The organism is Paenarthrobacter sp. PH39-S1, from assembly GCF_030063245.1.
Taxonomy (GTDB): domain Bacteria; phylum Actinomycetota; class Actinomycetes; order Actinomycetales; family Micrococcaceae; genus Arthrobacter_M.
Window position 1 is genome coordinate 1 of the sequence record NZ_JASISR010000018.1, and the last position, 57,671, is coordinate 57,671.

The following is a 57,671-nucleotide window of genomic DNA, read 5'->3' on the forward strand; positions in this document are numbered from 1 at the left end:
CTACCACCGGCAGACCTACGCCCCCGACGGCACACCCCTGCCCCTGGGCGAAACCAGCGACACCAACCTCGGCCCCCTGTGCACAGCCGATCACCACCTCAAAGACGACCCCGGCACCGGCTGGACCGTCACCCAACCAACCCCCGGCGTCTTCATCCACACCTCACCCACCGGACGCGTCTACCCCAACAACCCCGAACCACCACCACCCTTCTGACGCCGCCCCAACAATTGGGATATCGGATATATCCTGTGCGGCATTCGAGTCGCGGTTGGTGAGCACCATAGTTTCGTCCCATTCGAATCTCCGACTCAATCCTGACTGTTGGCGTCCTTTAAAAGCCACGAATGGGCGCGGCCTGTGCGAAGAACTGGCTCACGGCATAGGGTGGAATGGTTAGGATGCTTGGACATACCCCGATGTTGCTGGTTTTTCGTTCTAACACCGGCAGCATCCACGATTATAGGAGTTAGCATGGCGACTACACGCACAGCCCATACCATCTGGAACGGCGACCTACCTACGGGCTCCGGTCAGGTCTCACTCGACACGTCCGGCCTCGGCACCTACGACGTCACATGGAAGGCCCGCGCGGAGCAGGCGGAGGGCAAGACCAGCCCTGAAGAGCTCATCGCCGCGGCACACTCGGCCTGCTTCTCCATGGCGTTCAGCAACATGCTGGGCGAGGAGGGGAAAACGGCCGACGAGGTCCATACCACTGCTGATGTGACGTTCCAGCCGGGAGAAGGAATTACCGGCAGCCATCTGACTCTCAAGGCGAAGGTCCCGGGGCTCAGCGAGGAAGATTTCCAGCGTATTGCGGACAACGCCAAGTCCGGCTGCCCGGTCTCCGCCGCGCTGGCTGGCGTCAACATCACCCTCACCGCCTCGCTGGAGGCCTAGCAATAAATTCCGGGGCTTGGTCGCCGGAGCACGAAGGCCGCGGTACCCCTTGGAACCGCGGCCTTCACTGTCCCTTGCCATCGCTGTCCCTTGCCAACACTGTCCCTGGCCATCACTGTCCCTGGCCATCACTGTCCCTGGCCATCACTGTCCCTGGCCATCACTGCTCGGGCCCAACTGACCGTGGCCTTCACTGTCCAAGCCGCGATTGACCCCGCTCCACAGACGCAAGCGCCCCCTTTAGACACCTTTGCCCGGCTGACTGGTTTCGTACGGCTACGGCTACAGCTACAGCTACGGAGGAGTCACTCCGCCGGTGGCCGGGCCGGCAGCTTCCCGGGCTGACGGCTGGGATATCCGGCCAGAGGCGGGGGTGTCTGGGTAGGGATCTCGGCGAGCATCTTTTTGAGCACGCCCACACCGTATTCCAGCTGTGGGTCGGAACCGTCACCGTATGCGTGCGGCGGGAATGGGACTTCGATGTCGGGATCTACCCCGTAGTTTTCCACCTGCCACCCGACTCCCCCACTGAACCAGAACGCATACCTCGGCTGGGTTACGCCCGTGCCGTCAGCAAGCGAGAACTTGCCGTCGATGCCCACCACACCGCCCCATGTGCGCATTCCGACCACGGGACCGATGCCCCGCAGTTTCGCCACCTGGGTGATGATGTCTCCATCCGAGCCGGCAAATTCGTCGGTCAGGAGAACCACGGGTCCCCTCGGCGCCTGCCCTGGATAAATCCCAGGGCGCCGACCTCGCGCCTGCGACCACGCCGTCATCTTCCGTCCGATCAGTTCCGCGACGAGTTGGGAGGTATGGCCGCCGCGATTTCGCCGGACGTCCACAATCAACCCGTCCTGGGCCGTTTCCGTGTCCAGATCCCGGTGCAGCTGCGACCAGCCCCGCGCTTGCATATCCGGAACATGCAGGTAACCGAACCGTCCCTTGGATGCCTGGCGGACGGTGCGGCGGTTTCCCAGCACCCAGTCCTGGTAACGCAACCGCTCTTCATCCTTGACCGGCACGACGGCGATCCGACGCACCTTGCCTGCATCGTCGTCGTGCCCGGGCCCATTACGGACCGTGAGTTCAACGGTCTTCTCGGCTGCTCCGACCAGAAGCGTTTCGGGACCATTTTCCGGCAACGCCACCCCATCAATGCGCAGCAGCACGTCGCCCGGAATGACCCCCGCCCCGGGCGCGCTCAACGGGGAGCGGGCTTGCGGATCCGAAGATTCGCCCGGAAGCACCCGCTCAATTTCCCAGCCGCGGGCGGTGCGTTTGAGATCGGCGCCCAGCCGGCCCTGATGGCCGGAATCCGCTTCTGTGACCACCTTGGGCGTGACGTAGGCGTGGGAGGTGCCCAATTCACCATGCATCTCCCAGAGCAGATCGACCAGATCGTCGTGAGATCCCAGTTTTTCCACGAGTGGCCGATACCGGTCATAGACGTCCTGCCAGTCGATTCCGGCCATGTCAGCGGTCCAGTAGAAGTCCCGCTGCAGCCGCCAGGCCTCGTCGAAGGCCTGTCCCCAGACCTTGAGCGGCTCCAGCTGGACCCGGATCCGGCTCAGATCGACGGTGATGCTCTCCGCGGAACTTTCCTCGACTTTCGTCGCGGTCGGAACCACGCGGACCTTGCCATCGTGGACCAGCACGATCCGCTTACCGTCCCCGGTGATGCGGTACGCGCTCAACGCGGGAACGAGCGTGCTGACCTCACGGGTCGCGATGTCGAAACGGTCCAGCCGCTGGGCCGCGGGTTGATCGCTGGTAGAGGCCCGGCCGTCGCCGGTAACGCCCTCGGTCGCACCGGCGAGCCAAAGCAGCGCGCCGTCCGCGGCGCTGAGCTTCTCGTAGTTGCCCTGCGGAACCGGGACCGGAACGAGCCGTCCGCTGATCCCCTGCGCGTCAACCACCAGCGGCACGGCGTGGCCCTTGTGCTTGTCCTCGCCCCCGTCAGCCTTGAGTGTCTCCGGATCCGCGGGTGTGCCTTCCACAGACGGGCCAAAGGGCGACGGCGTTCCGGCGGCGAGCGCGAGCAGGAACGGTTTGGTGGAGGCCGGGAAGCTCAGATCGAATCCGTGCGTGTCGTAGACCGGATCGAAGCTGCGCTGGGACAGGAAGGCGATAAACCGTCCGTCGGGAGTAAACGCCGGGCCGTGGTCGGCGAACCTGCCGTCTGTCAGCTCCAGGATTCCGCTGTCATATGCGGCTGCGCCGCTGGCGACCAAGTGGTCTTCCACAGGGGCCAGCCGCAGCCTGGAACGGTCGGTATCCGCACCGACGGGTTCCACCCATAGCAGCCAGGCCGAGTCCGGGCTGAAAACCAGCTCGCCGATGGCGCCCGCATCCGTGGCTGCCACTTCCCGCAGGGTTCCTGCCACGACGTCCAGCAGCAGTACCCGACCAAGTTCGGTTCCCACCGCGGCAAACCTGCCGTCCGGGCTGGCGGCTACTTCGCTGACGCGGACCAGACCGTCGAATTCGATCCGACGGGCGCCGGGCGCCGGATCCCTGAGCCTGCGCGATCCCGCGGTGCTGGGCTGGGTCACGGCCGCGGCGGAGTCCCCCGCTCCACCGGCTGGCGGAGAGTCCTGGCGAGCCGGTTCCTCGTCAGGCCAGGCGGGGACCGGCACGGAAACCGCGCCGGCCTGGGCCACCTCGGCGGCGGAAACCGGCCGGGGCAGCGAATCCTGGCGCGATGAATCCGGTGTTGCAGCTTTGACTCCGGTGTCCTCTGCCGCGCTGTCCGCATTGGCCCCCAGATTGACCGTCGCATCGGTGCCGGTTCCGCCCATGGCGTCCAATCGGCTGCTGTTCGCGGCCTGCAGGGGGTCGCCGAAAATCCTGACGCCCTCGGTCCAGCTGGCGGCACTGCCGCCGTCGGCGGTTTCATTGCCGCCGTCGGCGGTTTCATTGCCGGGTAGCGCGGCGGCGGAACTTTCCGCAACATCGGCCCGGACATCCTTAATATAGAGGGCCTCGACGCCGCCGTGATCGGCAACATAGACCACCTTGTCGTTGCCCAATGGCCGCACCAGCCGGGTCCGTACGCCCGGGGTGGCTTCCAGGATGCGCGACGGTCCGTCACGGTGCGTCAACCAATGCGCCGTGCCATGGGCCTCCACCGCGCTTGCGCGGCCGGTCAGGTCCGGCAACACTTCGCCGAGATGCTCGCTGACATTCAACGGTCGGGGCCGACGCCCCGTCGACGCCGAGCCCAAGGTCACGGCCAACCGGACCGGTTCGGCATCAAGACTGGAGAGCAGGAACAGGTCCCCGGCGGACTCGAATATGATCCGCTCGCCATCCGTGGCGGCGTGCCGCACGTAGAACCCTTCGTGGTCCGTGTGCCGCTGCAGGCCGGTGCCGTTCGGCCGGACGGAATAGACGTTCCCATGACCTTCATGGTCGGAGAGGAATGCAATTCGGTCACCGAGCCACATCGGATCCGTCAGATTGCCGTTCAGACCGGGAACCAGGCGGGAGAATTCCCCGGACCCGTCCGCGTCGATCCACAGTTTCCCGGCGGTGCCACCGCGGTACCGCTTCCACCAGGCCGGTTCGCGTGACAGTACCGAAGAGACGACGACAGGCCTCTCGTCACCTACTTCGGGACCGAACGCCACGGCTTCAATCGGCCCGTAAGGCAGCAGCGCCCGGGCCGAGCCATCCGTTTTCAGCGCGTACGCCCAGGTGTGGCGGCTCTCCGCCTGGTCAAAAGCGCTGGTCACCACCACGTCGCCCGCGGCGGTGAATCCCTTGACCTTGGTGCTCTGATGCCCGAAGTAGGTCAGCCGGCGGAAGTCGCCGCCGTCAAGGGATGAGCTGACCACCTCCGGCGCGGAGTCCTGCACGACCGTCCAGATCAACCGGGCGCCGTCGGGGGTGAACCGCGGATTTCTGGCCGGCAGCTGCAGCGACGATACGCGCCACGCCCGTCCGCCGTCCAGCGGCGCCACCCAGACGTCGTCCTCGGCCACAAAGGTGACCAGTTCCCCGTGCAGATGCGGATAACGGAAGTAGCTAGAAGAGGTCATTGTTCGATCTTAGCCACTCAGCCCGCGGGCGCAGGGAGGCCACAGACCGCCCGCGAGACTAGTTCGCCGCGCGTCATAACTCGGATCCGGCGGGTGTTCCGCACCGGTGGCTGCTGTGATGTGATGGCTCTATGCGAATCCTCATATCCGGCGGCTCAGGACTGCTCGGCTCGGCCGTCAGTCAGCATCTCACCGCCCAAGGGCATCGGGTGACCAGTCTGGTCCGCCGTCGCGCCCGCAGTTCCGCTGAGGTTCAATGGGACCCGGCCGGCCGGGAACTTGATCCGCACCGGATGGACAGTATGGACGCCGTCGTCAACCTTTCCGGCGCGGGACCGGCGGACCGCCCATGGACGCGGAGCTACGTAGAAACGCTGTATGAATCGCGGATCGGTTCCACCGTTACACTGGTCCGTGCCATGGAACAGGCGGACAACCCGCCCCCGGTCTTCCTCAGCCAGTCCGGAACGGGATATTACGGGAACGTTGACTCCGCCGCAGTGGACGAGACGGGTTCATCAGCCACGGATTCCCTGCTGGCGGATATTTGCCGACGCTGGGAAGATGCGGCCTTGGCGGCCCCGGATGAGGTGCGCACGGTAGTGATGCGAACGGGTGTCGTCGTCACCCGGCATGGCGGTGCGATCGGCAAACTGCTGCTGCCATTGAAAGCCGGCGTCGGAGGGCCGCTGGGCAGCGGCCGGCAGTACTGGCCCTGGATTTCATTGCCGGACGACGTCGCCGCGATGGAATTCCTGCTGCATAACGACATCCATGGACCTGTCAACCTGTGCGCGCCGGAGCCGGTGCAGGTGGATGACTTGGTGGTCGCGTTGGCGCAGGCGCTGGGAAAGCCCGCACGCCTGCGCGTCCCCGAGTTCGTTCTCGCTGCCGCGCTGGGCCGGCTCGCCGACGAAATGCTGCTCACCAGCACCCGTGCGGTACCCGGGGTGCTGGTGGAACACGGCTTCAGATTTATCCATCCGACGGCGTCTGCCGTGGCGCAGTGGGTGGCCGGCACCGATTGACCGGCACCGACGGCCCGGCGCGGTGACCGGCACGAATGGACTGCCCAGTGGCATTCAGGACAGATCGGTACCCAGCAAAGTGATCAGCCCACGGTCCGCCCGTCAATTGGCCGGCAAGTGAACCTCGGCTATCCGCCAGTGCCCTTGCTCCTCCCGTTGCAGCACGAACAACAGCTCTTGGGTTGCCGCTTCGGGCTGGGAGCGGACCACCACTCCTTGCTGGTCCTGCTCGGCGAAACCGCTGGTGACGGTGGTCGCATTGAGGCGTGCCGAATCGGGCAAATCGTCGGCCAGTTCGTGGGAACTGAGGACCTGGCTTTCCAGACCGGTGAGCCTGTGCTTGTCCTTCTGCAGCAGGGCGGCGACCGCCGCATCCGCAGCCATGGCGGGTGAATCTGCGATATTCACATGCTTCAATAGGTCCGCTTGGCCGGAGGAAAAGGCATATGAGCGCAGCCATGCCAGCGCGCCCAGGGCCTCCGCGGGGTCCTCGGCGCCCAGCTTGGCGCGGATCGTGTCCGGCACGGCCAGGGTCGCCAGCGCATCCTGCGGAGGCTCCGGCCCGCCCGCGCCCTCCACCGGCGCTAGTCGACCGGGTCCGCCGGCATCCGGGCGCCAGATAAGCATGCCGGCGCTCACCACCAGGAGGAGAACCACGGCCGAGGCGAAAGTGCGGAGCATCCGGACCATGCCGCTGGCGCGAAGATGTATCTCCTCACGACTCCTGGCTCGGGCCTGTCTCTCCTCACGGCCTCCGGCGCGGGCCTGTCCCTCCTCACGGCCTCCGGCGCGGGCCTGTCCCTCCTCAGAGCTCCAGTCCCGACGGCGAACGCCGCCATGGCCCCGACGGAAGTATCTGCGGCGAGGAAGGAAGTCTCTGCGGCTAGGACCTCCGGCTCCTGTTCCGTCGCCGAGGCGCGCAGCCATGCCCATTCCGGCCGCCCCAATACGTTCGTTCGACCCGGGGAACACGCTCCCCGCTCCAGCCACGCCGTCTCCGGCCAGGCCCCCTCCTGCCGAGCCCCCTCCTGCCAGGCCCCGTCCAGCCGGGCCCCGTCCAGCCGGGCCCCCTCCTGCCGGGCCCCCGCCTGCCAGGCCCGGTCCAGGCTGGCCGCCACGGCCGCTCACCCGGCGCCATCCTCGCCTGCGGAAACCTGCTGATCCATGACGCCGCCCCTCCGGGTGACCGGGTCTGGAGAGCTGCCGCAGGCATGTCCAGCTTCCGGGCCGGTACCAATGCACGGTCGGACGCCGCACCTGGCGCCGGGTGAGCAAATCCGGCAAAACGCTGGGATGAACTGAGGCTGACAGATCGATGACGGCGGCGGGAGCGCTGCGGTACACCCCCTGGGCAAATTCAAGCGCCGTCGGCCGCCGCATCGGGACTTCCTGCAGTCCGGCTTCAAGAGCCGCCGCGAGCTCTTCTGGCACGCCCGGAACTAAGGCCGATAGGGGCGCCCGGAACTCGGTTTCCCTGGGAACCTGTCCGGTGAGGGCGAACCAACCCACAGCGGCCGCAGCATAGACGTCACCGGCCGGGTCCAGCGCCGCCTCGCCGCCATCGCCGGAATAAGCAGCGTCGTCAGCGGTGAAGCCCGGAGTGCCGGTCCTGAACTGCACGGCATCCCCGACCATCCTGGCCACGCCAAAATCTGCGAGAAGCGGCTTGCCCTGTGCGGTAAAGAGAACATTGCCCGGTGATACGTCCCGGTGTGCGACCCCCTCGGAATGCAGATAACCCAGCACCTGTGCCAGTGGGGTCAGGACCGTGACGCACTCGCCGATGCTGAGCGGGCCGCGCGCGGCGACCAGGGCCGCCAGCGATCCACCGGGCGCGTACTCCATCAGCAGGGCTCTCCCGCCGGTCCACGCGCCGCCGAGCCCGGCTGCGGAGTGGACCGTCAGTAAATGGTCGTGTGTGAAATTCGCCAGGATCCGCAACTCCCGCGCCAACGACACGTCCGAGGCCCCGGTCAGGGATTCCTCCGGCGGAAAACACTTGGCCGCCAGCAGCCTCCCCGTTGCCTCATGTTGTACGAGCCATACCTGCGCACTGGCTCCGGTTCCCAGCAGCCTCTCGGCATGGTAGCCCGGAAGCACAGGGCGGGTGTCCGGATCGTCGTCGAACGACAGAGCCGGACCGTCGTCGGGCAGCCTTACCGAACCGTCGTCGGAAGCGAAATTGTCCATAGCTCAGGAATAGACCAAAATCCCGAATCGTGCAGAAGTTATGCACAGGTCATCTGCGGCTGGACGGATTTAGTGCCTGAGACCAACAGGTCTACCCTTGACCTCATGACTCTTGAGTTCAGCGAGGTCGGATTCGCTCCGGAATTTGTCGATTACACGCAGGCGTGGGACCTGCAGCGCAAGCTGCACGACGACGTCGTCGCCTCCACGGCGCCCAGCACGGTCCTGCTGCTGGAACATTCCGCCGTCTACACGGCCGGAAAACGGACCGAGGAGCACGAACGGCCCTTTGACGGTACGCCCGTGATCGCCGTGGACCGCGGGGGCAAGCTGACCTGGCACGGTCCCGGGCAACTGGTGGGCTACCCCATCGTGGCACTGAAGGATCCGCATGGCATCCGGGAGTACGTTCGTATTCTCGAGGAAATCATCATCAACGTCCTTCGCGACTACGCCATTGCCGTCACCCGGGTCGGCGGACGCGCGGGCATCTGGATCGAGGCGGACGACCGAGGACCGACGCGCAAAATCGCGGCCATCGGGATCCGCGTGCATGAGGGCGTCACAATGCATGGCTTTGCGATCAACTGCAACAATGATCTGGCACCTTACTCAATGATCATCGCCTGCGGCATCACTGATGCCGGTATCACTTCCATCTTGGCAGAGACCGGGCGGGACGTTGGGCCGACCGATCTGGTGGCCCGGATCACTGAAGAATTTTGCAAGTACGAAGGGGCGCTCATTGCCCCGGACGTTCACGACGAAGCGATCGGACGCGGTCCCACAGGACCGGCGCCGGCAGAAGGAGTTTTACTGTGACCTTGGCACCCGAAGGCCGCAAGATGTTGCGTATCGAGCAGCGCAACTCCGAGACCCCGGTCGAGCGGAAACCCGAATGGATCAAAGCCAAGGTCAAGATGGGCCCGGAATATATCGGGTTGAAGAATCTGGTGAAGAAAGAAGGGCTGCATACTGTCTGCGAGGAAGCTGGCTGCCCAAACATCTTCGAGTGCTGGGAAGACAAGGAAGCGACGTTCCTGATCGGCGGGGCACAGTGCACCCGCCGCTGCGACTTCTGCCAGATTGATACCGGCAAGCCTTCCCCGCTGGACCGTTTCGAACCCACCAAGGTGGCCCGCTCCGTGCGCGCGATGAACCTGCGTTATGCCACGGTAACCGGAGTGGCCCGCGATGACCTGCCGGACGAAGGTGTCTGGCTCTATGCCGAAACCATCCGCAAAATCCACGAGCTGAATCCGGGCACCGGCGTCGAAATCCTCATTCCGGATTTTTCCGGAAAACGTGAACACATTGCGGCGATCTGCGACTCCCGTCCTGAGGTCTTTGCCCACAATGTGGAAACCGTCCCGCGCATCTTTAAGAGCATCCGTCCCGCGTTCCGCTATGAGCGCTCGCTCGACGTGATCAGCCAGGGCCGGGATTTGGGCATGGTCACCAAATCCAACCTGATCCTGGGGATGGGCGAAACCCGCGAGGAAGTATCGCTGGCATTGCGGGATCTGCACGAGGCGGGCTGTGACCTGATCACGATCAACCAGTATCTGCGTCCCAGCGAACGCCACCATCCGGTGGACCGTTGGGTTAAGCCGCAGGAGTTTGTGGAACTGGCGCAGGAAGCCGAAGAAATCGGTTTCCTCGGTGTAATGGCTGGCCCGCTGGTTCGTTCGTCATACCGTGCCGGACGGTTGTGGGCCACGGCGATGCGCAAGAAGGGCCTGACGATTCCCGAGGAGCTGGCACACATTGCCGACTCCGGCTCCACCCGCCAAGAGGCGGCAACGCTTCTGGCCGCTCATTAACCGCTTCAATTACCGATAGAATTAATTCCACTATGGCCAAATCCACCAGTTCCGCATCCACCAGCCCCGACGCACCCAAGCGGAAGCTGTTTTCACGCCGCTCCAAGAACGGTGCCTCCGCCGTCCCGAAGAAGCAGGGGCGCGTCAAGCAGATGGTGGAAATCTTCAAGATGACCCGCCGCCACGACCCGAATGTCCCGTGGCTGATGCTGCTGGTCTTCCTCGGCGTCGTTGTTGTGGGTCTGGTGCTGGGAATCTTCGTCTTCAGCGGCAACTGGATCACCGGGCTGATCCTAGGCATCGCCCTCGGTCTGCTGGGGGCGCTGCTGGTGCTTTCTCGGCGTGCCGAGCGCGCCGCCTTCGCCCAGATTGAAGGCAAACCGGGAGCGTCCGGCGCGGCCCTGAATACGCTCAAGCGCGGATGGATCGTTGAAGAGCAGCCGGTCGCGGTCAACCCGCGCACCCAAGACGCTGTCTTCCGCGCCATCGGCCGGCCGGGCATCGTACTGATCACGGAGGGCCCGTCCGCCAGGGTGCGCCCGCTGGTGGATTCCGAGCGCAAGCGGCTGAAGCGGATCCTGCCCAACGTCAGCGTTCATGTCATTGAAACGGGCCGCGGCGAAGGACAGGTTGAGCTGAGCAAGCTGACCAAGAAGCTGCAGAAGTTCAAGCCGGAGCTGACCAAGGTGGAGGTCGGCGCGGTCAGCAAGCGCATCTCCTCGCTGGGGAACAAGCTGCCCATCCCGAAGGGCATCGACCCGTACAAGGCGCGTCCGGACCGCAAGGCCGCCCGCGGCCGTTAGAGACGTTCCGTCAATGGCCTGGCGTTAGTGATGTGCCGGCAAAGGCCGGCTGTCAGAGATGTGGTGTTAAAGATGTGCCGGCAAAGGCCGGGTGTTAGGGGCCTGCCGTCATAGGCCTGACGTTGGAGGCCTGGTGCGGTATGGCGTTGGATCTCCAGCCAAGACGTGATTGTCCCCCGAGGACAAATCGCCAGACAAGCTGTAAGGAGGCGCCGCCCATCCTGGGCGGCGCCTCCTTGCGGTTACCGGGGAACGGGGAAAAATTGCGGCCGCGGATCGTTTGCAGCGGCGCGATTTTTGCGGCCGCGGAATGTTTGCCTCCGCAGGATGATTTCAGCTGCACGATGTTTACGCCAGGGCTTGTTCCTGATGCGGAATGGTTGCACGCCTGAAAAAGCCAACTCCGGTTAACTTCCATTACATGCGGACAAGCTTGGTGTTCATCGCCTTGTCGTGGAGCCCCCGGTGGTCCGCGTCCACTATGGCCACAGGGATCACCAGTGCCAGCAGCAGCGTGCGGACCACAGCCGCCAGCGGGCCGGCCGGGCCGCCGTCGAGCCTTGTGACGTGAATGCCGGCAATCCGGTGACCAATGCTGTAACCCAACGTGCCCACCAGCAGAATTTGTTCCAGGATGAAAATGCCCAGGATTCCGGTGGAGTTTCCGTTCAACAGCAGGTGCGCTATCAGGTAGCACAATCCCCAGTCGATGCAGATCGCCAGGATCCGCCGTCCGGCCCGGGCCATCGAACCGGGGCCGGATTCGGGCAGGCCGAGCCGCTCCCCGGGGTATTTGGAAATTCCAGAGGTATCAGGGCCGCTGAGCCAGGAGCCGATGTCTTTACGATCCACCACGTCTCAAGCGTACCCGTGCCACCGATGCGGGCCGGACAGTATGCCGCCGTTAGACTTGGGGTGAACGGCGATCCCGTAACCTCCCCGAAACAATGCAGACACTCGCGGGTAATCCCGTGTGCCTAGTCTGGTAACAGTTGCAGTTGCACTATTCGGCCGCTCGCGGCCGGACACCCCTTATGCGTAAGGAGCATAGATGTTCAAGAACGCGGACGAAGTCCTCAAATACATCAAGGACGAAGACGTTAAGTTCGTCGATATCCGATTCACCGATCTGCCAGGGGTACAGCAGCACTTCAATGTTCCCGCGAAAAGCGTCGATGCGGACTTCTTTGTCCACGGCCAACTCTTCGATGGTTCCTCCATCCGCGGTTTCCAGGGCATTGCCGAGTCGGACATGCAGCTTATCCCGGACGTGACCACCGCATTCGTTGATGCCTTCCGGCTCGAGAAGACCCTGGCGCTGAACTTCTCCATCGTCAATCCGCGCACCGGAGATCCGTACCACCGGGATCCCCGCGGCGTTGCCGAGAAGGCTGAGGCCTACCTGGCCTCCACCGGAATTGCCGACACCGCGTTCTTCGGTTCGGAGGCGGAATTCTTCGTCTTCGACAACGTGCAGTTCGAGTCCTCTCCGCAGGGGTCCTTCTACAAGATCGATTCGATCGAAGCCAACTGGAACAGTGGTCGCGAGGAAGAGGGCGGCAACCTCGGTTACAAGACTCCGGTCAAGGGCGGTTACTTCCCGGTGGCTCCGGTTGACCACCAGGCAGATCTGCGCGATGCGATGTGCATCGAGCTGGACAATGTTGATCTGGAAGTGGAGCGCTCCCACCATGAAGTCGGCGCTGCCGGCCAGGCGGAGATCAACTACAAGTTCAACACCCTGGTCCACGCCGCGGATGATCTGCAGAAGTTCAAATACGTGATCAAGAACACCGCGTGGCAGTGGAACAAGTCCGTGACGTTCATGCCCAAGCCGGTCTTCGGTGACAACGGCTCCGGCATGCACTGCCACCAGTCACTGTGGAACGGCGGCGAGCCGCTGTTCTACGATGAGAAGGGCTATGCGGGTCTGTCCGACCTGGCGCGCTGGTACATTGGCGGCCTGCTCAAGCACTCCTCCGCCGTGCTGGCCTTCACCAACCCGACGGTCAACTCCTATCGCCGCCTGGTCAAGGGGTTCGAGGCGCCGGTGAACATGGTCTACTCCCAGGGCAACCGCTCCGCTGGTATCCGCATTCCGATTACCGGGTCCAACCCGAAGGCCAAGCGCCTGGAGTTCCGTGCCCCCGATGCCTCGTCCAACCCGTACCTGGCCTTCGCCGCTCAGCTCATGGCCGGTCTGGACGGTATCAAGAACCGAATTGAACCCCCGGCCCCGATCGACAAGGATCTCTACGAGCTGCCCGCCGAGGAGGCCAAGGACATTCCCAAGGCGCCGGGTTCCCTGGAGGAAGCGCTGCAGGCCCTGGCCGATGACAATGAGTTCCTGCAGGCCGGCGGGGTCTTTACCCAGGACCTGATCGACACCTGGATCGAGTACAAGTACGAATACGAGATCCGCCCGCTGTCCCTGCGCCCGAACCCGTACGAGTTCGAGCTCTACTACGGCGTGTAGCCCGCTCTCCTCATCGACTGCGCAGCAGATGTCCGGTACACGCCGCTGAGGCACAACTGCCGCGCAATCAGTGAGAACGAGACAAGCGATGAAGAACGACGGCGACGGCCCCGCACCTAAGTGCGGGGCCGTCCGCGTGCGGGGCCGTCCGCGTGCATCGACGGGCGACGTGCCGGCCGGCTTATTGCTTCCCGTATTTCTTGTGGACCGCCTGCTTGCTGACACCCAGGCATGCTGCCACCGCCTCCCAAGAAAGCCCCGCCTGACGCGCCCTGCGCACCAGCGCGGCCTCGGTGCGCCCCACTTCCCTCTGTAGTTCAGCAACAGCGTGCAGGGCCTCCGCGGGGCCCATGCCATCCATCGATCCAACCATCGTCTTCAACCGGTTCACCTCCATGCGTCAACCATAGTTGACGCGACGTTTCAAGGTAAACCCAAGTTGACAACAGGATGTTGACGGGTTCCAGGCTTCACGACGGGTTCCCTGAGCGGTGGTGACCCGGTGCCGACGGTGGCTCCCGAGCGAGGTAACGGGGCGCGGTCTTGAGGTCTTGACAAGCTCGACCAGCGCTCAGAACCCAGCACTCACAAGCCCGGCGGCGGCTTAGAAGATGGACCAGCCGGTTCGGGTGGTGAACTCGTCCAGGGCCTCGACACCGGCCAGCGAGTTTCCGGATTTGCTCAGCCCCGGGCTCCAGACGCAGATGGTGCACCGGCCCGGTACCACCGCAACGATGCCACCACCGACGCCGCTTTTGCCCGGCAGCCCCACACGGTAGGCGAATTCTCCCGCCGCGTCGTACGTGCCGCAGGTGAGCATGACGGCGTTAATGCGTTTGGTCTGGCTCGGCGAGAGAAACTGGGTTCCGTCCGCAGCCACTCCGTTGCGGCCGAGGAACCTGCCGCCGACGGCCAGATCCCGACAGCTCATTTCCAGCGCGCACTGGTCGAAGTACTGCTCCAGCACCAGGCCCACGGGGTTTTCCAAGTTTCCGTAACTGGCCAGCAGATGCGCCAGGGAGGCATTGCGGTGCCCGAACTTCGCCTCGGAGGCCGCCACCAGTGGATCGGCTGCAATGCCCGGGTTCCCGCTCTCGCGGCGGAGCAGGTCCCGGACCGAGGCGCCGGCGTCGCCGGTGAGGGTGATCAGCCGATCCGTCACCACCAGGGCGCCCGCATTGATGAACGGGTTGCGCGGAATGCCCTCCTCGGACTCCAGCTGGACCAGCGAATTGAATGGCGTCCCGGAGGGTTCCCGGAAGACGCGCTGCCAGATCCGGTCGCCGTCGCCGGCGAGCACCAACGCCAGGCTGAAGACCTTGGAAATACTCTGAATGGAAAACGGGGTGTCCCATTCGCCCGCGCCGTAGAGCTCGCCGTCGGCGGTGGCCACGGAAATGCCGAAGTGGTCCGCGCTGACGGAGCTCAGGGAGGGGATGTAATCGGCCACCGCTCCCGCGGCCGCCACGGGGCGGACGGCGCCGGCGATATCTTCAAGAAGATTCTGGATATCCATCCACACCTCATTCCTCGTTTTCGATGCTTCAGTTCAATCGGTTCCATGGTTCAATCAATTTCCACGGTCACCGGTGGAAGCAGGATCCGCCGTTAGAGGACTTTGGCCAGGAAATCCTGCAGCCGTGGCTGCTGCGCATGGCTGAAGATGTCCACCGGGCTGCCCTGCTCACAGATCAGCCCGTCGGCCATAAAAATGACCCGGTCCGCCACCTCGCGGGCAAACCCCATCTCGTGCGTCACCACCACCATGGTCATTCCTTCCTTGGCGAGGTCCCGGATCACCTGCAGCACTTCCCCTACCATTTCCGGGTCCAGGGCGCTGGTGGCCTCGTCGAAGAGCATGATCCCGGGGTTCATTGCCAGCGAGCGGGCAATGGCCACGCGCTGTTTCTGGCCGCCGGACAGTGACGCCGGCCTGGCATCGGCCTTCTCTTCCAAACCCACGCGCCGGAGCAGGTCCATGCCTGTCTTCCGCGCCTGCACCTTGGTCTGCTTCTTCAGCTCCACCGGAGCCAGCGTGATGTTTTCCAGCACGGTCATGTGTGGAAAGAGGTTGAAGTGCTGGAACACCATTCCGATCTGCTGGCGGACCTTGTTCAGATCCACTTTCGGAGCGGTCAGGTCAATACCGTCCACTACCACCGAGCCGGCGGTGATGTCCTCAAGCTTGTTCAGACAGCGCAGAAAGGTTGATTTGCCCGAACCGGAGGGCCCGATCACGCAGACCACTTCCCCGTCCGCGACCTCAACGTCGATGCCCTTGAGGACCTCGTTGGCGCCGAAGGACTTTTTCAGACCCTTGACGGCAATTTTACTGACGGCACTCCTGCCGGCGGATTTACTGCTCGCGAGCTCGCTCATTTGTTGAACCTCTTATCGACGATGTTGGACAGCTTCGTCAGGATCATGATCACGATGAAGTACATAGCGGCCACGATCAGCAGCGTTTCGCTGATGCGGAAGTTGTTGGAGTAGATCTGCTGGCCCTGGTAGAGCAGCTCGGCGAAGCCAATGGCCAGCAACAGCGAGCTGTCCTTGAGCAGGATGACCAGCTGGTTGATCAGCGACGGCGTCATGATTTTGAAAGCCTGAGGCACGACGACGCGGCGCATCGAGGTGCCGTAACCGAGCCCCAGGCTGCGGCTGGCTTCCAGCTGGCCGGGATCCACGGACTGGATGCCGCCGCGGACGATCTCGGTGACGTAGGCGGCCGAGTTCAGGCTCAAAGTCAGCACGCCCGCAACCCAGATATTGACCGGCTGCCCGATGATCTGCGGGAGGCCAAAGTAGAAGAAGAACGCCTGCACCAGCAGCGGCGTGCCGCGGAAAATGTTCACGAAGGTGGTGGCGATCCCGCGCAGCACTATGTTGTGGGAGACCTTCAGGAAACCGAAAAGCAGCCCCAGCAGCATGGCGAAGGCGAAGGAGATCAACGTGACGACGACGGTGTTCTGCAGGCCCTTGAGCAGCGCCGGCATGCTGCTGACCAACAGCGCCCAAAAGCTGCTGTCCGCCGAGACGGTGTCCTGGGGGGACTTGAGGTATTTGTCCAGGATTGCCTGGTACTGGCCGTTGCTCTTGAGCTCCGCCAGGCCTTTGTCGAAGGCGGCCATCAGTTCCGCGTTCTGCCCCTTGTTGACAGCGAATCCATAGGAGCCGCCAGCTTCTTTTTCGGTCACGGTCTTCAGCCCGTTATTCTGGCTGACGCCGTAGGCCAGCACCGGGTAGTCGTCAAAGACGGCTGCCGCATTGCCGGATTTGACCAATCCGTACATCGTGGCTGACTGGTCGAGCGGCTTGACCGTGAAGCCGTACTTGCCCGCGATGGATTGAGCGAAGGTCTCCCCTTCGCTGCCGGTCTTCGCGGTAACCGTCTTTCCCTTCAGGTCCGCATAGCCCTTGATGTCCGTGTTGCTCTTGGCGACGGCCATCTGCACGCCGGAATCGAAATACGGATCGGAGAAGTCGTAGACTTTTTTCCGTTCGTCCGTGATGGACATGGCCGCAATCACCCCATCCACCTGCTTGGAGGATAGCGCCTGCAGTGCCGCGGCGAATCCCAGCGACTTCACTTCAACGGTGAAGCCCTGGCTCTTGGCCACGGCGCGGATAATATCCATGTCGATGCCGACCAGTTCCCCGCTGCTGTCCCGGAACTCAAACGGGGCGAAGGTGGTGTCCGTGCCGATGGTAAAGGTCTTACCTACTACGTCCGACGGCGCCGCGACCGGCGCGTGCGCGACGGCACCGGAGCGGTCCGCCGGCTGGGCGGCCACGTGCGGCGCCGGAGACAGCGCCGCGGCGCCAGAGGCCCCGAAAAACATGGCCAAAATGGTCAGCAACACACCCAGTGCGGCTACGCTGCCGCGCTGGGTCCGTCGGGCTGTCGATAGCCTCTGCATGTAATACAACCCCTCACAGGTTCCGGCCGGCCGCTTCGAAAGCCGACAAAGTACGGGGTTGACGCTACCCGTTATCCCCCGGCAGCGCGAAAAGGGAGGCCGCCCAGCGGGGCGGGTCATCGGCACGGCCGCGCACCGCGGGTAAGGGCAGCCGCCACTCGCGCGCCTTAGCCGCGCCCGAGGGTGGCTCGCCTCCGTGCTTTATCTCCGATTCAAGTCCGCCGCGCGCTGGGTCGGTTATCCAGCTAAAACCCGTAAAACAGCCGCTCGAAGACCGCCCGGGACCGTCTGGTCAGGCCAAGGTAATCGTCCTCGAGCTGGGCCGCTTGACCGCCGTCGTAGCCGCACCAGCGCGCCACCGCCTCAAGGTCACGGCGCGAGGAGGGCAACAGATCCGAAGACCTGCCGCTCCAGATCACATTGGCGGAGCGGATTCTGCTGGCCAGCCGCCAACTGTTGGCCAGCAGCCCGGCATCCTCCGCGGTGACCAGACCCAGTTCCCGGGCCGCCTCCAGCGCCAGAAGGGTGGACGTCGTGCGCAGAGCCGGCTCACTGTGGGCGTGCTGGAGCTGCCACAGCTGTACCAGCCATTCGACGTCGCTCAGGCCGCCGCGGCCCAATTTCAGGTGCCGGGCAGGGTCCGCCCCGCGGGGCAGCCGCTCGGATTCGACTCTGGCCTTGACCCGGCGGATCTCGCGCAGATCGGCTTCCGTCAGCGTGGCGGGGTAACGGAGCGGATCGATCATGGCGGTAAAATCGGCGGCCAGCTCATCGGAGCCGGCCATCGGCGTGGCCCGCAGCAGCGCCTGCGCCTCCCAGATCAGCGACCAGCGCTGATAATACTCACGGTAGGAATCCAACGACCTGACCATGGGCCCGTTTTTACCCTCCGGGCGCAGGTCCGCGTCGATGGTCAGCACCCGTTCGGCCGGAATGGCGGGCTTCAGGGGCTGCGTCAGCAGCACCGAGAGCCGGGACACCATAGCCTCGGCCTGCTGCTGCGCCTCGGCGCCGGGAACACCGGGGAGGGCGCGGTGCACGTAGAGGACGTCCGCGTCCGAGCCGTAGCCGATTTCGCGTCCGCCCTGCCGGCCCATCGCCACCACCAGTAGCTTCGTTTTGGGTCCGGCCGCAGCGTACGCTTCGGCTTCGGCCACGTGCAGTGCGCCCAGCACGGCGGCCCGGTCGGCATCCGCCAAGGCAAGGCCGACGTCGTCCTGCTTTAACAGGCCCGAGCAGTCGGCAATCGCGATCCGCAGCACCTCGCGTCGGCGGATCAGCCTGATCAGCCGGATGGCATCATTCGGCTCCGGATGGCGGGACATCTTGGAGCGGCTTTCCTGCCACTGCGCCTCAAAACTCAGCGGCACCAGCTCGTTGTTCGTGCCCAGCCAGGCGGTGGATTCAGGCGAGACCTCCAGCAGATCAGTGATGAGTCTGGAGCTGGAGAGAACATGGCAGAGCCGCTCGGCTGCCGCCTGCGAGTCGCGGAGCATGCCCAGGTACCAGTGCGAGGTACCCAGCGCCTCGCTGACCCGCCGGAAGGCGAGCAGACCCGCATCGGGATCGACGCCGTCGGCCAGCCAATCCAGCAGCACCGGAAGCAGCTGACGCTGCAGGGCCGCGCGGCGGCTGACGCCGGAGGTCAACGCCTCGATATGGCGCATGGCACCGCTGGTGTCGCGGTAGCCGAGCGCGGCCAGACGTCCCTGCGCCGCCTCGGACGTGAGCCGGACGTCATCGGCACTCAGGTGTGCCGCTGTCGTCAGCAGCGGCCGGTAGAAAATCCGCTCGTGCAGGGCGCGGACACTGCGTTTGACCTTCTGCCACTGCGCCAGCAGCGAATCCGCGGTGGGGCGCGCCGTGCTTAGCGGGCCGATCGAGGACTTTGCCAGTGCCCGCAAGGCGCTGTCCGTGGCCGGCATCAGGTGGGTGCGCCGCAGTTGAACCAGCTGGATCCGGTGCTCCAGCACCCGCAGATACCGGTAGGCGGCGTCAAATTCCCGCGCGTCCGTGCGCCCGATGTACCCGGCGGAGGACAACGCCGCGATCGCCGTCGTCGTATCCCTGCAGCGCAGCGACGGATCGGCCTTGGCATGCACCAGCTGCAGCAGTTGGACGGTGAATTCAACATCGCGCAGGCCGCCCTTGCCGAGCTTGATCTGCCGCGCGCCGTCCTGTAGGGGGATGTTGTCCGTCACCCGGCGGCGCATGCTCTGGACCGACTCGACGAAACCTTCCCGCTCCGAGGACGACCAAATGAGCGGCGCCACCGCATCTTCATAACGGCGGCCCAGCTCCGCGTCTCCCGCGACGGTGCGCGCCTTCAGCAGCGCCTGGAATTCCCAGGTCTGGGCCCAGCGCCGGTAGTAGGTCAGGTGTGATTCCAGCGTCCGCACCAGCGGCCCGTCCTTGCCCTCTGGGCGCAGATTCGCGTCCACCTCCCAGAGGCCCGGCTCACGGGCAGGGGCGTTGATTGCGTGCGAAATACCCGCGGCCAGCTGGTTCCCGACCGCGGCTGCGTGCGCTTCGTCCATCCCCGGCGCGTCGATCACGTAGATGACATCGACGTCGGAAATGTAGTTCAGTTCATGTGCCCCGCATTTGCCCATCCCGATCACGGTGAGCCGGACCCGGGCAACGTCGTCGGGTGCCACCTTGAACGCCAGCTCGCGGCGGGACACCGCCAGCGCCGCTTCCAGCGCGGCACCGGCCAGATCGGCCAGCTCCGCCCCGGCGTCGGGCAGGAAATCCTGCGGTGAGGCCGCGCAGAGGTCACGGATGGCCAATTCCGTCAGATGCCTACGGTAACGGGTCCGCAGGGCAATGTATGCCTGCGTCCCGTGCATAATCGCCACGGGCGGATCGGCCTGTGGATCCGCGCCGACCGCCTGCAGCAGCGATGATCTCAGCCCGGCGCCGTCCCTGGCCCTGGGCTCCGGGCCGACAGCGACGGAAAGCACGTCCAGGTGCTCCGGATGGCGCATCAGGAATTCCGCCAGCGCCTCGGAGGCTCCGAGCAGGCGGAATAAGGGTTCGCTGCGCTGGACGCCGTCGTCGATCAGTTCCTTCAACCCCGGATTGTGACTGAGCAGCCGGACCAGCGACTGCAACGCCAGATCCGGATCCGCGGCCATGGCCAGCCCCTCAAAGAGCACGGACGCCCCGATGCCGGCCAGCTCCGGGGCGTTCAGGAACCGCTCGCTCTTGTCAAGATCCGCGAAGCCGTTGGCAATCAGCGTGTGCTGCAGGCTTCTCACCGTTGCCATCCCCTCACCCGCGCGTCCCTGTCATTGGTTCAACCCCGTCACATGCGCACGCTAGAGAATGCCCAGATAGCGCTGCAGCTCATAGCGGGTGACCTGGAGCCGGTATTCCTGCCATTCGGCCCGCTTATTGCGCAGGAAGTGTTCAAAAACCTGCTCGCCGAGAACGTGCGCCATCAGCTCGGAATCCTCCATCTGACGGACCGCATCATGCAGGCTGGATGGAAGTGGATCATGCCCCATCGCCCGGCGCTCGGCGGCGGTCAGCGATTCGATGTCGTCTTCGGCCGCGGCGGGCAGTTCATAGCCCTCTTCGATACCCTTCAGCCCGGCACCGAGCAGCACGGCATACGCCAGGTACGGATTGGCCGCCGAATCGATACCGCGGTACTCGATCCGGGCGGACTGACCCTTGCCGGGCTTGTACAGCGGCACCCGCACCAGCGCCGAACGGTTGTTGTGCCCCCAGGACAGATAGCTGGGTGCTTCCCCGCCGCCCCAGAGCCGCTTATAGGAGTTCACAAACTGGTTCGTCACCGCTGTGAATTCCGGCGCGTGACGCAGTACCCCGGCGATGAACTGCCGGGCCGTCAGCGAAAGCTGGAACTCAGCACCCGCTTCATAAAACGCATTGGTATCCCCCTCGAAGAGGGAGAAATGCGTGTGCATTCCGGAGCCGGGATGATCCGAGAAAGGCTTCGGCATGAACGTGGCATACGTACCCTGCTGGAGCGCGACCTCTTTGATCACGGTCCGGAACGTCATAATATTGTCCGCGGTCTGCAACGCGTCCGCGTACCGCAGATCGATCTCGTTCTGCCCCGGTCCGCCTTCATGGTGACTGAACTCCACCGAAATGCCGACGTTTTCCAGCATGGTCACGGCGGTGCGGCGGAAGTCCTGGGCCACGCCACCGGGAACGTGGTCAAAGTAGCCCGCCTGATCCACCGGAACCGGAATGCCGTCCGGGCCGAGGTCCTGGGACTTCAGCAGGTAAAACTCGATCTCCGGATGCGTGTAGCAGGTGAACCCCATGTCGGCGGCCTTCGCCAGTGTCCGCTTCAGCACATTGCGCGGATCCGCCGCCGACGGCTCGCCGTCGGGGGTGAGAATGTCGCAGAACATCCGCGATGTCTGATCCTTCTCACCACGCCACGGCAGGATCTGGAACGTCGACGGATCCGGCTGCGCCAGCATATCGGACTCGAATACCCGGGCCAGGCCCTCGATCGCGGAACCGTCAAAACCAAGACCTTCTTCGAACGCGCCCTCCACCTCGGCTGGAGCCAAGGCCACCGATTTAAGCGAGCCGACGACGTCGGTGAACCACATGCGCACAAAGCGCACGTCACGTTCTTCGATGGTACGAAGAACAAATTCCTGCTGGCGATCCAAAATGCCCTCGTTTCTGACTCGGATGACGAACCGTCGTGGCGTACCAAGGACGCCTTGGTGCACCCGCAGGTTCCGTCCGGGGTCGGCGTGCGGGCCGCCGGCCAGTGATCGACGGCAGCTCCATACTCACTTTACTGACCATTGCCCCCGCATCGGTGACATTCTGCCTTCCGGACGTCAATCAATCGACCCGGCAACTCAGGTGCCGCCCGTCCGCGTCACATTACCGGTCCCAGTCTGCAGCAGGTCATGGCCGGTCACCGCCGGCGTTAAGCTCTATCCATGGTCCCCGTAAGCACTCCTGATTCCAATACGCCCGCCGAGCTCGCCGCCCCGTACGGCTCAGGGCCCACGCCTCCGTCCGCTCCCATCAAGCGTATACGGACCCACCACCTGCAAGCGGCAAAGAACAACGGCACGAAATTCGCCATGCTGACAGCGTACGACCAGTACACCGCCCAGATTTTCGACGAGGCAGGCATCGAGGTGCTGCTGATCGGTGACTCAGCCGCGAACAACGTCCTGGGCTACGAGACGTCGCTGCCCATCACCCTCGACGAAATGATTGTCTTCTCCCGTGCAGTCAGTGCCAGCGCCCATCGTGCCCTTATCGTCGCCGACCTGCCATTCGGAAGTTACGAATCATCTACGGCGCAGGCCATCGACTCTTCAGTCCGGCTCATGAAGGAAGGACTGGTGCACGCGGTCAAGATGGAAGGCGGCGCCTACTACGCGGACACCGTCCGGGCCATGACTGCCGCCGGCATACCCGTCATGGCGCACATCGGCTTCACCCCGCAAAGCGAGCACGCCCTGGGCGGGTACCGTGTGCAGGGCCGCGGCGGCGCCGGACAGGCGTTGACAGACGACGCCGTCGCATTGGCTGAGGCGGGCGCCTTCTGTGTGTTGATGGAAATGGTTCCCTCCGACGTCGCGGCGGCTGTCGACGCCGCCGTTGCGGTGCCGACGATAGGCATTGGCGCCGGGAATTCCACCACCGGCCAGGTGCTCGTCTGGCAGGACATGGCCGGCCTGCGGACCGGACACATCGCTAAATTCGTGAAACAGTACGCGGATCTGCGGACCGTGCTCTCCGGCGCCGCCAAGGCGTACGGTGACGATGTCCGGGCCGGAACGTTCCCAGGCCCCGAGCACTCCTTCTAGGCTGCTTCTGGATTGTCAGGCACCGTGGGTCTGCTCAGCGCGCCATGCGCGCGTCGGGAACGGTCAGTCGTCGTCGCCCGCTTCCCAGGACTCATTGCGGGCCTTGACCTTCTCCAACGCCTTTTCGGCGTCTTCACGGCTGTTGTACGGGCCGATCAGCTGCTTGTAATCGGACATGGCGTCCTCTTCGACCTGGTGGGTGTTGACGTTGTACCAGAACTGCGGCATTGCTGCTCCTTCCTGACAGTAAAGCTGCTTTAAGCAAAGACTTCGGGCGATCGGCAGACCCGGGGTCCGGCGACTCCTTATAGAATAGGACCATGCCTGCGTACGCCACCACCGCCCCCGTCGGATCTCTTGTGCAAGGAAAGGTAAGCCCCGTGCTGCCCGTTCCGTCTTCCATCCCGCGACCGGAATATGTGGGCAAGGCGGGGCCGGCCAAGTTCACCGGATCCGAGGTCAAATCCGTGGAAACGGTGGAAAAGATCCGCATCGCCTCCAGAATCGCGGCCCAGGCCATCGTTGAGGTCGGCAAGTACATTGAACCAGGAGTGACGACGGACAGGCTGGACCGAGTGGGCCACGAATTCCTCCTGGACCACAAGGCCTACCCCTCCACGCTGGGCTACCGCGGTTTCCCCAAGTCGCTGTGCTCCTCACTGAATGAGGTCATCTGCCACGGCATCCCCGACAGCACCGTGGTGCAGGACGGGGACATCATCAACATCGATATCACCGCCTACATCAATGGTGTGCATGGCGACACAAATTACACTTTCCTGTGCGGCGACGTTGACGAGGAATCCCGGCTGCTGGTGGAGCGCACCAGGGAATCCTTGGCGCGGGCCACGCGCGCCGTGGCACCCGGGCGCGAAATCAACGTCATTGGCCGCACCATCGAGTCCTATGCGAAGCGGTTCGGCTACGGGGTGGTCCGTGATTTCACCGGGCACGGAGTGGGTGAGGCGTTCCACACCGGTTTGATTATTCCGCATTATGACGCGGCCCCGGCCTACAGCACTGGGATGGAGACCGGCATGGTGTTTACCATCGAACCCATGCTGACGCTCGGCAGCATTGAGTGGGATATGTGGGACGATGACTGGACAGTGGTCACACGTGACCGCAAACGCACCGCACAGTTTGAACACACCCTGCTGGTCACTGAATCGGGAGCCGAAGTCCTCACCCTGCCCTGACCGGTATATTATCGCCAGCCGCCTGCAGTCTGTCCTTATCAACCCCCACCGACCCTCCCGGAGCCAGCATGTCGAAAAAGTCCTCGTCCCATTCCAACGTCATCGGGATTGACATTGGCGGCACCGGCATTAAGGGCGGAATCGTTAACCTGGAAAAGGGCAAGCTGGTCGGCGACCGGTTCCGCATTGACACTCCTCAGCCGTCAACCCCGGCGGCGGTCGCAAAAGTTGTCGGCCGGATCGTTGCCGAACTGATGACCCGCGACGGCGCCCCGGAAAGGGATGCTCCGGTGGGCGTCACCTTCCCGGCCATCATTGCGCACGGGGTGGCCAAGTCCGCGGCCAACGTGGACAAGAGCTGGAAGGGCACCGACGTCGACGCCCTGCTGACGCAGGAACTGGGCCGCGACGTTCAGGTCATGAACGACGCCGATGCCGCCGGCCTGGCGGAGGCGCGGTATGGTGCCGGCAAGGGTGTCAAGGGAACAGTTCTGGTAATCACGCTCGGAACGGGTATCGGCTCCGCATATATCTTCAATGGCAAGCTGGTCCCCAACGCCGAGCTCGGACACCTTGAGATCGATGGGGCCGATGCCGAATCCCGGGCATCCGCCGCGGCCCGCGAGCGGGAAAATCTCAGCTGGCCCGACTATGCCAAGCGGCTGCAGCGCTACTTCAGCCACCTGGAATTCATTTTCTCCCCCGAACTGTTCATCATCGGCGGCGGCATTTCCAAGCGCAGCGAAGATTACCTGCCGCTGCTGGACCTGGAAACCAGGATCATCCCGGCCGAGCTGCAGAACAACGCCGGCATCGTCGGCGGTGCGCTGCAGGCCGCCCTGCACTTCAAGCTCATCAAGTAGATACCCCAGCCCGTACGTGTCTGAGCCCGCTGGGGTGGACGTTCGCGCCGGCTGCCATCGTGGGCTTGGTGCCGGTGGTGGCCCGGGCTTCCCCTCCCTGGCCACCACCGGAGCTTGATGGTCCCGCGGCTTGTTCAGCCCCCTGGCTCCCCTGCCTTGTCGCTGGCTTTCACCGGGACCCGACCGTGCAGAGCTGATGTCGGCCCGGGGGGTGGGGTCTCGCTGCGCAACAGCTCGATGGCGCTTTCGAAGTCCTCCAGGGATTCAAAGGCCTGATAGACGCTGGCAAACCGCAGGTAGGCCACCTGGTCCAGCTTTTGCAGGGGACCAAGAATGGCCAGCCCAACCTCGTTGGCCGCCAGCTCCGCTGCTCCGCTGGCGCGGATGGTTTCTTCGACCTCTTGGGCCAGCATGGCCAGATCATCATCGGTGACAGGACGACCCTGACAGGCCTTGCGCACGCCGGTGATGATTTTACTGCGGCTGAAGGGCTCGCCCACTCCGGAGCGTTTGATCACCGACAGGCTGGCGGTTTCGACGGTGCTGAACCGCCGGCCGCATTCCGGGCACTGTCGGCGCCGCTTGATGGTCGAGCCGTCGTCGGCCATGCGGCTGTCCACCACGCGGGAGTCGGGGTTACGGCAAAATGGGCAATACACGCCGGCCCTCCTCCTGTCAGCGGACTTACCGGACCAGTTTACTACTACATCTGGGAGAATTACAACGTCGTGATTACTATATGTAGTGTTTCTTCTCCGTAGGCGGTGACTTAACCCAGGCGATTATCAGCCGCCGCACTGCAGCCGGGCGATCCTTCCCAGGTGACAGCTGCAGGAGGTAGGCGGTCAGCTGTTGCGGAAGCGGATCCGGACGGCATCCCCGTGTGCAGGCAGGTCTTCCGCGCCAGAGAGGGCGACGATGTGGGCGGCCACCTGCGACAGCGCCGCCTTGTCATACTTGATCACTTGGACGGCGCGCAGGAATGTGGTCACATTCAGACCCGAGGAGAACGCGGCGGTCCCCCCGGTTGGCAGCACGTGGTTGGAACCGGCGCAGTAATCGCCCAGGCTCACCGGACTGTAGTCGCCGACGAAGATGGCCCCGGCATTGCGGATCCTGGCGGCCACGGCTGGCGCGTCCTCGGTCATGATTTCCAGGTGCTCGGCGGCATAGGCATCGCAGACCGCGATGCCTTGTTCCAGCGAATCCACCAGCACGACACCGGACTGGGGGCCGGACAGCGCCTGTGCCACGCGGTCTCGGTGCCGGGTCTGCGCGGCTTGAACACTCAGCTCGGTCTGCACCGCGGCAGCGAGCGCAGCCGAATCGGTGATCAGGACGGAGGCGGCGTGTGGATCGTGCTCGGCCTGGCTGATCAGGTCGGCGGCAACCAAAACGGCGTCGGCGTCGGCATCGGCGAGGATGGCGATTTCCGTGGTGCCGGCCTCGGAATCAATGCCAACGGTGCCCTTCACCAGCCGCTTGGCGGTGGCCACAAAAATGTTGCCCGGCCCGGTGATCACGTCGACGGGCGGCAGCGACGGTGCGCGCCCGCGGCCGTCGGTGCAGGCTCCGTCCGCTTCAGCAGTGTTCGCCTCGGCAATGCCGGCTTCCTCCATGTCCGCCTCGACGCCGTAGGCAAATGCAGCGATGGCCTGGGCCCCGCCCATAGCGTAGACCTCCTCGATGCCCAGCAACGCGGCCGCCGCCAGGATGGTGGGGTGCGGCAACCCGCCGAAGCCCTTTTGCGGCGGCGATGCCAGCGCGATGGACGCCACCCCGGCGGCCTGTGCGGGCACAACGTTCATCACTACCGACGATGGGTAGACGGCCAGGCCGCCCGGCACGTACAGCCCCACACGCCCGACCGGGATCCAGTGCTGGCTCACCGTGGCGCCGTCGGCGAGCTGTACGTCCACGTCGGCGGGGCGCTGGGCCGTGGCAACGGTCCGTGCCCGGTCGATGGATTCCTCCAGCGCGGCGCGGACCTGCGGGTCCAGCTCCGTCAGTGCGGTTGCCAGGGCCTCAGCCGGCACCCGCGGGTGCCGCTGTGCGACGCCGTCGAACCGCAGGGCCAGCTCGGCCAAGGCGGCATACCCTCGGTCCCGAACGTCATCGATAATTTGCCGGACCTTATGTTCGGCATCGGCAACGGAAGCCGATGTGGCCCGGGGCACTAACCCTCGCAGCTCGGACAGGCTCAACGTCCGTCCGCGCAGATCGATGGTGCGGAACACCACGACGGCGGCGGTTCCGGGTGCGGCTGGGCTGGAATCCTGAATCTTGCTGGGGGTCACCCTTCGAGTTTACCGGTTCCTGCCCCGGATCCGGTGTCCGGGACTTAGTGTGACCGGGCCGGACCAACGCTCGCACAGCGGCCCGGACGGCCTATTATTCGTGCGGGGCCCGGCTGGCGCGGCCGGAGAGCGGCATCCCCGGCGCCCTATTGTTCGTGCGATGGACCGGAGCGAAGCAGGCTGATCAGCGTGACAGCAAACACCAGCAGGGCACAGATGGCAGGCCAGAGGGCCAGTACGCCCGGCGACCGGAGTGAGAATGCGATGCTCGCATTTGCGGGATGAGCCGGTGCGTGCCCGAAAAGCCGGCCGGCGAGATCGCCCAACTGCCAGGCGATGACTGATCCGGCAGCGGAGCCGACCACGGCGGCGAGCACTTTGGTATACGAGCCGGGGTTACGGCGCTGCGGCAGCAGGAAGAGCGCGACGACGACGCCGGCCACGAGTCCGAGGGTCCCCAGCACCAGGTCACGGGGAAGCCAGTTCGCGGGGTCTTCCCCCGAGCCGTAAAACGCCCCTCCGGGCGCCAGCAGCCACCATAGGACGCCGATAACGATGCCGGCAGCCGCCGTGCAGCTGAACCAGCGCAGCAGCGAGGCGGGCGGTGCGCTGGTGAGGTCGCCGGGGACGGCCTGTGCGTAAACGGCCGGCGGATACTGCGGCGCACCGGTGGAGGGCGGTTCAGTCATGGTTCTACGCTAGCAAATGAAACAGCCGCCGAAGTTTGACCGCTTGTCGCCTCCGGATAGGGCAAGACGACGGCGCGTTGCCGCCACACGCCGGGTCCCTGAAATGAAACATGGTCAGATTTCAACGTGCCGGCGCCACATCTCTGCCGCTACACCTCCAGGCAGGTGGGCCCGAGCAGCACCTTGAGGTCGCCAAACAGCGCCGGCGTCGGATTCACCCGAAGGTGCAGACCCAGTTTCATGACCTCGATGGTGCGTGACCCGGCCAGCCGCAGCTGCACCTCGGTGGTTCCCGGGTGCGTCTGGAGGACCTCCCCCAGCGCGGTCACCACGTGTTCGGTGGCTTTGAAGCTCGGCAGGGAAATCACCACCGGCCCGGAATGACCGTCGCTGAGATCGGGGACTGTCAGTTCCATGGCGTTCAGCGCGATGGCGCCGTCGTCGCGCTTCTGCAGCCGTCCCTTGACGACAACTATCAGGTCTTCAGCCAAAATCGTGGCGATCGGACCGTAGACCTGGCCAAAGAACATCACCTCGATGGAAGCACCCAGGTCCTCCACCTCGGCCCGGGCGTAGGCGTTGCCGCTGGCCTTGGCGATGCGTCGGGACAACGACGTGATCATGCCCGAGATGGTGACAATGGCGCCGTCGGACGGACCTTCCTCGCCGATCAATGTGCTGATCGTCTGGTCGGCGTGCTGGCTGAGCACGCCCTCGAGCCCCTGCAGCGGATGGTCCGAAACGTACAGACCCAGCATGTCCCGTTCGAAAGCCAGCTTGTCCTTTTTCTCCCATTCGGGCAGTTCCGGGATCTCCAGGGCCAGGCTGGCCTCGGGTTCCTCCTGTGCAAATCCGGCGAACAGGTCAAACTGGCCCACCGCCTCGTTGCGTTTGAGCACGATCACGGAATCGATTGCTTCTTCGTGGACCATCGCCAGTGCGCGCCGCGGATGTCCGAGCGAGTCGAAGGCACCGGCCTTGATCAGTGATTCGATGGTCCTCTTGTTACAGACGACGGCGGGAACCTTCAGCAGGTAGTCCTTGAAGGAGGTGAAATCCCCTGCCTCCTGGCGGGCGGACACCATGGCCTCCACCGCGTTGACGCCGACGTTGCGGATCGCCGCCATGCCGAACCGGATGTCGTGGCCCACCGGGGTGAAGTTCACGCTGGATTCGTTCACATCCGGGGGCAGCACGGTGATGCCCATTTTGCGGCACTCATTGAGGTACAGGGCGAGCTTGTCCTTGTCGTCGCCGACGCTGGTCAGCAGGGCAGCCATGTATTCGGCCGGATAGTGTGCCTTCAGAAACGCAGTCCAGTAGGAGATCATCCCGTAGGCGGCGGAGTGCGCCTTGTTGAAGGCGTAGTCGGAGAAGGGCAGCAGAATGTCCCAGAGCGTCTTGATGGCCGCGTCGGAGTAGCCGTTGTCCTTCATGCCCTGCTCGAAGCCGGCATACTGCTTGTCCAGCTCGGATTTCTTCTTCTTACCCATGGCGCGGCGCAGGATGTCCGCCTGTCCCAGGGTGAAGCCGGCGACTTTCTGGGCGATGGCCATGACCTGCTCCTGATACACGATCAGGCCGTACGTGCCGCCAAGGATCTCGGCGAGTGGCTCCTCAAGCTCCTTGTGGATCGGGTCGATATTCTGCAGACCGGTCTTGCGCAGCGCATAGTTGGTGTGCGAATTGGCGCCCATTGGGCCGGGCCGGTAGAGGGCGATAACGGCGGAGATGTCCTCAAAGTTGTCCGGGCGCATCTGTTTGAGCAGCGCGCGCATCGGACCGCCGTCAAGCTGGAAAACACCGAGCGTGTCGCCGCGGGCCAACAGCTCGTAGGATTCCGCGTCATCGAGTTCCAGCTCCTCAAGCACCAGGTCGACGTCGGCATTGGACTTAATGTTTTCGACGGCGTCGGTGATGATGGTCAGGTTACGCAGACCCAAAAAGTCCATCTTGATCAGGCCCAGGCCCTCGCAGGTGGGGTAATCAAACTGGGTGATGACCTGGCCGTCCTGCTCCCGGCGCATGATCGGGACAATGTCGATCAGCGGATCCGATGACATGATCACACCGGCGGCATGCACGCCCCATTGGCGCTTAAGACCTTCGAGCCCGAGCGCCATGTCGAAGACCCGCTGCGAGTCCTGATCCGTGCGGAGGATTTCACGCAGCTCCTCCGCTTCCGAGTAGCGCTTGGCCTCCTTATTGTGCACTTCCGTCAGGAGCATGCCCTTGCCCATTACGTCCGGCGGCATCGCCTTGGTGAGGCGCTCACCGGTGGAAAACGGATAGCCCTGCACGCGGGAGGAGTCCTTCAGCGCCTGCTTGGCCTTGATGGTGCCGAAGGTGACGATCATCGCCACGCGTTCGTCGCCGTATTTTTCGGTGACGTAGCGGATCACCTCGGACCGGCGTCGATCGTCAAAGTCCACGTCAAAGTCGGGCATGGACACGCGCTCCGGATTCAGGAAGCGCTCAAAGATCAGTCCGTGCCGCAGCGGATCCAGATCCGTGATGCGCATGGCGTAGGCCACCATGGAGCCCGCACCGGAGCCGCGGCCCGGGCCGACCCGTATGCCGTTGTTTTTGGCCCAGTTGATGAAGTCGGCCACTACCAGGAAGTACCCCGGGAAACCCATCGCCGTGATGACACCGACCTCGAATTCGGCCTGCTTGCGCACCTCATCGGGAATGCCCGCCGGGTAGCGGAAATGCAGCCCCGTTTCCACCTCTTTAACGAACCAGGAATTCTCGTCCTCGCCCGCCGGGACGGGGAAAACGGGCATGAAGCTGGCGCTGGTGTTGAAATCCACGCTGCAGCGCTCGGCTATCAGCAGGGTATTGTCACAGGCTTCGGGATAGTCGCGGAAAAGCAGCCGCATTTCCTGCGGGGACTTCAGGTAAAATTCATCGGCGTCGAATTTGAAGCGCTTGGGATCGGCCATGGTGGAACCGGACTGCACACACAGCAGCGCGGCGTGGGATGCCGCGTCTTCCGGGTGAGTGTAATGCAGGTCATTGGTGGCCAGCAGCGGAAGCCCGAGTTCCTTGGCAAGTTTATGCAGATCCGAGGAGACGTTGCGTTCGATGTCCAGACCATGGTCCATCAGCTCGCAGAAATAGTTGTCTTTGCCGAAAATATCCCTGAAATCGGAGGCCGCCTGCACGGCCTCCTTGTACATGCCGAGCCGAAGCTTGGTCTGCACCTCCCCGGACGGGCAGCCGGTGCTGGCGATCAGCCCCTTCCCGTAGGTCTGGAGCAGGTCCCGGTCCATCCGCGGCTTGTACAGATACCCTTCCAGCGAGGCCTTCGAGGACATCCGGAAGAGGTTGTGCATGCCCTCGGTGCTCTCCGACCACATCGTCAGGTGCGTGTAGGCACCTGCTCCGGAGACGTCGTCGCGCCCGCCGCCGCCCCACTGCACACGCGTGCGGTCCTGCCGGGCGGTCCCGGGCGTCAGGTAGGCCTCAACCCCGATAATCGGTTTGATTCCTGCGGCCTTGGCCTTGGACCAGAAATCGAAGGCGCCGAAAACGAAACCATGGTCCGTCGTGGCCAGCGCATTCATGCCCAGCTCGTCGGCATGGCTGAACAGATCCGTCAGCCGCGCCGCCCCGTCCAGCATTGAATACTCGGTGTGATTGTGAAGATGAACAAAAGAATCGGAGCTAGCCACCTGTATATTCTAGGCTGTCCGGAGCCCGCATCCGCGGACGAGGCATTCCTCCGCGGGGAACCCGCGCCGTCGACTCGCAGGTCTGCGCTGGGCGTCCCGGCACCAGCTGCGGACCGGAGCCGCCGCTGCAGCAGCGGCCTCCGTCCATACCCGGTGCGTCGGCCCGTGCTGGAACCCATGAAACCTAAAACAACAGACCTAGTGCAGGCCCGACTGGAGCGCCGTCAGGGCGTAGGAAAGATCCTCCGGATACTCGCTGACAACCTCAACCCATTCGCCGGTGCGGGGATGGCTGAAGCCCAGCTGACGCGCATGCAGCCATTGCCGCGTCAACCCGAGCTCCGCCGCAAATTTCGGGTCCGCGCCATAGGTCAGGTCCCCGGCGCAGGGGTGGTGCAGGGCGGAAAAATGGACGCGGATCTGGTGCGTGCGGCCGGTTTCCAGGTGGACCTCGACCAGGGCGGCGCGGCCGAAGGCTTCCAGAACCTCATAGTGCGTCACGGACTGGCGACCGCCTTCGATCACGGCGAACCGCCAGTCGTGGCCGGGATGGCGACCGGTTGGCGCATCGATGGTGCCGCGCAGCGGATCCGGCAGGCCCTGCACCACGGCGTGGTAGACCTTCTCCACGGTCCGCTCCTTGAAGGCGTGCTTGAGCAGCGAATAGGCGTGTTCGGTCTTGGCGACCACCATGACCCCGGACGTGCCGACGTCCAGCCGATGCACGATCCCGGCACGCTCCGGGGCGCCGGAGGTTGAGATACGGTAGCCGGCAGCGGCCAGCGCGCCGACGACCGTCGGGCCGACCCAGCCCGGCGAGGGGTGCGCGGCGACGCCGACGGGCTTGTCGATCACGACAAACGACTCGTCGTCCAGCAGGATCTTCAGATCTTGCACCGGCTCGACGACGACGGCCAGCGGGTCCCGCCGCACCGGGATGGTCACGTCAAGCCGGGTACCTGCGCGCAGTTTGTCCGCCTTGGCCAGCGCCGTGCCGTTGAACAGGACATTGCCTTCGGCACACAGCAGCGCCGCCGCGGAACGCGAGATGCCCAGCAGGAGCGCCAGGGCCGAATCCACCCGTTCGCCGGCGAGGTCGGCCGGCACTTCCACCTGCTCAGACATCCTTTCCCTCTGTTCCGGCCGCCGCCGGCCCCTCTTCGGCGGGTTGCGCCGGGGCGGCTCTTCCGCCGAACGGGATTCCTTTCAGCGTCAGAATGCAGATCAGTATCACCGAGCCGACAACGGAGGAATCGGCGATATTGAAGATCGCGAAGTTGGGCAGGGCAATGAAATCAACCACGTGTCCCATGCCAAAGGACGGTTCACGGAACAGCCGGTCGGTCAGATTTCCCAGCGCGCCACCGAGCAGCATGCCCATGGCCACCGACCACCAGACGGAGCCCAGCTTACGCGCCTGCACCACGATGCCGATCGCCACCACCGCCATCACTATGGTGAACAGCCAGGTGACGTTTTCACCGATTGAGAAGGCCGCTCCGGAATTGCGGATGTAATGCCAGCTCAGCAGCTGCGGGAGCACCGGCGTAATCTGGCCATCCGTCATGGTGCTGGAGACCCACCATTTGGTCAGCTGGTCCAGCACATACGCCAGCACGGCAAATCCGGCAAGCGTCAGCAGCAGGGGCACGCGGCGCCGTCCGGGAAGGCCGGGTCCGCGAAGACCAGTCCCGGGAACAGGATGGACGGGACGGCGCCGGGATGATTCTGACGCGGCAAAGCCGCGGGTTGGTTCGTCGCTCATAGTGCTTTCGTTGTATCACGCAGTGGTTGCATCACGCAGTGGTTGCATCAGGCAGTGGTTGCATCAGGCAGTGGTTGCGCTGGCCTTAACGTCAAAAACCGGTGGCCGAGGATATCCCCAGCCACCGGCTCCCATCTCGTGTGTCAGGAGTTCGAGTTTCCGTCCGCCGCATCCGCGGCGACGACGGAGCCCCGCGCATCCAGATCGCGCAACTGACCCTCGATGTAGGTCTTCAGCCGGGCGCGGTAGTCCCGCTCGAAACCGCGGAGCTGCTCAACCTTGCGCTCGAGGACGGAGCGCTGCTGTTCCAGCGCGCCAAGAGTCTTGCGGCTCTTTTCCTGGGCGTCGTTGACCAGCGTGCTGGCTTCCACCTGGGCTTCGGCAATGATCTTGTCGCGCTGCTCAACGCCGGCATTGACGTACTCATCATGCAGACGCTGTGCCATGGCCAGGACTCCAGCCGCGGAATCAATGCCGGCGGCATTGGCCGCCGCGGGGGCCGGTTCCGGAGCGTGCGGAGAATCGGCTGTCTTGGCCGCGGTCAGCGGGACGGCGCTCGTGGAAGCAGCATCGGTCTTGGACGCAGTGCCGTCCTTGCCCTCGGCGTCCTTGGAGTCGGTGTTTTTGGAGTCGGTGTTTTTGGAGTCAGTGACCTTGGAATCGGCGACCTTGACGCCGGTGGCCTTGGAATCCCGACCATCAGGCTTGGCGCCGCTGTGCTTGTCGTCCCCGGTCGGTACCTTTTCAACAATCGGCGCCGGTACGGAGGCAGCCGAAGCGGAGTTCGCGGGCTGGGACGAAAGCTTCTTGCGAAGCTCCTCGTTCTCTTGGGTCAGCCGACGGAGCTCGACCACGATTTCGTCAAGAAAGTCGTCGACTTCGTCCTGGTCGTAGCCTTCACGGAATTTCGTCGGCTGAAACCGCTTGTTGACAACATCTTCTGGCGTGAGCGCCATCCAGTCACCTCGTTGGTTTAAGTTAGTCCAGACCGCCCGGGAGCGCTCTGGACTGCGGTACCTGATACGGATCTGAAGATCCACAGTTCAGGGTATATCGAATTTACAGTATAACTTTTCTCGACCGGGGACTAACCTCGGCCGAAGCTTGCCGGCTAATGCCCCCGGCGAGCGGTATTGCGGCGCTATAAAGCGAACGCCTGAGTGATGGACATTGCAATCCCCACGAGGATCAGCAGGAGCAGAAAGCCCAGATCCAACGACACGCTGCCGAGCTGCAGGGGCGGGATCAACCGCCGGAGCAGCCTCAGCGGCGGGTCAGTCACCGAGTAGACACCGGAGGCGGCCACCAAAGCCAGTGATTTGGGCCGCCAGTCACGGGCGAACATCTGCACCCAGTCGAAGACCAGCCGGACCATGAGGGCAAGAAAGAACAGCAGCAGCAGCAGATACAGCAAAGCGAACACTATTGTCACGCCGGGAGACACGATCCTTATACGAAGTCAGTCGGAGGAGAACTCAACAATACCGCCCTTGGATGGAAAAGGCCCGGGCGGTTGGCCGGGCCTTTCATCATCAGCTCTGGTTGAAGAAACTCGCCTGCGTGTCAGACGCCTTCTTGTCGTCGCCCAGAACCTCAATGTAGGAAGGGGACAGCAGGAAGACCTTGTTGGTCACACGCTCGATACTGCCGTGCAGGCCGAAAACGAGACCCGCTGAGAAGTCGACCAGCCGCTTGGCGTCGGCCTCTCCCATATCCGTAACGTTCATGATGACGGGAATGCCATCGCGGAAGCTTTCGCCGATGACTTTGGCGTCATTGTAGGAACGCGGGTGCACGGTGGTGATCTGCCTCAGCCCGGACACCGTCTCGCGGCTTGATGCGGCGCGCTTGATCGGAGTCACCGGCGCCCGGTACTCATCGTCCGTCACCTTGGCCGCGACCGGCACGGGAACGGCTTCCACGCGGCTGGGGGCATCGCGGTCATAGTCCACTGAATAATCCTCATTCTTGTGTCCAGACTGAGGGTGCTCAGCCTCGTAGTGCTCGTCACCATCGGCGAGCCCAAGATAGATCATTGTCTTGCGCAGCGCGCCGGCCATGGTTGCTCCTCATAGGTCTTGTGACTGCTGGTCTCTGTGGTGTCCTCCGGCACAGGACAACTCCTCTGCCGTGCTGGTCTCCCACTGCTCCGACGCTACCGTAACGCCGGGCGCGGACCGAGGACATCCGATCCGACACGCAGGTGTGTCGCACCGGCAGCAAGGGCAGGTTCCAGGTCCTGGCTCATTCCGGCCGAGATTGCGGTGGCATGCGGGAAGCGGTCGACGACGGCGGCCGACGTCTGTTGGAGCCGCGCGAAGGCTTCGCCCGCGTCACCACCTAAGGGGGCCACCGCCATCACGCCGGCCAGCCGCAGCCCGGGGGCGGCCTCGATCAGCTCCGCCAGCTCCAACGCTTGGGCCGGGAGGGCACCTCCGCGCGACCCTGCTGCCCCGTAGCCCTCCACTCCCGCCGGTGTTGACAGTGCGGGGTCCAAGTTCAGCTGGATGAAACAGAGCAAGTCCGCCCGGTTGCTGCGCTGCTGCTCCGCGGTGATGGCCGCGCTCAGGGCTCGGATGAGGCCGGGCCGGTCCACGGAGTGGACGGCATGGGCATAACCAGCCACCGATTTCGCTTTGTTGGTCTGCAGCTGACCGATGAAATGCCACCGCAGCGAGGCGCATTCCCGGTGCTGCGCTACGTTGGCCGATTTGCCGGCCGCTTCCTGGTCCCGGTTCTCGCCGAGGTCCCTTACGCCCAACCCGGCCAGCAGGAGGACATCGGCGGCAGGATGGAATTTCGTGACGACGATCAGTTTCGGCTCGCCCCAGGCCGCCGGCCGCAGCCGGACGGCGTCGGCAATCCGCTGGCGCACGGCGGCAAGATTTGCGCTCAGCTCAATCAGGCGGGTATCCCCGTCGGGCTCCCGGGCACCCTCATTCGGTGACATAAATAACTCCTGCAAATCGGCCCTGCGGGCGGTTATGTGCCGCGTCCCGGCGGTGCGAGAACAGGCCCGGCTGTTCCATCGTGCACGCCCCAAGACGACGCGTGTTGCCTCCGGCAGCTTCAACTCCGGCTATTTTCACTCCGGCTCGGGGTGTTTCCCTTCCAGCTCCGACTGATTCCATTCCCGCCACTTCAACACCGGCAGCGGACAGTTGGCTCAGTACTCCGGCCGGCAGATCCAAGGCAGGCGTTCCCCAACTCGTCGTCGCGAACGTGGAAGGCTCAACCGCCGCTACTTCATCACGCAGCCGGGCGGGCACCTCATAGCAGGCTCCGCAGACGGACGGTCCCAGCCAGGCACGGATCCGCACCGCACCGCGGCTGCGCATGGCCTCCACGGTCTTCGGCACCACCTGCGAGGCTACGCCGGGCCTGCCGGCATGCGAGACCGCCAGCACCGGCCTCCCCGCCGCCGACTCCCCCAGCAGCACCACGGGGACGCAGTCGGCCACCAGCACGGCAAGCGAGGCGTCGGTGGAGACCATGGCGTCCGCCGTCGGGCCCGCGTCCACCGCTGACACCTGCACCACCGCACAGCCGTGCACCTGGTTCATGAACCTCAGCGGCCCTGCTCCCGGCCCCAACTCGAGCTGCAGCCGAGCGCGGTTCCGCCGCACGCCGTCGGCGTCTCCGCCAACGTGAAAGGCCAGGTTACCGGCACCGGTGTCCGTGAATCCCACCCGGATTCCCGGACTGACTTCATGGTTCCACCAGAACACGGCCACCTGACCTTCCGTCGATTGAAACTGCCCTCGGGGCCGGGCTACTTCAGGAAATCGGGCACATCCAGGTCATCCATCCGGTGTCCGGAGAGGTCCGGCTCAACGATGGCCGGCAGATCCACATCGAAGCCGGCGTCCGCTGGGACGTGACTGCTGGACTGCTGGCCCCAGTGGTTGGTCCCGGCTGAGGGAACCGATGCCGGGACTCCGACAGGTGCCGCCAGCGGAACGGCGGGAGCGAGCTGCACAGGAACAGCCGGCTCAGCCTTGGCCGAGGTGACATCGACATTGTCGAAGCCAGCGGCGATCACTGTCACGCGGGCCTCGTCCCCGAGGGCATCGTCAATGACGGCACCGAAAATGATATTCGCTTCCGGGTGCGCCACTTCCTGCACCAGCCGCGCGGCCTCATTGATTTCGAACAACCCGAGATCCGAACCACCCTGGATGGACAGCAGCACGCCGTGGGCGCCGTCGATCGACGCTTCCAGCAGCGGCGAGGCGATGGCAAGCTCCGCGGCCTTAACGGCACGGTCCTCACCACGGGCGGAGCCGATGCCCATCAAGGCGGACCCCGCACCCTGCATGACGGACTTGACGTCCGCAAAGTCAAGGTTGATCAGGCCAGGGGTGGTAATCAGATCGGTGATGCCCTGGACGCCGGAGAGCAGTACCTGATCCGCCGAGCGGAACGCATCCAGCACCGAGACGTTGCGGTCGCTGATGGACAACAGCCTGTCATTGGGGATGACAATGAGCGTATCGACCTCGTCGCGGAGTGCGTCAATGCCGTTCTCGGCGCTGGTCGCCCGGCGGCGCCCCTCGAAGGTGAACGGACGGGTGACAACGCCGATGGTCAAGGCGCCGAGCGAGCGGGCAATCCGGGCCACCACGGGCGCTCCGCCGGTACCGGTTCCGCCGCCTTCACCGGCGGTCACGAAGACCATGTCAGCCCCACGCAGCACTTCTTCGAGCTCGTCCGCGTGATCCTCGGCGGCCTGGCGTCCAACATCGGGGTTGGCGCCGGCGCCCAGGCCGCGGGTCAGTTCACGTCCGATGTCAAGCTTGACGTCGGCGTCGGACATCAACAGGGCTTGCGCATCCGTGTTGACGGCGATGAATTCAACGCCGCGCAGTCCAACGTCGATCATCCGGTTGATTGCGTTGACGCCACCGCCGCCGATGCCGACGACCTTGATGACGGCCAGGTAATTCTGGGGTGCTGCCACGTTACGTGTCCCTTGTTCGTGTGCTGTTTGAAAATTCGTGTGCCCGGCAGGGCGTAGTAGTGACGCCCGGGGGCTCCACTGGTTAGTCTGTGCTGCTGGTCGAAGCCTGTACTGCTGGTTGAAGCTTGGATAGCTGGTGAAGCTTGGGAGCCTAACCCTCAACTTGAAGGTTATAGTTATGTCAAGTAACTCTTGTCTGAGACGCTATTGGGCATCGCTTCAGCATGCAATTACCGCCGTGGGCGTGTCGGATTAATCGGTGAAAATTATCTCGTCACCGGGTGCCGCGGCGTGCTGACGTCGTAAACCTGTACCGCCGCCGGGGCAGGCTTTCCTACCGCCGCCGTCGGAGCGGGGGCATTCAGCAGCGCTTCCAGGACCTTCGCCTTGAGCTCCTTCTCGCTGGCGTTGCCCCAGATTATCGTCTTTCCATCGTTGAGCGTCAGTTCGACGGCGTCCGGCGAGGCAGCCGATGCATGCTCCAGTTTAGCGAGCACAGTCTGCGGCAGTGCAGCCAGCACCCCGGCCATGGCCTTGAAGGTCTCCTTGCCGATGACCGCGGTGCCGCCGTCGATCAGCGGCAGCGCCACGGCGGCAGGATCCGCCGTCCCGCCCAACTGTATGCCGTCCGGGTCAACCATAATGTACTGCTGGTCCGTTTTGAGCAGCGCGACCGGCTCACGTTCCAGCACATGCACCAGCAGGGACGACGGCGGCCTCGCTTCCACGGACACGGAACGGACCTGTTGAAGCGGCGCCAGAAGATGTTCCACTTGGGCTTGGTCGATCTGCGGCAGCGGCTTGTCTTTCAGCGGCGCCAGCGCTGCCTGAATGACCCCGGTCGTGGCCAGCTTGTTGCCGTCGACCGTGATGGTCTTCAGCGCCAGCAGCGGAGAGAACATCGCGATGGCAAGCACGGCAGCGACGACAACGGCAATGCCGACGACGGCGATCCAGAGATTGCGCCGGCGGCGCCTCCGCGGCGGCGCCGGAAAGGCAAGGACCGTGGCCGACGGACCTTTTACAGCTGACGGACCCGATTCCACATCGTCCGACCCTGGGCTGTCCAGTCTTGCAGTGAGCGGCTCCGGCGCGCCCGGCGCCGCGTGCAGCGCGAGGACGGAAACCTTGGCGGAACCCGCCCTGGCAGTTGAAGCAGGCGCGGCAGTTGAAGCAGTCGCGATAAAAGCACCGACTTCCCGGCCTGCGGCTGCCAGGGCGCCGCCTTCCCGGCCCACGTCCCCCGGGCGCCCGTCTGCCACAGTGCCGCCTTCCCGGCCCACGCCTGCCGGAGTGCCGCGTTCCATGCCCCCGTCATCGAGGGTGGAGTCCGCATGGTGGTCCAGCGCAGCGTCGTCGGGGACAGCGTTTTTTGCGGTGCCGATCTTTGACGCGGTGACTTTGCCGGAGTGCGGCGCCGGACCGTCATCCGCCGCCGCGGACCGCACGTCGGAACGCGTGCGAAAGCCGGGACCCGGCTTAGCCGGGTCTGTGCGGATCACCGGAGGCTTGCGTTTACCCGTCATGCGTGCCGTCCGCCCTGTCCGACGCGTTCTGGGTCGGCAAGCCGCTGCGCCCGGGGGCCGTTTTGCCGTCGAGGGCAGCGACCAGGGCGGCCCCGTATCGGGTCACGTCGCCGGCGCCGATGGTGAGGATGATGTCGCCGGGTGCCGCGGCCGCCGTGAGGACGGCGACGGCGGCCTGCGCGTCCGGAAAATGTCCCCCGGGCCGGTCCAGACCCACGGTGATCAATTCGCTGCTGACGCCGGGAATGGGATCTTCGCGGGCTGGATAGATGTCCAGCACCGCCACGGTGTCCGCGCTTGAGAGCGCACGGCTGAACGCGGCGGCGAACTCCCGGGTGCGGGAATAAAGGTGGGGCTGGAAGAGCACGTGAACTTGGTGCTCACCCGCCACGGCCCGGGCCGCGGCCAGGGCCGCGTCAACCTCCGTCGGGTGATGGGCGTAGTCGTCGAACACGCGGACCCCTGCCGCTTCCCCTTTGGCTTCAAAGCGCCGGGCGGCACCGGAGAAGGTCCCCAGCGCGGCCACCGCCACCGCCGGATCCACGCCGAGTTCCAACGCCACGGCCAAGGCGGCCACGGCATTGCGCACGTTATGAACGCCGGGGACCTGCAGGGCCAGCGGCAGCTCCAACAGCTGCCCCTGTCGGCGCACCGTGACCGTGCCGTGGGTGCCGGTACCGCGGCTGACCATCTCCTTGGAAATCCGCAGATCCGCCGTCCCGCCGTGACCGTAGAGCAGCACCCGCGTTCCGGCGGCCCGTGACTGCTGCGCCAGCGTCCGGGAGCCGTCGTCGTCCGAGCAGGCGATCAGCAGCCCGTCCGGCGGCAGCAGCGCGGCAAAATCGGCAAAGGCACGGTGGACCGCCTCGGCGCTGCCGTAGTGGTCCAGGTGGTCCGGCTCGGCGTTGGTGACGACGGCGATCGTCGGCCGGTAGTTCAGGAAGGAGCCGTCCGACTCGTCCGCCTCGGCGACAAAGATGCCCGATGTGCCGTGTGCTGCATTGACGCCCAGCGCCGGGACGGTACCGCCGATGGCAAACGATGGGTCCAGACCGACTCCGCGCAACAGCACGGCAATCATCGCGGTGGTGGTCGTTTTGCCGTGGGTCCCGGCCACCGCCACCACGGTGTGGCCCTGCATGACGGCGGCCAGGGCTTCGGAGCGGTGCAGCACGCGGAGTCCGGCGGCCCGGGCGGCGGCAAGTTCCGGGTTGGACCCGCGGATCGCGGACGACACGACGACCGTGTCAACTGCACCGATGGAACCGCTGTCCTGCCCGACGTGCACCCGGGCACCGAGGGCCGCTAAGTCAGCCAGCGCGGTGGAGGCGATCGCATCGGAGCCACTGACCGTAACGCCGCGGGCCAGCATGATCCGCGCGATGGCTGACATCCCGGCACCGCCGATGCCGATGAAGTGGACGCGGCCCAGCGTCGTGAGCGCATCGTCCGCGGCGGTCCCGGGGCTGCCGGCGCTGCCGGGGCTGCCGGCGCTGCCGGGGCTGCCCGCGCTGCCGGGGGCAACACTGCTGACACTGTCGCTGTTGTCGGTTCCGCTGCCTATGTTGACTGAGGCTGCCGTCATCGTCCTGCCGCCTTCTTAACCATCTCTGCCATCCGGTCGTCCGCATCGCGGATGCCCAACCGCCGGGCCTGCAAGCCCATATGTTCGAGCCGCCGCTGGTCCGCCAGCAGCGGCAGAATTTCCCGCTGCAGCCACTCCGGATTGAAATCGGCATCCCGGACCAGCAGTGCCCCGCCGGCGGAAACCAGCGGGGCAGCGTTGAGCGCCTGCTCGCCGTTGCCGACCGGAAGCGGAACGAACACCGCCGGCAACCCCACCGCGGCGACTTCGGACACCGTGCCGGATCCGGCGCGGCAGAGCAACAGATCGGCAGCAGCATAGGCCTGTTCCATCGCGTCGACGTATTCCACCTGCCGGTACCGCTCCCCCGCAAGTTGGGTACCGTCGGCGGCCATAACTTTCTTGCCCCGCCCGGTGATGTGCAGCACCTGAACACCGGCGGCGAGCAGCGCCGGCAGCGACCGCGCGACGGTCTCATTGATCCGCTGTGCCCCGAGTGATCCGCCCGTGACGATCAGCGTCGCCAGCGCCGGGTCCAGTCCCAATGCTTCCCTGGCCGTCTGCCGGGCAGCACTGCGGTCGAGTGCGGAGATTTGGGTCCGCATGGGCATGCCCACCAGCTGGCCGCGCCTGATTTTGGTCTGCGCGAACGCGGTGCCGACGAACTCCGTGAAACGGGCCCCGAGCCGGTTGGCCAGCCCTGCCTTGCTGTTGGCCTCATGAATGACGATCGGGATGCCGCGCCGGCGGGCGGCCAGGTACATGGGGCTGCAGACGTATCCGCCGACCCCCACCAGGACCGTGGCATTGGCCCGCTCCAGGATCTGCGCGGACTGCCGCACTGCCCGTAGCAGCCGGCCGGGCAGCCTGAGCAGCTCAGCGGACGGCTTCCGCGGCAGCGGGACACGATCGATGACGGTGAGCTCAAGCCCGGCCGCCGGGACCAACCTGTTTTCCATCCCGTCCGCCGTTCCCACGGCCAGCAGCCGGATCGCCGGATCGGCCGCGCGGAGGGCAGCGGCGATGGCCAGCAGAGGGCTAATGTGCCCCGCCGAGCCGCCGCCGGCCAGCACCACGGATAGCGGGCCTGATGTGCGGCCGGGGCCGGACGGGCGAACGGGAATAGTCATGATGGAGCTTTTTCTCTTTCCGGATGAGTGCGGGCAAAAGACAAGACGACGCCGATGGCCGCCAGGACCAGTGTCAGCGCCGTGCCGCCGTAGGAGATCAGCGGAAGGGGGACGCCGATTACCGGAAGCAGCCCGGTGACCATGGCGATGTTGACGAAGGCCTGGCCGATGATCCAGGTCATGATGCAGCCGCACACAATGCGGATGAACGGGTCGTTGTGGCGGACGATAACGCGGAAGATGGCCAGTGCGATGATGCCGTACAGCACAACGAGCACCATTGTTCCCAGCAGGCCCAGTTCCTCACCGATAATGGCGAAGATAAAGTCGTTGTGCGCCTCCGGGATCCAGTTCCATTTCTGCCGGCTCTGGCCCAGCCCGACACCCCACCATCCACCCGAGGCCAAGGCATAGATGCCGTTTTGCGCCTGGAAGCAGAGGTCATTACCGTCGCTGCAGTTACCCTGCCAGCCGGAGAGCCGGGAGATCCTGTTGCCGCTGGTCAGCGCCATCACCACCGCGGCGATTGCGCCAATGACGGCCGCCGGAACGAAGACGCGTGCACGGGCACCGGCAAAGTAGAGCCCGGCAGCAACGATCCCCATCATAATCACGGCCGTGCCAAGGTCGTGGCCGAGCAGGACCAGACCGATCGCGAGACCGGCGACGGGGATCACGGGGATGGCCATGTGCTTCCCCTGCGTCAGCAACGGTTCCTTGCGGGCGAGGACGGCCGCCATCCAGAGCGACAGAGCCAGCTTCGCCGCTTCAGACGGCTGGGCGCTGAAGCCACCGATTTCAATCCAGTTGCGGTTACCGCCGACCGCTTTTCCGATCGGACTGAACACCAACGCCAGCAGCACAAGGGACAGCCCGACGGCCGGCCATGCCAGTTTCTTCAGACGGCCGATGCTCAGCCGGGACAATATGAGCATCGCTATCACGCCGATGCCGGCGTACATGCTCTCTTTCAGGAAGAGGTCATAGGCGGGCACATTCTGCGAAATGGATTCCGCGGCGGAGGCCGAGAGCACCATCAGCAGGCCAATGCAGGTCAGCGCGAGCGTGGCACCCAAGATGAGGTAGTAGCTGGAACCATTGCTGGGCCGGTTGCTGCCTTCGATCCTGGGCCAGAACTCCCGGAAAAACCTACTGACCCGGGAAACCGATGTCACCGGATGGCTGCCTGCGGCGCGTCCTGCGGCAATCGGACCGGTCCTGCGGGCGCCGGTCGACCTATCGTACGGGTTGGCCCCGGCGGATCTGCCGTGCACCTTGGCGCCGGCGGACCTTTCATGTGGCGCGGCGCCGGCGGCCGGGCCCTTCGGGGTAACTCCGGCCCGGCCCTTGGGGGCCGGCCGAGCGGGCGTGCTGACCATTAAAACTCCTTGCCGGCCTTCGCCTGCCCTTCCACGAGCCCGCGGACGGCGCTGATAAACGCCTCCCCGCGCTGGGCGTAGGAAGCGAACTGATCCATCGATGCCGAGGCCGGAGCCATCAGCACCGTATCGCCCCGCAGGGCTATTGAGGCGGCAGAGGCCACCGCCCGGGCCATCACGGTCTCGCCGGAAAGCGGCGGCCCTCCCCGACCTGGTTGTGTGTCCGGAGGCTGAGTGTCTCCTGCCGTCTGTACATTTCCAGTCTGTACCTTTCCAGTCTGTACATTTCCAGTCTGGCCCGTTCGTGTCTCGATCACGGGCACATCCGGCGCGTGTCGCCGCAGCGAACCGCTCAGTGCGCTAGTGTCCGCCCCAATCAGGATCACGGCTTTGAGACGGTGGCCATGCCTGCGGATCAGCTCGTCGTAGTTAACGCCTTTGGAGAGCCCACCGGCAATCCAGATCACCGAATCGAACGCCGACAGGGACGCCGCCGCCGCGTGCGCGTTGGTGGCTTTGGAATCGTTGACCCAGAGCACGCCGTTGACGCTGGCCACCGGCTGGATGCGGTGCTCTCCGCTCTCGTACCTGTGCAGGCCGTCCCGGATGGCGCCCGGTTCGAGACCGTAGGCGCGGACCAGCGCGGCGGCGGCGAGTGCGTTGGCCACCAGGTGCCGCGGCACCAGTTCCGCGATGTCCGAGACCTTGGCCAGTTCGACGGCGGAATGCTTGCGTTCGGCGATGAAGGCGCGGTCCACCAGCAGTCCGTCGACGACGCCGACCATGCTGATGGCGGGTATACCGGTGGTGAAGCCGATCGCGCGGCAGCCCTCGACGACGTCGGCCGCTTCCACCATCCGCTCCGTCTCGTCCTGCTCCGCGTTGTAGACACAGGCGAGCCGGGTGTTCGCGTATATTTTCGCCTTATCCGCCGCATAGGCCGCAAAGGATCCGTGCCAGTCCACATGGTCCTCAGCCAGGTTCAGGCAGACGCTGGCCGCCGGGGAGACGGTATGGATCCAGTGCAGCTGAAAGGTGGAGAGCTCCACGGCCAGGACGTCATAGCCCTCCGGTTCGCGGACGGCGTCCAGTATCGGCGTGCCGATGTTCCCTGCGGCGATGGCCCGCAGTCCGCCGGCCTGGAGCATGAGCTCCACCATGGTGGTGGTGGTGGTTTTGCCATTGGTGCCGGTGATCGTGATCCAGTCGGCCGTCTTCCGCCCGGCGCGGATTCGGACCCGCCAGGCCAGCTCGATGTCCCCCCAGACGGGGATCCCGGCGGCCGCCGCGGCGACCAGCAGCGGATGAGACGGGCGCATTCCCGGCGTGGTGACAACGAGCTCAGCCTGCTCGCCGTCCACCTGCGGCAGGCGGGTTGACGTCTCCTCACCCAGCAGAACATCGGCGACCCCGACGATCCGCAGGGTATCGGCGTTCCGGCGGGCTTCGCCGTCGTCGGACGCCGCGACCACCACGACCCGCGCGCCCAGTTCGGCGAGCGTGTCCGCTGCGGAAAAACCGGTCTTCGTGATGCCGGTGACCACCACGCGCAGTCCGGACCAGTCCGCGTCCCAGCTGGTCAGCGCGGCCAGGCGGTCCGGATCAGCCTTGGGGACATCAGCCTTGGGGACATCGCCGCTGGGGTTAATTGACCGGCTCACAATTGGACAATCCATTCGGCATAAAAGGCGCCCAGGCCCACGGCCACCATCAGCCCGCAGAGGATCCAGAAACGGACCACGACGGTGACCTCGGCCCAGCCCTTGAGCTCGAAGTGATGCTGCAGCGGTGCCATCTTGAACACACGTTTGCCGCCGCTGAGCTTGAAGTAGCCCACCTGAATGATGACGGAGACCGTGATCAGCACGAACAGGCCGCCGATGATGGCCAGCAGGATTTCGGTCCGCGAGAGGATGGCGAAGCCGGCTATGGCCCCACCGATGGCCAGCGAGCCGGTGTCCCCCATGAAGATTTTGGCCGGTGATGTGTTCCACCACAGGAAGCCGATCAGCGCCCCGAAGATGATGACCGACAGCAGTGCCAGGTCCAGCGGATCCCGAACGCTGTAGCAGATGGTGCTGGAGACCGCCCGCGGCGAACCGCACCCCTGGTTGCCCTGCCAGATCCCCATCAGCGTGTAGGCGCCGAAGACCATCACCGAGGCACCGGCCGCCAGACCGTCGAGGCCGTCGGTGAGGTTCACCCCGTTCGTGGCCGCGGTGACAATCAGATTGGACCAGATAATGAACAGGATTACCCCGACGCCGGCACCTGCGAACGCCAGATCCAGGCCCGGAATGTCACGGGCAAAGGAGATTTTGGTGGTGGCGGGCGTCAGCCCCAGATCATTGGGGAAGTTCAGTGCCAGCACGGCGAACGTCACGCCCACGGCCGCCTGCAGAATGAGTTTTGCTTTGGCATCGAGCCCCAGGCTGCGCTGTTTGGAAATCTTGATGAAGTCATCCAGGAAGCCCACCAGCCCCATGCCGACCATCAAGAAAAGCATGAGCCAGCCGGATACGCTCGGACCAGCCGAACGAGGGTCAAGCATCCAGAGCACCAGGTGCGTGACCAGGTAGGCGAACACCACCGAGCCGACGACGACGGCGCCACCCATGGTGGGCGTGCCCCGTTTGGTGTGGTGCGAGGTAGGTCCGTCATCGCGGATGAACTGGCCGTATCCCTTATTCACCAGCAGCTTGATGAAGAGCGGCGTTCCCACCATGGCCAGGGCCAGGCCCAGGCCGGCGCCCATGAGCAGTCCGATCATTGGTTCCGTGTCCCTTCGCCCTCGGTGCCGTCAGTTGGTAATGCTATCCGATCGCCCAGAAACCGCAGTCCGGCGCCATTGGAGGATTTGAAGAGCACGATGTCCCCCGGGCTCAATTCCCGGCGCAGCAGCGCGTAGGCCGCGTCGGCATCTTCAACGAATACGGATTCGTCCCCCCACGAGCCCTCCATCACCGCCGCGACGTGCATGGCGCGGGCTGCTTGTCCCACCACCACCAGCCGGGAGATGTTCAATCGGACCGCTACGCGTCCGATCGCATCGTGTTCGTGGATCGAGTCCGCGCCAAGTTCCAGCATGGCGCCGAGCACGGCCCAGGTGCGGTGTTCCGCGCCGCCGTCGCCGCGCCCCAGCTCGGCCAGGGTGCGCAGCGCCGCCCGCATGGACTCCGGATTGGCGTTGTAGGCATCGTTGATGACGGTCACGCCGTCCGGTCGGACGGTACGTTCCATCCGCCAGCGGCTTTGGGCCTTCTGTCCGTTCAGCGCCTCGGCAATGAGATCCGCCGAAGCACCCGCAACGCGTGCGGCAGCGGCCGCGGCCAACAAATTGGTGACTTGGTGCAGCCCGAGCAGTCCGCTCGTGACCGGCCTTCCGGCGGTGTCCGCGGCTGCACCGCCCTCGTCAGCAGCACCACAGTCAGCAGCACTTTCGCCAACAGCACCATCGTTAGTGCCACCGCCTCCCGCGGCGCCGTCAGTGAAGTGCAGGATGAATTCGGGATGGCCCTGCGCATTGGTCGTGGCCTCCGAGGCCCGTACCATTGGGTGGCCGCCGGCCGTATCCGGGCTGCCGACTCCAAAAAAGACGATCCGGGCCGGTGTGCGCCCAGCCATGGCGCTGACCCGGACGTCATCGCGGTTCAGCACGGCGGTTCCGTCGGAAGAGAGCGCTTCCACCAACTCGCCCTTGGCCTTGGCCGTGTTTTCCACCGAGCCGAATTCGCCCGCGTGCGCGGTGCCGACGCCCAGCACGACGCCGATGTCCGGCTTCACCAGGGAGGCAAGATACCTGATGTGGCCGATGCCGGTGGCACCCATTTCGATGATCAAGTACCGGGTGGATTCGTCGGCCATGAAGACCGTCAACGGAACGCCTATCTCGCCGTTGTAGGAGCCCTGCGGGGCCACGGTAGGACCGAGCCGGGACAAAATGCCCGCCAGCAGATCCTTGGTAGTGGTTTTCCCCGCCGAACCTGTAATGCCGACAACCGTCAGCGTCCCGGCCGCGCGGATCAGCCGCACCGCCTCGGCCGCCAGCGCCCCCAGCGCCAGCACGGCGTCCGGGACGATCACCGCCGGATAGCTGCGCCCGGCCGGATCCAGGATCTCCCGCTCGGCCAGCATCAGAACCGCGCCGGCCGCAACGGCGGCGGAAATGAAGCCGTGTCCGTCGGCGGATTCGCCCGGTTTGGCAACGTACAAGGACCCGGGGAACGCCGCCCGCGAATCGGTGACGATGTGGCCAAGGCCGATCATCTGCTTTGGGTCTGCGGTGGACGTAAGGCGGCCGTGGGTTAGCGCGGCCAGCTGTGCCGCTGTCAGTTCAATCATCTCGATCTAGGACTCTATCCCGGGAACGGGCTCGGGAGTGAATCCGAAGCGGCGGAGGGCGTGGCGGAGTTCGACTCTGTCATCAAGGGCAAGGTTGATCCCCTTGACCTCCTGCCAGACCTCATGACCGCGTCCGGCCACCAGGATTGTGTCCTGCGGACGGGCCAGTTCCACGGCCCGAAAAATGGCGTCAGCGCGGGGAAAAACCTCCAGGATCTCCCGTCCCAGCGACCGCTCCGCATTTGCCTGGCGGGCGCCGGCCAGAAGATCCCGGCGGATGGATGCCTCGTCCTCATCGTGCGGGTCATCATCAGTGATAATCACAACATCCGCGAGCTGGGCCACCACTTCACCCATCTTCGGGCGCTTGCCGGCATCTCGCTGCCCCGTGGCGCCAAAGACCACGATCACGCGCGAGCCAGGTTCGGACGAACGCACGGCCAGCAGGGCGCGCTTAAGGGCGTCCGGATTGTGCGCGAAATCCACAATGGCCGCGGGCGATTTTCCCACCAGCTGCATCCGGCCCGGCACCTGCACCGTGAACGGATCGTGGCTGTCCAAGGCGGCTTGCACCCGCTGAAGCGCCGTCGGCCCCGTCTGGCCCAGAAACTGCAGCACCATCAACGTTGCCAGGGCGGCATTGGCGACGTTGAACCGACCGGGCAGCCCGGTCGAGACGTTCAGCGTGCGTCCATCCGCCCTGCGCAGCACGAAAGAGCTCCCGAGCCCGCGCGGACGGACAGCCGTGACCTGCCAGTGCGTCGGATCGGCCCGGCGGCCCGGGGCGGGAGCGGCGGCCCCATGGGCTGCCGCCGCCACGCCCGTGGCGACCCCCTCGATCGTGGCGCCTACCTCGGCCGTCGTGCCCGCTTCGCCCGCTTCGGCCACCTCGCCTGTAGTACCCACTTCGCCTGGAGCGCCAACTTCGCCAGTAGCGCCAACTTCGCCAGTGGAGAGGGTGGTGACAGGTATCCGGCAGGATTCCGCCAAGCGCCGGCCCCAGGTGTCGTCGACGGTAATAACGGCTGCGCGGGCATGGTCGGGACTGAATAGTTCCGCCTTCGTGGCGAAATACGCGTCCATGGTGCCGTGCAGATCCAGATGGTCCTGTGTCAGGTTCGTGAAACCGGCGACGTCGAAGACGACCCCGTCCACCCGGTGGAAGGACAGGGCATGGGACGACACTTCCATCGACGCCGCGTCCAGCCCGCGCTCACGCATCAGGGCGAGCAGAGCATGCACATCCGTCGATTCCGGCGTCGTGAGCCGACTGGGGATCGCCGCGGATCCGGCCAGAATCTCGATGGTGCCGATCAGTCCGGTGCTGCCCCCCAGCGCCTGCAGCAGCGAATTGATGAAATACGTGGTGGTGGTCTTTCCGTTGGTGCCGGTCACGCCGTACAGCGGCATCGGCGCGGCATCGGGGTCCGCTGTGCCGTAGATGAGCGCCGCCACCGCTCCAACGATCGCGCGCGGCTCCGGCACCACGAGCACCGGCACGCCCGGGCCACCGGGCAGCAGGCGCAGCCGGCGTTCGCCGTCGTCATCCGTCACAATTGCCGTGGCACCCGCAGCCAGCGCCTGGCCGGCAAACTCAGCCCCGTGCCTCTGGGCTCCGGGCAGAGCCAGATACAGGTCCGCCTGTTCAGTCGCGCGGGAGTCCACGCTGGCGCCGGTCACCGCAATGCCGCCGAAGTCCTGGGCGCGCGCACCGATGAGCTCCGCCAGCGCCGCAAGCGGCACCGGCTTCACCCGGGCGGGCCGCAGGGAGGACCCGGCGCTGCCTGGCAGCGGTTCATGTGAGCTCATTTATCCGACTCCGAAACCTTCAGTATTTCTGCGGCAGAGCCACAGAGTGTGTGGTGGACGGCGGCACGTTGTTGCTGTGCAGGACCTGACCCATCACGGAGTTGAACACGGGGGCCTGGGAAATACCGTAAATGTCACCCTGCGGGCGCTGGACCGTTACCAGCACAACATACTGCGGGTCCTCCATCGGCGCCATGCCGACAAAGGAAGCCGTGTACCCTTCAAAGCCGGCACCGTCGTCCCTGACGGCCTCGGCGGTACCGGTCTTGCCGCCCACCCGGTAGCCGGGCACCGACACGTCCTTGGCGTCCGCGGCGGTAACAACACTTTCCAGGATGTCTTTGACCTGCTGCGCGCTCTGCGGGCTGACAACCTCGGTGCCGGCGGACCCATCCACCTTGTGTTCCGTGCCGTCCGGATCAATATAGGACTCCACCAGCTGCGGCTTAAGCCGAACGCCGTTATTGGCGATCGTCTGGTAGATCATCGCGGTCTGCAGCGGCGTCTGCGAGACACCCTGACCGAAGAGCACCGTGAATTCCTGCCGGCCGTCCCACGAGTCCGGCTGCGCCAGGATCCCGGCGTTTTCACCCGGCAGCGGGATCCCGGTGGCCTGACCGATGCCGAAGTTGTGCAGGTAGTCATAGCGCTGCTGTTTGCTCAGCCGCTCACCGACCATCACGGTCCCGGTGTTCATCGAATCCCCGATGATCCCGGCGAAGGTGCGCTGTTCCGTCCCATGGGTAAAGGCGTCAGCGAAATTCTCCCCGTTGACCGTGTAGGTCGGCGGCACCAGCACATGCGACAGCGGGCTGACCTTGCCTTCCTGAATGGTGGCCGCGGCGGTGACCGTCTTTTCGGTGGATCCGGGTTCTATCGCCGCCGTGACCGAGCGGGCACCCCGGTTGGCCGCGTCGGTGGCTCCCGGATTGTTCGGATCCACGGTGGAGTCCTCGGCCATCGCGACAATTTTGCCGGTCTTGGCCTGCACCACCACGATGTTGCCCCATTGGGCGCTGAACTTCTTGACCTGATCGGAAATAGCCTGCTGCGCGAAGTACTGCAGGTCGCTGTTGATCGTCAGCTTCACGGTCTCGCCGTCGACGGCGGGCTGGTTTTCCTCCGGCGCGGTGGGAATGACAATGCCATTGGCCCCGCGCTGGTACTTTCGGCTGCCGTCTGCGCCCTGCAGCTTGGAGTTCAGCGTCTGCTCGATTCCGGCCAGCGGCGTGCCGTCGGAGCCCAGGAAACCCACAATGCTGCCGCCTACAGCGCCGAGCGGATATGTCCGCTCGCTCGTTGCCTCGGAATAAATGCCCGGAAGCTGCAGGTCCATCACCTTGGACTCCACCGCCGCAGTGACGCCCTTGGACACATAGGCGAAGTCGGAATTGCCGGTGACCGTCTTACGGACGTCCGCTTCCTTCAGGCTCAGGGCATCCGCCAGTTCTTGGATCCCCTCATCCCGGGTGACCGTATCGACGTTGCCGGTGCCGGAGTTCTTGCGGACAAAGGTATCGGCGGCGGTGCTGTTTTTCGGTGAGACCGTGATGTTGTACCGGACGATGCTCTGTGCCATCACCTTGCCGTTGGCGTCCACGATTTCGCCCCGCGTTGCGGGCAGCTTTGAGACCACGGTGCGCTGATTGATGGCGGCCTCGGCCATCGATCCGGTGTCCAGGCCCTGAATCAGAAACAGCTTTCCGGAAATGATCAGCAGCAGCGCCAGAACCAATGCCAGCCCCACCCGAAGCCGGATTCTGTTTCGCGTGATGCTGCCGGAGGCCCTGGTATTTTTGCGGTCGCTGCCGGTGTTTTGTGCCACTTGCCAATCCTTATTACCTAGCCCTTGCAGCACTGCTGCCGGTCCGGTGCGCCGTCCGTTTGCCCTAGCCGTTCTTCTGCTTGGGCGCCGGTATGGTGCCGCCGTTAAGATCCTGTGCCGCCGTCCCCGCCGTCCCCGCCGCCGCCGTCCCCGCCTTCGACGGGCCGCCAGGCGCAACCGGTTCGGACGCAGCCGGCGCAGCGGCAGCCCCCGTCGTCTTCGACTCCTCCTGCTGGCCGGTGACCGCCGGCGGAGCGATCACCGTCAGGGGTTTGTCCCCGGCGACAGCCGCCGCGGGCTTACCCGTGACAGCCATGGTATCCAGGTTAATCTGCCCCGTGGACGAGGAGGTAACCATTCCCAATTCTGCGGCCTTGGCCACCAGATTCTGCGGAGCCTGCGCATTTTGGACCTGCTGTGTCAGATCCTGGTTCGTCTTCTGCAGTTCCAGCTGCGCTGCGCGAAGCTCCACGAGCTGGTACTGTCCGCTGGAAACGGAGATGTTCAGCACCAGCACGGTGGCCAACGCTGCCACTAAGGCGAGGAAACAGAAAACCACGAAGGGTGCCCGGCGTTTACGTGGGGCACTGACAACCAGCGAGAGCGGAGATCGGCCCTGGCGCGCCGGCCGCGCGTCCGGGGCAAAACTGGTGAGTGCACGGGCCGTATTTCCCATGATCGACTGGAAATTCCCCTGGGCCGATGCGCTCATATTGCTCTCCTGATTCGAACTCGTTCAACTGCCCGCAGCCGCGCTGACGCGGCCCGGGGATTTTCGGAAATTTCCGCAGCGGTGGGAACTTCGGTGCCCCGCGTCAGCATCTTCAGATCCGGTTTGTGCTCCTCCAGCTCCACCGGGAAGCCAACGGGCGCCGATGATTTGGAGCCGGCGGCGAACACGGACTTGACGATCTTGTCTTCCAACGAGTGATAGGACATGATCACGCAACGACCGTGCATGGCCAGCGAACCGACGGCTGCCGGGACCGCCGCTTCAAGCACGTCGAGTTCCTCATTAACTTCGATGCGCAGCGCCTGGAAGGTCCGCTTGGCCGGATGGCCGCCCGTCCTCGCAGCGCCCGCGGGCACCACCTGGCGGATTTGTTCGACCAGTTCTCCCGTACTGACGAACGGCTTCGTTTCTCGGGCAGAGACGATTCGGCTGGCTATCCGACCGGCAAATTTCTCTTCGCCCCATTTCCGGATCACCCGCAACAGGTCTTCTTCGCTGTAGGTGTTCACCACGTCCGCGGCCGTTTGCCCCCGGCTGGTGTCCATGCGCATGTCCAGCGGCGCATCGTAGGAATAGGCAAAGCCACGCTCCCGCTCATCGAGCTGGAGTGAGGAAACGCCGAGGTCCATGAGCACCCCGTGAACTTCCCGGAAGCCGAGATCGGCGGCGACGTTGGCGATTTCGTCGTAAACGGCGTGGACCAGATCGGTCCGCGCCGCGAAGGGAGCCAGCCGTTCCCCGGCCAGTGCCAGCGCCTCGGTGTCCCTGTCGATGCCGATCAGGTGCAACGAAGGAAACCGCTGCAGCATCGCCTCGCTGTGGCCGCCCATGCCCAAGGTGGCGTCGACTGCCACCGGGGTTTTTCCCGCGGCGATGGCCAGTTCAAAAGCGGGGGCCAACAGGTCAAGGCAACGGTCTTTCAAAACTGGTACGTGGCGGGCGGAGGTGGGCGGCGTGGGTTCGTCGTCGTGCGCCATCCCGCCTCCTTCCTCTCCCCGTCCGGTGTCCTGCATTCGGTGCTCGTCTATTCGGTGCTCGTCTATTCGGTGCTCGTCTATTCGGTGCTCGTCTATTCGGTGCTCGCCTCTTCGGTGCTCGTCCTGCTGTGCAGCAGACGGCTTCTTAAGCCAGATCCCCATCCGCGCCGGGCTGTCCCTGCCTGGCACCGGGGAAGGTGAGCCAGGTAGTTGGTGCCGGGCGGCTGGAGGTCTTGTTCAAGAATCCGTGTCTGTGTTTCGTGCTGGTGATCGACCGATGGTAGCGCCGGCTCAGAAGACGCCGGGAATGATCTCTTCGTCCGTTTCGGAATACGCGTTCTCCTTCTCCCCCAGGTACTCTTCCCATGCCGTGGCATCCCAGATTTCTGCCCGGTCGCCAGCCCCGATAACGGCCAGTTCCCGTCCCAGTCCGGCATACGTCCGCAATGCCGGCGGGATGGTGACCCGGCCCTGCTTGTCCGGAACTTCATCCGAGGCCCCCGATAGGAAGACCCTGCCGTAATCGCGCGCCTGACGGGAGGAAAGTGGAGCCTGGCGCATTCTTTCGTGGACCCTTTCAAATTCACTGCGGCTGAAAACGTAAATACAACGCTCCTGGCCCCTCGTCAGGACAAGCCCGTCGGCCAGTTCCTCGCGGAATTTGGCCGGCAAAAATATCCTGCCTTTCTCATCAAGACGCGGCGAGTGTGTTCCGAGAAACATCTCTACCGCCTTGTTGAAGCGGGGATCTGTAGTCCCCCGTTGCCACTACCCTCTTACAAGCTCCACTTTACTCCACAATCCCCCACGGTCAACGCCAACACGTCCGTAGTCGAGGTGTTTCACGGCCGGAATCCGCACCATCCCGTCGATGTCGCCACCTGGTGGGAGGTGGAGGGAAACGACGGCTTCGAGCAGGTTACTCTCAGTCAGGTTAAACAAAAAAAAGACCTGCGGCTGCGGGTCTTTCATTGGGTGAGTCAGTATTCAGCTGTATTCTTCCCCGGCGTTCTGGTCAACGCGGCCGGCTGCAGTCAGTGCTTCCGGCCGCGACACCAGCTGCCCGTCCTATGAGCAGCCTCCGGCCTATTGGCCGCGCCGGCGCTCATCCCAGCGTTCTTCCAGGCTGCTCATGAAGGAACTCCTGGGCTTCCTGGTCTGTCCGGCAGCAGAGCCCGTATCGGCGGTCCGGGGAGATCCGCGCCGCAGCGTGGCGACGTAGACTCCGGCACCCATGACCACAAACCCAGCCACGCCCAAGGGAATTATTTGCCAAGCCACTCCCGCCAGCAGCACCATGATGCCGGCAATTGCTATCAGCACGCCGATCACCACGTGTCTGGTTGAAAATGAGTTGGCGGGATCCGACCCTAATGTGTGGGCAAACTTAGGGTCCTCCGCATGCAGCTGCTGCTCAAGCTGATCCAGTAACCTTTGCTCGTGCTCCGAAAGGGGCATCTCGACCTCCTTCAGGTCCTTGCCGTTGGCGTCTACTCTTCAAACGAGCGGCGCCGGGTGGTTAGTTCCCGCCGCCGCGGGACACCTTCCGGCGAAGCCGTCCTTAGATAACTCCGTGCCTTAAGAATAGGCTTGATTTCACAGAACTGAAACCCTTGCCTGCGGCGCGGGAACAGCCGCGGGAACAGGCGCGGAGCCCGAGTCTAGCCGGGACCGTTGCGTGGAGGTAGGCGGTTCGACGACGGTCTGTCCGGCCCCGGTTCGAGCAGCCGGGCGGGCACAATCTTCTGCGACCCGAATTTGGCCGTGACGGCGTCCAACGCTGCCTCTGCCGTGCGCCAGTTGTCATCGCGGCGGTCCAGGCTCAGCTGCAGAAACGTTTGGCCGGCCACTTCCAGCTGCTCGGCCCGGAGGCCGATCAACCGCACGCTCATGGGCCGCGGTCCCAACGACTCAAGCAGCTGGACGGCGGTTGCATAGAGTATTTGCGCGCTGTCGACGGGCGTCTGAACCGTGCGCGCCCGGGTCACCGTGGAGAAATCCGCATATCTGATCTTCAAGGACACGGTCCGCGCCAGCAGCCCGGACTGCCGCAGCCGCGCCCCGGTCCGGTGTGCCAGCGCCAGCAGTCCGCGCTTGAGCACGGCATCATCGGGCGTATCGACTGCGAAGGTCTCTTCGGCTCCGATGCTCTTTTCCGTCCGCACGGGGGTCACCGGCCGCGGGTCAATGCCCAGCGAGAGCCGGTGAACCTGTTCCCCTCCGACGCCGAGCACGCGGCGCAGCACCGAAAGCGGAGTTGCCGCCACGTCTGCGACGGTGTGCACCCCCAGCCTGGCGAGGACCTGCACGGTCTTGGCCCCAACTCCCCACAAGGCCTGTACCGGCAGTGTATGCAGATACCGCACGGTGTCCGCGGCGGGGATCAGCAGCATCCCGTCCGGTTTGCAACGTGTGGAGGCGATCTTTGCCACGAACTTTGTCGACGCAATGCCTACCGAGGCCGTGATCCCGAGCTCCGCGCTGACTCGCCGTCGAATCAGCGCCCCGATCTCCAGCGGTGGCCCGAGCCGTCGTATGGCACCGGCGATGTCGAGAAAGGCCTCGTCGACGCTGAGCGGTTCCACCAAATCCGTAATCGAGTCGAAGATTTCCATGATCCGGACGGAGACCTCCCGATACAGTGCCTGCCGCGGCTCGATAATGGCCGCCGCCGGACACATCCGGATGGCCGCGGACATCGGCATGGCCGAGCGCACCCCGACGGCACGCGCCTCATAGGAGGCGGACAGCACCACCGAGCGCCCCTCCGGGTGCCCCACGATGACGGGCTTGCCTCTCAGCCGGGGAGCATCCCGCAGCTCGACCGAGACGAAAAACGCGTCCATGTCCACATGCATAATGTGGCTGCTGCGGTCCTGGTTCCCGCCACCGCCCTGATCTGCCTCCACACCTGCCATCTTAGGTTCAGGAACTGACATTTTGTCCCTGCCTGCCCCATCAGGCGGTGTGGACGTCCTTCCCGGAGCCCGTGCCGCGGTTTGCTGCGCCATGGCTAAACTGGAATGACCTGCTGCAGACACCTCCGCATTTAAGGAAACCAGTGATGTTGAACGGACCCGCATTTCCGAGTCAGGCCGACAAACGGGCAGATACGGCCTCCAAGGACAAACGGGCAGATACGGCCTCCAAGGACCGGCCGTCCGTCCGGGGGAACCGGGCCCCTGCTCTGGCCGCCGCCGCCGCCTTGGCCGCGGGGCTGCTCCTGAGCGGCTGCACCAGCCCGGGCACCGGATCCGGCGCCACAAGTCAGCCCGCATCGGGCAGCAGCCCCGCTTCGCCCGCCAGCGCCGGGGGCACGACGCCGGCCGGCCCGAGCGGGTCAGCCAGCCCCACGCCGTCCTCCTCGGCATCCGGCTCCGCCTCACCCACCGCCACCACGACGGCCACGGTCGGTGCCCTCGTCCAGGGGTTTCCCGCCGGCTTGCTTCCGGTTATGCCCGGGGCCAAGGCCACGGCGTCGAGCTTCACTAAGACCAATACCGCCGCTACGGCGTCGCTGACCGCGTCCACGACCGCGTCCAGCGCAGATGTCATCGCCTTCTACACGAAAGCGTTCCAGGATCAGGGTTTTACCGCGCTGGCCGGTGACGCCGTCGGCTCGGTGGCTGCCAAGGACTTTATCCGAGCCAACGGGACGGAAACCGTGCAGGTCTCCGTGGTCCCATCCGGCTCCGGGTTCACCTTCACCGTGAGCGCCAACGTTCTCCCCGCGTCGCTGAAGTGAGTGCCGACGCCAGCAGCCGCACCGAAGCGCGCCGGGACAGCGTGCAGTTGGAGAGCCAGGCGGCCGAGCAGGAACTCTTCATCAGCGGCGTTGCCCGGGAACTGGCCGGTTTCCTGGATTCCAAACGCGGGTTGCTCTCCGCCATCTCCCCCGACA

General features: G+C 64.8%; 47 protein-coding genes and 1 pseudogene (1 of these 48 running past the window's edge). 12 read left to right on the plus strand and 36 right to left on the minus strand.

What is annotated here, in order from left to right:
• Positions 1 to 217, plus strand: a pseudogene (locus QMG52_RS12635) (hypothetical protein); the annotation flags it as partial.
• Between the two features lie 258 nt (positions 218 to 475).
• Positions 476 to 904, plus strand: coding sequence for an OsmC family protein (locus QMG52_RS12640; protein WP_283560755.1), 429 nt, complete (start codon positions 476 to 478; stop codon positions 902 to 904).
• Between the two features lie 305 nt (positions 905 to 1,209).
• Here QMG52_RS12640 and QMG52_RS12645 read toward each other — a convergent pair whose 3' ends face one another.
• The gene (locus QMG52_RS12645; protein WP_283560756.1) at positions 1,210 to 4,950 is read right to left on the minus strand and encodes a S41 family peptidase; all 3,741 of its coding nucleotides are present in this window, start codon (positions 4,948 to 4,950) and stop codon (positions 1,210 to 1,212) included.
• A gap of 131 nt (positions 4,951 to 5,081) precedes the next feature.
• On the opposite strand from QMG52_RS12645, the gene QMG52_RS12650 reads away from it, so the two are divergent.
• Complete coding sequence (locus tag QMG52_RS12650; protein ID WP_283560757.1) at positions 5,082 to 5,978, plus strand: TIGR01777 family oxidoreductase; 897 nt, start codon at positions 5,082 to 5,084, stop codon at positions 5,976 to 5,978.
• A 102-nt stretch (positions 5,979 to 6,080) separates the two neighbouring features.
• On the opposite strand, the gene QMG52_RS12655 is transcribed toward QMG52_RS12650, so the two are convergent.
• Positions 6,081 to 8,168 carry a serine/threonine-protein kinase gene (locus QMG52_RS12655; protein WP_283560758.1) on the minus strand — a complete coding sequence of 696 codons (2,088 nt, stop codon included), beginning with the start codon at positions 8,166 to 8,168 and terminating at the stop codon, positions 6,081 to 6,083.
• A 105-nt stretch (positions 8,169 to 8,273) separates the two neighbouring features.
• Between QMG52_RS12655 and lipB the strand changes: the two genes are divergently transcribed.
• Genes lipB through QMG52_RS12670 form a run of 3 tightly spaced genes read left to right on the plus strand, consistent with a single transcriptional unit; the run spans position 8,274 to position 10,794 of the window.
• The gene (lipB, locus tag QMG52_RS12660) at positions 8,274 to 8,990 is read left to right on the plus strand and encodes a lipoyl(octanoyl) transferase LipB (RefSeq protein WP_283560826.1); all 717 of its coding nucleotides are present in this window, start codon (positions 8,274 to 8,276) and stop codon (positions 8,988 to 8,990) included.
• A complete protein-coding gene (gene lipA / locus QMG52_RS12665) occupies positions 8,987 to 9,991 on the plus strand; it encodes a lipoyl synthase (RefSeq protein WP_283560759.1) in 1,005 nt (334 codons plus the stop codon). Before lipB ends, lipA begins: the two co-directional genes overlap by 4 nt.
• A 32-nt stretch (positions 9,992 to 10,023) precedes the next feature.
• Positions 10,024 to 10,794, plus strand: a complete 771-nt coding sequence (locus QMG52_RS12670) for a DUF4191 domain-containing protein (RefSeq protein WP_283560760.1) — start codon at positions 10,024 to 10,026, stop codon at positions 10,792 to 10,794.
• 417 nt (positions 10,795 to 11,211) lie between these two features.
• Here the strand turns inward: QMG52_RS12670 and QMG52_RS12675 are convergent, their stop codons facing one another.
• Entirely contained in the window at positions 11,212 to 11,649 is a 438-nt protein-coding gene (locus QMG52_RS12675) for an RDD family protein (RefSeq protein ID WP_283560761.1), read from the minus strand.
• Positions 11,650 to 11,845: 196 nt separating this feature from the next.
• Between QMG52_RS12675 and glnA (QMG52_RS12680) the strand changes: the two genes are divergently transcribed.
• Entirely contained in the window at positions 11,846 to 13,270 is a 1,425-nt protein-coding gene (glnA, locus tag QMG52_RS12680; RefSeq protein WP_283560762.1) for a type I glutamate--ammonia ligase, read from the plus strand.
• Between the two features lie 181 nt (positions 13,271 to 13,451).
• Here the strand turns inward: glnA (QMG52_RS12680) and QMG52_RS12685 are convergent, their stop codons facing one another.
• The 6 genes from QMG52_RS12685 to glnA (QMG52_RS12710) form a co-directional block, all read right to left on the minus strand.
• On the minus strand, positions 13,452 to 13,667 hold the full coding sequence (locus tag QMG52_RS12685) for an AsnC family protein (protein WP_283560763.1): 216 nt from the start codon (positions 13,665 to 13,667) through the stop codon (positions 13,452 to 13,454).
• Positions 13,668 to 13,874: 207 nt separating this feature from the next.
• A complete protein-coding gene (locus QMG52_RS12690; protein WP_283560764.1) occupies positions 13,875 to 14,786 on the minus strand; it encodes a glutaminase in 912 nt (303 codons plus the stop codon).
• Positions 14,787 to 14,878: 92 nt separating this feature from the next.
• Positions 14,879 to 15,649, minus strand: a complete 771-nt coding sequence (locus QMG52_RS12695) for an amino acid ABC transporter ATP-binding protein (protein WP_283560765.1) — start codon at positions 15,647 to 15,649, stop codon at positions 14,879 to 14,881.
• Entirely contained in the window at positions 15,646 to 17,190 is a 1,545-nt protein-coding gene (locus tag QMG52_RS12700) for an amino acid ABC transporter substrate-binding protein/permease (protein ID WP_283560766.1), read from the minus strand. Before QMG52_RS12700 ends, QMG52_RS12695 begins: the two co-directional genes overlap by 4 nt.
• Positions 17,191 to 17,435: 245 nt before the next feature.
• Positions 17,436 to 20,459 carry a bifunctional [glutamine synthetase] adenylyltransferase/[glutamine synthetase]-adenylyl-L-tyrosine phosphorylase gene (locus tag QMG52_RS12705; protein WP_283560767.1) on the minus strand — a complete coding sequence of 1,008 codons (3,024 nt, stop codon included), beginning with the start codon at positions 20,457 to 20,459 and terminating at the stop codon, positions 17,436 to 17,438.
• A 51-nt stretch (positions 20,460 to 20,510) separates the two neighbouring features.
• Entirely contained in the window at positions 20,511 to 21,851 is a 1,341-nt protein-coding gene (gene glnA, locus QMG52_RS12710) for a type I glutamate--ammonia ligase (RefSeq protein ID WP_283560768.1), read from the minus strand.
• A gap of 282 nt (positions 21,852 to 22,133) precedes the next feature.
• Here glnA (QMG52_RS12710) and panB point away from each other — a divergent pair, with 282 nt between their 5' ends.
• The gene (gene panB, locus QMG52_RS12715; RefSeq protein WP_283560769.1) at positions 22,134 to 23,015 is read left to right on the plus strand and encodes a 3-methyl-2-oxobutanoate hydroxymethyltransferase; all 882 of its coding nucleotides are present in this window, start codon (positions 22,134 to 22,136) and stop codon (positions 23,013 to 23,015) included.
• Positions 23,016 to 23,078: 63 nt separating this feature from the next.
• On the opposite strand, the gene QMG52_RS12720 is transcribed toward panB, so the two are convergent.
• A complete protein-coding gene (locus tag QMG52_RS12720) occupies positions 23,079 to 23,243 on the minus strand; it encodes an SPOR domain-containing protein (protein ID WP_283560770.1) in 165 nt (54 codons plus the stop codon).
• A 92-nt stretch (positions 23,244 to 23,335) separates the two neighbouring features.
• Here QMG52_RS12720 and map point away from each other — a divergent pair, with 92 nt between their 5' ends.
• Positions 23,336 to 24,214 carry a type I methionyl aminopeptidase gene (gene map, locus QMG52_RS12725; protein WP_283560771.1) on the plus strand — a complete coding sequence of 293 codons (879 nt, stop codon included), beginning with the start codon at positions 23,336 to 23,338 and terminating at the stop codon, positions 24,212 to 24,214.
• A 68-nt stretch (positions 24,215 to 24,282) separates the two neighbouring features.
• On the plus strand, positions 24,283 to 25,077 hold the full coding sequence (gene ppgK, locus QMG52_RS12730) for a polyphosphate--glucose phosphotransferase (RefSeq protein ID WP_283560772.1): 795 nt from the start codon (positions 24,283 to 24,285) through the stop codon (positions 25,075 to 25,077).
• A gap of 134 nt (positions 25,078 to 25,211) precedes the next feature.
• Here ppgK and nrdR read toward each other — a convergent pair whose 3' ends face one another.
• The 26 genes from nrdR to dinB form a co-directional block, all read right to left on the minus strand.
• The gene (gene nrdR, locus QMG52_RS12735) at positions 25,212 to 25,736 is read right to left on the minus strand and encodes a transcriptional regulator NrdR (RefSeq protein ID WP_283560773.1); all 525 of its coding nucleotides are present in this window, start codon (positions 25,734 to 25,736) and stop codon (positions 25,212 to 25,214) included.
• 186 nt (positions 25,737 to 25,922) lie between these two features.
• Positions 25,923 to 27,374, minus strand: coding sequence for a histidinol dehydrogenase (hisD, locus tag QMG52_RS12740; protein WP_283560774.1), 1,452 nt, complete (start codon positions 27,372 to 27,374; stop codon positions 25,923 to 25,925).
• A 146-nt stretch (positions 27,375 to 27,520) separates the two neighbouring features.
• A complete protein-coding gene (locus QMG52_RS12745) occupies positions 27,521 to 28,063 on the minus strand; it encodes a hypothetical protein (RefSeq protein ID WP_283560775.1) in 543 nt (180 codons plus the stop codon).
• Between the two features lie 149 nt (positions 28,064 to 28,212).
• Entirely contained in the window at positions 28,213 to 31,740 is a 3,528-nt protein-coding gene (gene dnaE, locus QMG52_RS12750; protein WP_502920520.1) for a DNA polymerase III subunit alpha, read from the minus strand.
• A gap of 198 nt (positions 31,741 to 31,938) precedes the next feature.
• Positions 31,939 to 32,865: an RluA family pseudouridine synthase gene (locus QMG52_RS12755; RefSeq protein ID WP_283560776.1), complete on the minus strand. Its 927-nt coding sequence runs from the start codon at positions 32,863 to 32,865 to the stop codon at positions 31,939 to 31,941.
• On the minus strand, positions 32,858 to 33,505 hold the full coding sequence (lspA, locus tag QMG52_RS12760; protein WP_283560777.1) for a signal peptidase II: 648 nt from the start codon (positions 33,503 to 33,505) through the stop codon (positions 32,858 to 32,860). The genes QMG52_RS12755 and lspA overlap by 8 nt, the downstream gene beginning before the upstream one ends.
• A gap of 143 nt (positions 33,506 to 33,648) precedes the next feature.
• Entirely contained in the window at positions 33,649 to 34,461 is an 813-nt protein-coding gene (locus tag QMG52_RS12765) for a DivIVA domain-containing protein (RefSeq protein WP_283560778.1), read from the minus strand.
• Positions 34,462 to 34,646: 185 nt separating this feature from the next.
• Positions 34,647 to 34,937: a YggT family protein gene (locus tag QMG52_RS12770; RefSeq protein ID WP_283560779.1), complete on the minus strand. Its 291-nt coding sequence runs from the start codon at positions 34,935 to 34,937 to the stop codon at positions 34,647 to 34,649.
• Between the two features lie 100 nt (positions 34,938 to 35,037).
• Positions 35,038 to 35,565, minus strand: coding sequence for a cell division protein SepF (locus tag QMG52_RS12775; protein ID WP_283560780.1), 528 nt, complete (start codon positions 35,563 to 35,565; stop codon positions 35,038 to 35,040).
• A 95-nt stretch (positions 35,566 to 35,660) separates the two neighbouring features.
• Positions 35,661 to 36,455, minus strand: coding sequence for a YggS family pyridoxal phosphate enzyme (locus QMG52_RS12780; RefSeq protein ID WP_283560781.1), 795 nt, complete (start codon positions 36,453 to 36,455; stop codon positions 35,661 to 35,663).
• Positions 36,442 to 37,233 carry a laccase domain-containing protein gene (locus QMG52_RS12785; RefSeq protein WP_283560828.1) on the minus strand — a complete coding sequence of 264 codons (792 nt, stop codon included), beginning with the start codon at positions 37,231 to 37,233 and terminating at the stop codon, positions 36,442 to 36,444. The genes QMG52_RS12780 and QMG52_RS12785 overlap by 14 nt, the downstream gene beginning before the upstream one ends.
• Before the next feature lie 44 nt (positions 37,234 to 37,277).
• Complete coding sequence (gene ftsZ, locus QMG52_RS12790) at positions 37,278 to 38,465, minus strand: cell division protein FtsZ (protein ID WP_283560782.1); 1,188 nt, start codon at positions 38,463 to 38,465, stop codon at positions 37,278 to 37,280.
• Between the two features lie 266 nt (positions 38,466 to 38,731).
• Complete coding sequence (locus QMG52_RS12795) at positions 38,732 to 39,991, minus strand: cell division protein FtsQ/DivIB (protein WP_283560783.1); 1,260 nt, start codon at positions 39,989 to 39,991, stop codon at positions 38,732 to 38,734.
• Positions 39,981 to 41,384 carry a UDP-N-acetylmuramate--L-alanine ligase gene (gene murC / locus QMG52_RS12800; RefSeq protein ID WP_283560829.1) on the minus strand — a complete coding sequence of 468 codons (1,404 nt, stop codon included), beginning with the start codon at positions 41,382 to 41,384 and terminating at the stop codon, positions 39,981 to 39,983. The genes QMG52_RS12795 and murC overlap by 11 nt, the downstream gene beginning before the upstream one ends.
• Positions 41,385 to 41,572: 188 nt before the next feature.
• Positions 41,573 to 42,706 (minus strand): undecaprenyldiphospho-muramoylpentapeptide beta-N-acetylglucosaminyltransferase, encoded by a 1,134-nt coding sequence (gene murG / locus QMG52_RS12805; protein WP_283560784.1) that lies wholly within the window; start codon positions 42,704 to 42,706, stop codon positions 41,573 to 41,575.
• Positions 42,703 to 44,085: a putative lipid II flippase FtsW gene (gene ftsW, locus QMG52_RS12810; protein WP_283560785.1), complete on the minus strand. Its 1,383-nt coding sequence runs from the start codon at positions 44,083 to 44,085 to the stop codon at positions 42,703 to 42,705. The genes murG and ftsW overlap by 4 nt, the downstream gene beginning before the upstream one ends.
• The gene (murD, locus tag QMG52_RS12815; protein WP_502920522.1) at positions 44,085 to 45,734 is read right to left on the minus strand and encodes a UDP-N-acetylmuramoyl-L-alanine--D-glutamate ligase; all 1,650 of its coding nucleotides are present in this window, start codon (positions 45,732 to 45,734) and stop codon (positions 44,085 to 44,087) included. Before murD ends, ftsW begins: the two co-directional genes overlap by 1 nt.
• 8 nt (positions 45,735 to 45,742) lie before the next feature.
• Positions 45,743 to 46,855: a phospho-N-acetylmuramoyl-pentapeptide-transferase gene (mraY, locus tag QMG52_RS12820; RefSeq protein WP_283560787.1), complete on the minus strand. Its 1,113-nt coding sequence runs from the start codon at positions 46,853 to 46,855 to the stop codon at positions 45,743 to 45,745.
• Positions 46,852 to 48,426, minus strand: a complete 1,575-nt coding sequence (locus QMG52_RS12825; RefSeq protein ID WP_283560788.1) for a UDP-N-acetylmuramoyl-tripeptide--D-alanyl-D-alanine ligase — start codon at positions 48,424 to 48,426, stop codon at positions 46,852 to 46,854. The genes mraY and QMG52_RS12825 overlap by 4 nt, the downstream gene beginning before the upstream one ends.
• Before the next feature lie 6 nt (positions 48,427 to 48,432).
• Positions 48,433 to 50,235, minus strand: coding sequence for a Mur ligase family protein (locus QMG52_RS12830; RefSeq protein WP_283560789.1), 1,803 nt, complete (start codon positions 50,233 to 50,235; stop codon positions 48,433 to 48,435).
• A 19-nt stretch (positions 50,236 to 50,254) separates the two neighbouring features.
• Entirely contained in the window at positions 50,255 to 52,060 is a 1,806-nt protein-coding gene (locus tag QMG52_RS12835; RefSeq protein WP_283560790.1) for a peptidoglycan D,D-transpeptidase FtsI family protein, read from the minus strand.
• Between the two features lie 64 nt (positions 52,061 to 52,124).
• The gene (gene ftsL, locus QMG52_RS12840) at positions 52,125 to 52,772 is read right to left on the minus strand and encodes a cell division protein FtsL (RefSeq protein WP_283560791.1); all 648 of its coding nucleotides are present in this window, start codon (positions 52,770 to 52,772) and stop codon (positions 52,125 to 52,127) included.
• Positions 52,769 to 53,770 carry a 16S rRNA (cytosine(1402)-N(4))-methyltransferase RsmH gene (gene rsmH, locus QMG52_RS12845; RefSeq protein WP_283560792.1) on the minus strand — a complete coding sequence of 334 codons (1,002 nt, stop codon included), beginning with the start codon at positions 53,768 to 53,770 and terminating at the stop codon, positions 52,769 to 52,771. The genes ftsL and rsmH overlap by 4 nt, the downstream gene beginning before the upstream one ends.
• A 291-nt stretch (positions 53,771 to 54,061) precedes the next feature.
• On the minus strand, positions 54,062 to 54,493 hold the full coding sequence (gene mraZ, locus QMG52_RS12850) for a division/cell wall cluster transcriptional repressor MraZ (protein ID WP_283560793.1): 432 nt from the start codon (positions 54,491 to 54,493) through the stop codon (positions 54,062 to 54,064).
• Positions 54,494 to 54,856: 363 nt separating this feature from the next.
• Complete coding sequence (locus QMG52_RS12855; protein ID WP_283560794.1) at positions 54,857 to 55,228, minus strand: SCO2097 family morphological protein; 372 nt, start codon at positions 55,226 to 55,228, stop codon at positions 54,857 to 54,859.
• Positions 55,229 to 55,431: 203 nt separating this feature from the next.
• Positions 55,432 to 56,688: a DNA polymerase IV gene (dinB, locus tag QMG52_RS12860; RefSeq protein WP_502920523.1), complete on the minus strand. Its 1,257-nt coding sequence runs from the start codon at positions 56,686 to 56,688 to the stop codon at positions 55,432 to 55,434.
• A 146-nt stretch (positions 56,689 to 56,834) separates the two neighbouring features.
• Here dinB and QMG52_RS12865 point away from each other — a divergent pair, with 146 nt between their 5' ends.
• Positions 56,835 to 57,515, plus strand: a complete 681-nt coding sequence (locus QMG52_RS12865; RefSeq protein ID WP_283560796.1) for a hypothetical protein — start codon at positions 56,835 to 56,837, stop codon at positions 57,513 to 57,515.
• 41 nt (positions 57,516 to 57,556) lie between these two features.
• On the plus strand, positions 57,557 to 57,671 hold the beginning of the coding sequence (locus QMG52_RS12870) for a polyprenyl synthetase family protein (protein WP_283560830.1). It continues 977 nt past the right edge of the window; only the first 115 of its 1,092 coding nucleotides appear in the window; the start codon lies at positions 57,557 to 57,559; the stop codon falls past the right edge of the window.

Bases quoted from the DNA above. Each gene is read 5' to 3' on its own strand.
- QMG52_RS12640 (WP_283560755.1), top strand. From the start codon at position 476: ATGGCGACTACACGCACAGCCCATACCATCTGGAACGGCGACCTACCT.
- QMG52_RS12645 (WP_283560756.1), bottom strand. From the start codon at position 4,950: ATGACCTCTTCTAGCTACTTCCGTTATCCGCATCTGCACGGGGAACTG.
- QMG52_RS12650 (WP_283560757.1), top strand. From the start codon at position 5,082: ATGCGAATCCTCATATCCGGCGGCTCAGGACTGCTCGGCTCGGCCGTC.
- QMG52_RS12655 (WP_283560758.1), bottom strand. From the start codon at position 8,168: ATGGACAATTTCGCTTCCGACGACGGTTCGGTAAGGCTGCCCGACGAC.
- lipB (WP_283560826.1), top strand. From the start codon at position 8,274: ATGACTCTTGAGTTCAGCGAGGTCGGATTCGCTCCGGAATTTGTCGAT.
- QMG52_RS12670 (WP_283560760.1), top strand. From the start codon at position 10,024: ATGGCCAAATCCACCAGTTCCGCATCCACCAGCCCCGACGCACCCAAG.
- glnA (WP_283560762.1), top strand. From the start codon at position 11,846: ATGTTCAAGAACGCGGACGAAGTCCTCAAATACATCAAGGACGAAGAC.
- QMG52_RS12685 (WP_283560763.1), bottom strand. From the start codon at position 13,667: ATGGAGGTGAACCGGTTGAAGACGATGGTTGGATCGATGGATGGCATG.
- QMG52_RS12690 (WP_283560764.1), bottom strand. From the start codon at position 14,786: ATGGATATCCAGAATCTTCTTGAAGATATCGCCGGCGCCGTCCGCCCC.
- QMG52_RS12695 (WP_283560765.1), bottom strand. From the start codon at position 15,649: ATGAGCGAGCTCGCGAGCAGTAAATCCGCCGGCAGGAGTGCCGTCAGT.
- QMG52_RS12700 (WP_283560766.1), bottom strand. From the start codon at position 17,190: ATGCAGAGGCTATCGACAGCCCGACGGACCCAGCGCGGCAGCGTAGCC.
- QMG52_RS12705 (WP_283560767.1), bottom strand. From the start codon at position 20,459: ATGGCAACGGTGAGAAGCCTGCAGCACACGCTGATTGCCAACGGCTTC.
- panB (WP_283560769.1), top strand. From the start codon at position 22,134: ATGGTCCCCGTAAGCACTCCTGATTCCAATACGCCCGCCGAGCTCGCC.
- QMG52_RS12720 (WP_283560770.1), bottom strand. From the start codon at position 23,243: ATGCCGCAGTTCTGGTACAACGTCAACACCCACCAGGTCGAAGAGGAC.
- map (WP_283560771.1), top strand. From the start codon at position 23,336: ATGCCTGCGTACGCCACCACCGCCCCCGTCGGATCTCTTGTGCAAGGA.
- ppgK (WP_283560772.1), top strand. From the start codon at position 24,283: ATGTCGAAAAAGTCCTCGTCCCATTCCAACGTCATCGGGATTGACATT.
- QMG52_RS12745 (WP_283560775.1), bottom strand. From the start codon at position 28,063: ATGACTGAACCGCCCTCCACCGGTGCGCCGCAGTATCCGCCGGCCGTT.
- QMG52_RS12755 (WP_283560776.1), bottom strand. From the start codon at position 32,865: ATGTCTGAGCAGGTGGAAGTGCCGGCCGACCTCGCCGGCGAACGGGTG.
- lspA (WP_283560777.1), bottom strand. From the start codon at position 33,505: ATGAGCGACGAACCAACCCGCGGCTTTGCCGCGTCAGAATCATCCCGG.
- QMG52_RS12765 (WP_283560778.1), bottom strand. From the start codon at position 34,461: ATGGCGCTCACGCCAGAAGATGTTGTCAACAAGCGGTTTCAGCCGACG.
- QMG52_RS12775 (WP_283560780.1), bottom strand. From the start codon at position 35,565: ATGGCCGGCGCGCTGCGCAAGACAATGATCTATCTTGGGCTCGCCGAT.
- QMG52_RS12780 (WP_283560781.1), bottom strand. From the start codon at position 36,455: ATGTCACCGAATGAGGGTGCCCGGGAGCCCGACGGGGATACCCGCCTG.
- QMG52_RS12795 (WP_283560783.1), bottom strand. From the start codon at position 39,991: ATGACGGGTAAACGCAAGCCTCCGGTGATCCGCACAGACCCGGCTAAG.
- murC (WP_283560829.1), bottom strand. From the start codon at position 41,384: ATGTCAGCCATCGCGCGGATCATGCTGGCCCGCGGCGTTACGGTCAGT.
- murG (WP_283560784.1), bottom strand. From the start codon at position 42,706: ATGACTATTCCCGTTCGCCCGTCCGGCCCCGGCCGCACATCAGGCCCG.
- ftsW (WP_283560785.1), bottom strand. From the start codon at position 44,085: ATGGTCAGCACGCCCGCTCGGCCGGCCCCCAAGGGCCGGGCCGGAGTT.
- mraY (WP_283560787.1), bottom strand. From the start codon at position 46,855: ATGATCGGACTGCTCATGGGCGCCGGCCTGGGCCTGGCCCTGGCCATG.
- QMG52_RS12825 (WP_283560788.1), bottom strand. From the start codon at position 48,426: ATGATTGAACTGACAGCGGCACAGCTGGCCGCGCTAACCCACGGCCGC.
- QMG52_RS12830 (WP_283560789.1), bottom strand. From the start codon at position 50,235: ATGAGCTCACATGAACCGCTGCCAGGCAGCGCCGGGTCCTCCCTGCGG.
- ftsL (WP_283560791.1), bottom strand. From the start codon at position 52,772: ATGAGCGCATCGGCCCAGGGGAATTTCCAGTCGATCATGGGAAATACG.
- rsmH (WP_283560792.1), bottom strand. From the start codon at position 53,770: ATGGCGCACGACGACGAACCCACGCCGCCCACCTCCGCCCGCCACGTA.
- mraZ (WP_283560793.1), bottom strand. From the start codon at position 54,493: ATGTTTCTCGGAACACACTCGCCGCGTCTTGATGAGAAAGGCAGGATA.
- QMG52_RS12855 (WP_283560794.1), bottom strand. From the start codon at position 55,228: ATGCCCCTTTCGGAGCACGAGCAAAGGTTACTGGATCAGCTTGAGCAG.
- dinB (WP_502920523.1), bottom strand. From the start codon at position 56,688: ATGGCAGGTGTGGAGGCAGATCAGGGCGGTGGCGGGAACCAGGACCGC.
- QMG52_RS12865 (WP_283560796.1), top strand. From the start codon at position 56,835: ATGTTGAACGGACCCGCATTTCCGAGTCAGGCCGACAAACGGGCAGAT.